The following is a 55,899-nucleotide window of genomic DNA, read 5'->3' as shown; positions in this document are numbered from 1 at the left end:
ACGCCGAACGCCACGCGGCCACCAGGATCACCGTCACGCTCACCCTGGACCACGAACACCGACAAGCCGCACTCGACGTGGCCAACGACGGCCCGCCCATCCCGCCCGAACACCAGGAGACGATCTTCGAACGCTTCAGTCGGCTCGACGACGCCCGCACACGAGACGCCGGGGGCACCGGCCTCGGCCTGGCCATCGCCCGCCGCATCACCACACTCCACCACGGCACCCTCACCCTCACCCCCAGTCAACAAGACCAGCAAGGCACCCGGTTCACCGTACGATTGCCCCTCACCCACCAAGACGCCCCACCGCTGGTCACCGAACTCCTGCACGCCTGGGACCAGCCCGACGACATCCCAGCGCTCCTCACCCACAAAGCCGGACACCAGCCCCTCGAAGACGTCGTGCCCGACCTGGCCCGCGCCCTCATCACAGCCGGACGCGACCACCACCTCGACGCACTGCTCCACCACGTCGCACGGAAGGCACCCGCCTGGGAAGTCACCGGCCTCGCCGACATCCTCCGGGACGAGGGCATGCCCGCAGCCGCCCACACACTGCTCACCGCCCGCACCGCACAGCGCAGGCCCGCATTCACCAAGCCCAGAAAGCCTGTCTCCCGCACGCAGAACCCGTAGACGGCCACGCCGAACCAAGCGGGATGCCCGCTCCCAAGCTCGCCGGCCACGGGCTCGACGAGCTGAACGGCACCGTCTACCAGGCGCACTCTCCAGGCCCAGGATGCTTGCCCGGTCCGCATGCGCGACGCACTCTGGGCGCGTCGGCCGATGCCGTGCGGGACCGTCTCGCGCGGCTGAAGAGCTGGGGCTGTTTTCATCCCCACGGCAAAAGGGCCGGAGCTCTTGTGGGCCGTCAGCAGCGAGCCGACCGCTGAACGGCAACGGACAACGGTCCCGCCCAGGGGCTCATCCTTCTGTCATCCGCGCGAGCTGGCTGTCCCCCTGGCCGTGGTCATCAGGTCGTCCCTGCACGCCGACCAGCGCGACACGCTGGAACGCGTGGCCCTGGCCGCCGCGGTGCGGGTGAGCCCGGACTACACGACCGGCGATCCGGTGGAACTTCCCGCCGCCCCGGCGGGTGGGCACCTGGGGCTGTACGACCGGCACCAGCGTCTACGGTCCGGCAGCGGCCCCGGGACGGGGGACGCGCCGGTCGGCCGCGCGCTCGGTGGTGAGCCGATGCGCGGACGGTCGGGCGGCGATCTGGTGGTCACCGTGCCCGTGTCACACGCCGAACAGGTCATCGGCGTCGTCCGGGCGTCCTCACCGGCCGACACCGTACGGGACCGGGTTCTAGCCGTGTGGGGGGTGCTGCTCGGGGTGACCGCGTTCGCGCTCGGTGTCGCCGTCCTCGTCGCCCGCCGGCAGGCCCGTGTCCTGGCCACACCTCTGGAAGACCTCTGCCGGGCCGTCACCGAGGGCGACCTGAACGCCCGTGCCGCCCCCAGCAGCATCGCCGAGATCGACCAGGTCGCCCGCACCCCCAACGAGATGCTGCGCAGCCTGTCCGAACTCCTGCGCCGCGAACGCGACTTCACCGCCAATGCCTCCCACCAGCTGCGCACCCCGCTGACCGGTCTGCAACTCACGCTGGAGGCGGGCCTGCAGCAGCCCGGCTGCGACCGCTCCTGGCCGAGGCGCTGACCGCCACTCAGCGCCTGCACTGCACCGTGGAGGAAGTACTCCGGCTGTCCCGCCCCCAGGACACGCCCCGCCTCGCCGCCCGGCAGGTTGCGGTGACACGCCTCCTTCCTGCAGGAGACGCAGGAGCGGTGGCACGGCCTGTTCGCCGGCGACGGCCGCCGTTTGGAGTGCGGCACACGGGAGATACCGGCGGATGTCCCGGTGCCCGGCGGCCCTGTGTCGGAGATCCTCGGCGTGCTGTTGGACAACGCACGGACGCACGGGCGCGGGACGACCAGGGTCGCGGTACGGGGCCTCGACGACGCCCTCGCCTTCGACGTCAGCGACGAGGGCATCGTGCAGGGCGAACCGGTGCAGCTGTTCGACCAAGGACTGACCGGCGACGGACAAGGAACGGGCATCGGCCTGGCCCTCGCCCGCGACCTGGCCGTCTCCATGGGCGGACAGCTCTTCCTGACCAGTGACACCCCGGCCACCTTCACCTTGCTTGTCCCGGTCCGCCGGGACAAGCATGACGCCGCCGAGCCGACGGACAGGTAAGGGCGCACAAGCCGGGAACGCCTTCCCCTCGCCGATCGTCTACAGCGCGAAGAACGTCTACACCCTTGTAGTCATTCGTATCCGTCCGTTCACCTACGTCAGGTGGTCCAAGGGAAAGGGGCGCTGGCAGTGGATGGGCGCTCCCCTTGGGGCACGGCACCACGGTGACTCTGGCGCGCTCCACGCGGGGCGCTGCCGCAGCGACTCGTCGCCGGCCGGCTGGCGGGTGTCCGTGGGCCATGGCCCACTGGCCGCCCGAATCACTCATCTCGGACACGACCCGCCCGGCCGGAGCACCTGGGGAGACCATGCGTCACAAGGTATTGGTCGTTGAGGACGATCACGTGCTGCCGGACGTGCTGCGCCGTGGGCTGTACGAGGAGGGCTTCGAGCCCGTCCTCGCCGCCGACGGTGCCACCGCCCTGCGGCTGGCCACCGGCGACATCGCGGCGGTTGTCCTGGACATCGGGCTGCCCGACGCGGACGGCCGGGACGTGTGCCAGGCGCTGCGCGCCAACGGCTTCCTGGCCCCAGTCATCTTCCTGACCGCCCGGCAACGGCTCGCGGACCGGCTGTCGGGGTTCTCGGCAGGCGGTGACGACTACCTGCCCAAGCCCTTCCCTCTGGCCGAACTCATCGCTCGGCTGCGTGCGTCCGTGAAGCGGGCTGCGCCGGCCCCGGCGATCGCGGCCGGGGACCTGTTTGTGGACGCGGTCGGCCACCGCGTCACGGTGCACGGCACGGCCGTCGCCCTGTCCCCCACGGAGTTCCGGCTGCTGGCCACGCTCGCGGCCGCGGGCGGGGACATCGTGCGGCGCCGCGAACTGATCGGGGCGGGCTGGCCGGAGGGTGCCCAGGTCAGTGACAACACGCTGGATCAGTACCTGATCCGGCTGCGGCGGAAGCTGCGTGAGGCCGGCAGCGCGCTGACCATCGGCACGGCGCGCGGGATCGGACCCCGCATTTCATGAACGGCGCTGTCCTCGATGAGCTTGGAGGAACAGCGGGCGGCCGAAGCCATTGGGACGCCGGCTTCGACCGCCCACGTGAGTCCGCGGACATGCCCGGACTGCCACAGGCGGCCGCCTGCACTGTCCACGGCTCGCCGGCGTCTGCCGAGGCGGCACGGTTCTCGGCGTGGCCCGGCACCCCCGCCGGCCGGATGAGCCCGGCCGGGCGCCGGGTGGTCCGTCAGCCCATGTCTGTCAGGAGGGCGTTCAGTTCCTTCTCCTGCTGCGCAGGCGACATCGGCGGGTTCGAGTGGTCGATGCCGAAGGTCTTGAGCATTTTGTCCATCTGGGCGTCGATGGAGGTCCAGCCGGTCTGGTCCAGCGGCTGCAGCGAGGCCTGGTCGGCGTCCCACAGGTCACGCAGCGACTGGGCGGCCGCGTGCGCTCCCTTCGCGTTCCCCGAGCGTGCGTCCTTGAGCGAGGTGGAGGCGAGGGCCTTCAGCGCGGCGACCTTGGCGGGCGGGAACTTCTTCACCGCCTCGCCCGGAGCCATCTGGACGGCGGAGGTGTTGTCCTCCTCCGGCGCCGGGCCGACATGCGGCTGACCGTGGGCCCAGACCAGCAGGCCCGCGGTGGCGACGGCGAGCAGTCCGAAGCCGGCCAGCGCGACACGCTCCCTGCGCGGGTCGCCGGTGGCGTGGGCGGCCTCGTAGGTCTCAGACACGTCCGAGCGCGTCACCGTCAGGTAGACCACCGTCGCCAGGATCAGGCCGAGGAAGATCAGGCTGGTGGTGAACGTGCCCAGCGCGAGACCGGTCGGCTCGCCCGGCTGAGCGACCTTCGGGGAGGCGAGCCAGTCACCGATGTTCGCGCCCAGCGGGCGGGTCAGGATGTAGGCGAGCCAGAAGGACAGCACCGGGTTCGCGCGAAACCGCCACAGGGCCGTGATCGCCGCGATGAGACCGAGCGGCAGCAGCACCGAGGCGCCCGGGCTCCAGCCGGTCAGCTCCAGCGTCCAGTCACCGGTCGCGGTGCCGAGCGCGAAGGTGACGAGAACGGCGAGCCAGTAGAACGACTCCCGCGGCAGCGTGGTGACCGAGTGGATCGACAGCGTGCGCTCGCGCAGCCACCAGGTGCCGAAGACCACCGCGAGCAGCACGGAGAAGACCGCGGAGCTGATCCACAGCGGCACGTTCAGCTGGTCGGTCAGGATGTCGGTGTACAGGGTGCCCGTGACACTGACGACGACCACGGTCAGCCAGTAGGGGAACGGAACGTACCGCTTCAGCCGCAGCTGGACGGCCAGGACCACGACGAACACCGCGGTGAAGATCCAGGCCGTGTTCACCAGGCCGACGCCCAGCTTCATGTTGATCCAGTCGGCGAAGCTCTCACCGACGGTGGTGCACAGAATCTTGATCACCCAGAACCAGATGGTGACCTCGGGGACCTTGTTGAACATGAGGCGCCCGCTGCGTGGGCGTGCTTCCGTTGTCGTTGTCATGCAGGGAGGTTTACGCGGGGAACCTGCAAGCAACCTGACTACGTGGCCGCACGCGCGGCCGGGAGCGTCACCTCGACGTGACCGCGGCCGTCCGCGATCGCACGGACCTCCACACCGGCCGAGGCGGCGATGCGCCGCACCACCGGCAGCCCCAGCCCGTACCCGCCGCCGCCGGTCACACCCGCCTCGAAGACCCGGTCGACATCCGCGGGATCGAACCCGGGGCCGTCGTCCAGGACATCGACCACGATCGCCTCGCCCTGGCTGCGCGCGGTGATCCACACCCGCGACCGCGCGTGCCGCAGCCCGTTCTCCAGCAGAGGTGACAGCAGCGACACCGCGACGTCGGGCGCCACGGCCACCTCGGCCTTCGCGGGAAAGGCGACCTCGACCGCGCGGGAGCCGATCGCCTGCCGCGCGGCGGAGCGCAGATCACACCGGGTCCCCTCGTCCGTACGTGCGCGCGCGGCACGCAGAATCGTCGTGATCGCCGCATCGAGGCGGTCGACCTCGCTCAAGACCGCCTGCGGCGCCACCGGCTCGTCGGACAGCTGCGCCAGCTGCGCCTCGCCCCGCAGCACCGTGAGCGGTGTCCGCAGCTCGTGGGCGATCTCGTCGGTGAGCCGGCGCTCATCCGCCAGGGCGTTGTCCACGCGCTCCAGGAGGCGGTCCAGGGTCTGTCCCAGTTCCCCGAACTCGTCACGGGGAACACCGAGGTTGAAACGGCGCCCGGGCTCGTGATGGCCCCAGTCGTCGGCGAGGGCGGCCATCTCGTGCACGACCCGCAGCGCGCGGTGCACCACCAGGTGCGCGACACCGCCGGCGAGGAGGATCGTGAGGCCGCCCAGAATCAACGACAAGGTCAGACTGCGCTGCTCGGATGTCTCATAGGGCGTGAGGTCCACCCGGACGATCACCATGACGCGGTGGCCGTCGACGGGGACCTGCTGCGCGTACAGGAGGTAATCGCCGACCGACTCGGTCTGCGACCGCCCCGAGTCCGCCAGCGCCTCGACGCGATCGACCACGCCCGGCGGCACGTCCCCGTCGATCAGGTGGCCGTCGGCATACACCCAGGCGACCTCGTCCAGCGCCTCGCTGCTGTTCTCCGTGAGCACGACACGGCCACCCTTGGCCGTGACGTTCCCAGCGACCGCCTCGGCACGGGCATGTGCCAGGTCGCGGGCGTCGGCGTCCGTCACCCGGCTCAGCAGCACGTGCGAGACCACGACCAGGATCGCGACCACGGCGGTGGCGATCAGCACGGTGAGCGCGACGACCCGCTTACGGAATACCGTCACTGCCATCGGTAGCCCACGCCGCGGACGGTCACCAGACGCTCGGCCACACCCAGCGGACCGAGCTTGGTCCGCAGCCGGCGCACATAGGAGTCGAGGGTGTTGTCGCTGACCTGCGCTCCGTGCGGCCAGCCGGCGGCGACGAGGGCGTGACGGCGTACCGCCTCGCCCTGCGAGGCGATCAGGCGGCCCAGCAGCCGGAACTCGGTCGGGGTCAGGCTCATGCTCACCGCATCGCAGGTCACCACGTGCTTCGCCGGATCGAGGACGACCTCGTGCGGTGCGGGCGCCACGGTGGCCCGGCGCAGCAGCGCCCGGACGCGGACCAGCAGTTCCGGGATGTCGAAGGGTTTGGTCATGTAGTCGTCGGCGCCGGCCTCGAAGCCGCCCACCTTGTGATGCAGGCCGTCCAAGGCGGTGAGCATCAACACCGGCACGTCGACACCGCGAGCCCTCAGGGCCAGGCAGACATCGCGACCGTCGGCGTCCGGCAGCCCGAGATCCAGGACGACCAGATGGGGCGCCGGTGCGAGCTGCCGCAGCAGGCTCTCGGCCGTGGCGGCGACGGAAACGGTGTGGCCGTCGTACTCCAGGGCGCGCTTGAGAACGCCGCGGACCGCCGCGTCGTCTTCGCACACCATGATGAAAGCCACGTGCTGACCCTAGATACTCGCATCCCGATTCTCCATCTGCCCTGCTCAGCGCCTGACGATCGAGAGCAGTCCGATGGTGCCGCACGCACCTGCCCTGCCAGGAAGTGCGCGACCGTCCGGCGCGACCGGCCGAGCGTCGCAGCAACGGGGGCGCGGTCCACGCTCGCCGACATCGCGGGCTCACGGCCTGCACGGGGTGGCCGTCGTACATCCGGGCCCACCGGAGCGGCCCGATAGCGGGGCAGTCGAAAAGCCGCACTCCGGAGCCGTGCATGACCGGCGCCAGATACACGCAGAACCCGTCAACCAGGCCACGCTCGACGCACTGCCGGGCCACGTCCTGACCGTGGATCCCCACGTTCCTGCCCTCTGCTGCAGCCTGACCGCAACTACATCCAGGAGAAGACCTTGGAAGGGGCAGGTCGCCGCCGCGACCAAGGGCCACCACGGCGGACGGCCGAAGGTCATCGACGACGACATGCTGCTGTCCGGCCGCGCCCTCAAGGACAAGGGCGTGCCCGTGCCCGAGATCGCCAAGAAGCTGACGATCAAGACCGGGAAGAACGCCGGACAGCAGCGCGAGCCGGCGCCTCGTACGTATTCCGGGACCGGTTGCTGCTCGGGCTCGCGCTGCGTCCGGCGAACGGGAACATCGCCTTCCTCGCCGCAGAGACCGAACTCGCCCTCTTCGCGCACCATCTCCTCTGGCTCCAGGAACTGGTCGCGGAGGACGTGGCGGTCGAGTTGCTGGGGCCGTCCACCGTCGTGCGCCTGGCGGACGGAGGCGTCCGTTGACGGAAGCGGGGAAGGGGCGGCGGGTGCCTGCGACGGCCAGGATCGCGGAGTTCCCGAAGACCGCTGCCGAACAGGCCCGCTGGTGGGAGAGGCACATCCTGGAGGTGCTGGACGGCTTGCCGCCGGATGCTCCCGCGGGGACGGTGCCACGGCCAGAGTTCGACCCGGAACGGAACTCGCTGGCTCAGCGGGAGCGGGCCAAGGCAGCCGAGCTGACGGCGGCCGGGCACGCGATGACGGCCAGCGGCGTCAAGCAGCGGCGCCAGCGCTACCAGCGGGGCGGGCTGGTCGGACTGGCCGACGGCCGGTCGGCCAAGCAGATGCCGTTCTTCGGTCGGGTGGCCCCGGCGGTGGTCGAGGCGATGCGGCAGGCGATCGACGAGACAGCCGAGGCGTCGTCGAAGACGATCGGCTTCGTGGTCTGGCGGGCTACACAGATCCTGGCCTCCCGCGAGGACGCGCCGGACATCGAGGTGCCCTCGCAGCGCACGCTCTACCGGCTGTTCGACAAGCTGGCCGCAGGCACCCATGCGACGGGCTCGGCGACCACGCGCCGTTCGGTGAACGCGCGTCCGGCGGGGCCGTTCGGGGAGGTGCCGGCCTGCGCGCCGGGCGAGTGGATGCAGATCGACTCCACGCCGCTGGATGTTCTGGTCCGGCTGGATGACGGGATTGCCGAGAAGGTAGAGCTGACGGCCATGATCGACCTGGCGACCAGGTCACTCGCGGCTGCGGTGTTGCGGCCGACGACGAAGGCGGCCGACGCCTCCGCTCTCTTGGCCCGGAGCATCATCCCTGAGATGACGCGTCCTGGCTGGTCGGATGCTCTTCGCATGTCGAGATCGGTGCTGCCGCACCGGCGGCTGATGGCCTTGGACGAGCGGCTGGAGCACGCGGCTGCGAGGCCGGTGATCGTGCCGGACACGATCGTCTGCGACCACGGCAAGGTCTTCGTCTCGAACAACTTCCGTGCGTCCTGCCGCTACTTGGGCATCAGCCTTCAGCCGACTCACAAAGCGTCGCCTTTCGAGAAGGGTGCGATCGAGAAAACGCTGGGATCAGTGGCGACGCTGTTCGCGCAGTTCGTCGCAGGTTACACCGGCCGGTCGGTGGACCGCCGGGGCCGGGGCCTGGAGAACGGGCCGCTGTGGTCTCTGCCCGAGTTGCAGGGCCTGCTGGACGAGTGGATCGTCGTCTGGCAGAACCGTCCGCACGATGCGTTGCGGGATCCGGACTCGCCGAAGCGCGCGTTCACGCCGAACGAGAAGTACGCGATGCTGCTGGAGTCGTGCGGCTACGTTCCGGCCCCGTTCAGCGGCGAGGACTACGTCGAGTTGCTGCCGGAGCGCTGGCAGGCGATCAACTCCTACGGCATCCGGATCAACCACCGAACCTACGACGACGGCGAGCTGACCCCGTTGCGCCGCCAGCATTCGGGGGTGATGGAGAAGAAGGGGTTGTGGGAGGTCCACTACGACCCCTATGACGTCTCCCGGATCTGGGTACGCAACCGCCGCGGCGAACCGGCCCGGTGGATCACGGTGTTCTGGAAGCATCTGTACCCTGTCGGCGTCCCGTTCGGTGAGATGGCCTGGGACCACGCCCGCGAACAGGTTCCCGGTGGGACCGAGGCGCAGTTTGCCGATGCCGCCGCTGACCTGCTGCGGCGGGCCCACGACGGCCTGTCGCTGAGGAAGACCGTCCGGCCCGACACTCGAAGCGGGACCGGCGGGTCGCCGCCCGCACCCGGGCCACCGCCACCGACCGGCCGGTCGCTGACCCGCCAGCCGCCGAGCCGACGCCCGACGGCGAGGCGGACACGGAGGTCGCGAAGGTCATCCCGCTGGGCCTGTTCGATCCGCTCGCCAACCCTGGAGGCGCACGTGACCATGGCAGGCCGGCAAATGAGGACGGTCAGTGGAGCCGATGGCCGGACAGACCCGTCCCAGCCAGAACAGACCCCTGGTAGCGGAAGTCCGACGTACCCGTATCAGGCCCCCGCGTACCCGTATCAGACCCCCGATCCAGGCGTCAGTCCCGCTCAGGGAAGCGGCTCGCCAGGAACTGCTCGAACGTGACCTTGCCCACGGCCCGCTTCGGCGTCAGATGCCCGCCCGCGCGGAACCTGTGGTAGGTCTTGCCGGCCAGGCGCACGTTCAGCAGAGGGCGGCGCCGTCCGCTCGCGCGGAGATAGGCCTGAGCCAGCTCCGGAAACGTACGGACCTCGGGGCCGCCCATGTCCGGCACCCGCCCCGTGGGCTCCTCGGTGGCGATCTCGGCCAGCCGAGCAGCGACCTCCGCCGCCTCGATCGGCTGGTCGGCGACTCCCGCCGGGAGCAGCATGACCGGCAGCTTCGCCGAGCGCTGCAGGAGTTGCAGTATCAGGTCGTGGAACTGCGTCGCCCGTAGGATGCTCCAGCCGAGCCCCGACTCCTCGATCAGCGTCTCGACGGCGCGCTTGGCTCGGTAGTAGCCGAACGGCACCCGGTCGACGCCGACGATCGAGATGTACACCAGATGCGGCACCCCGGCCTGGCGGGCCGCCTCGATCAGATTGCGGGCCGCCCGCTCGTCACCGCCGCGCACCGACGTCGCACAGTGCACGATCGTGTCCACGCCTGCGACAGCTGCGGCCAGCCCTGTTCCCTCACGCAGGTCCACGGCGTACGGCTGAGAGTGCCGGCTCAGCACTCGCACCTCGTGCCCGTCCGCGCGCAGCCGCTCGGTGAGGAGCCCGCCGAGTATTCCGGTGCCGCCAGTCACCAGGATCGTGGTCATCGCAGTTGCTGTCCCTTCGGTGGGCGTGCTCTCCCCGGTGGAGCGCACGTCATCCGCTGGGAACCGACGACTGCCCGCAGATGTGACAGTTTCCCGGTGATCCCACTCCCCCTGTGGGTCACGCCCCGGGAGACATCGCGGCGAACTGCCGGCCCGCGAACGCGAGTTTGTCCGGGTTCACAACGACCTGCACCTGGGCGATGCCGCTGTCGCGCAGTTCGAAGGACGCGACGGCGATGAGCTCCCGCGCCGCGTGCGCCACCAACGCCGGCGCGCCGTTGACCTCGGCGACGGTGAGGGCCCAGCCGCTCGCGAACCGTTGCACGCCGCCCAGGAAGCGCATGACCTTTTCCCGGCCGACGATGGGACGCAGGGCCGCGCTGACTTTGCCGCCCCCGTCGCTCCACCAGGTGGCGTCATCGGCGAGCAGTCTCTCCAGTCCGGCCAGGTCTCCCTCACGAGCCGCCGCCACGAAGGACTCGACGAGCGCGCGCTGCCGCCCGAGCGTGGGCTCGAAGCGGGTGCGCGCCGCCGCTACGTGCTGCACCGCCCTGCGGTACAGCTGGCGGCAGTTGGCCTCACTCAGGTCGAGCACTTCGGCGATGTCCCGGTGGCTGTAGGCGAACGCCTCACGCAGGACGTAGACCGCGCGCTCGGTCGGCGTCAGTCGCTCCAGCAGCATGAGCAGGGCTGTCGACACGGCCTCGCGCTGCTCCGCCGACTCCATCGGGCCGAGCGTCCCATCCTCGGTGAACACGGGCTCCGGCAGCCACGCCCCCACATACCGCTCGCGCTGCACACGGGCCGAGGTGAGTCGGTTGAGGCAGAGGTTGGTGACGACCCTGGCGAGCCAGGCCCCAGGGTGTCCGATCGCCGCACGGTCGGCGCTGCGCCACCGCAGGTACGCCTCCTGAACGGTATCCTCCGCGTCCTCGGCGGAACCAAGCAGCCGGTAGGCGAGGCCGAACACGCGAGGGCGGTGGGAGGTGAACTCCTCGGCGGTCCCGGGCACTGGCGTCACGCGCCCAGCATGCCAGAAGCGCGGAATCATCCGGCATGGTCCCCTGGTCGGGACGCTGTCTGTCGATCGGGAGCGACAACGCCTCGTATCGGCGGAGAAACAGCTTGGCCGGTGCTCAGCGGAGAGATCATCATGAGGGAATGTCTGAGAACCGATCCTCTGCGGCACCGGCTGTGCTGCGGCTCCCCCAGTACACGAAGGCGGACCAGGAAGAGATCCTTGGCAACGGTGATGATCCCTTCGGTGTCGCCTCGACCGGTCTGACCTGGCTGCCGAAAGAAGAACACTTCGGAATCAGACACGAAGACCGGCTCGTGGCACACACTGGCCTGCTGCGACTGCCTGTCTCCATCGGCGACACCAAGACAGAGGTGGTGGGCGTCGGCGGAGTGGCCGTCGCCCCCGGCATGCAAGGTCAGGGGCTGGCACGGCTCGTCGTCACAGCCGCCCTGGAGCACGCCCGCACGATGGGTCCTCAGCACGCACTCCTGTTCTGCCGATCTCCCCTCGTGCCGCTCTACCAGCGCCTCGGATGGCACCCGCTCGACAAGGACGTGCTCGTCGAACAACCCGAAGGCCGCCTGGTGACCATGCCACTGCGGACCATGGTGACGCCCCTGCACGACGACGCCCGCTGGCCCTCAGGACCAGTACGACTGCTCTCGCTCCCTATGTGACGGAGAGCCACCCAACACGACAAAAAGGCCAAGGAGGGCACGCTCCAAAGGCTCCGGGCCGTGGCCGCGAGGTACGACAAGCTTGCGGTCCGCAATTAGTACTCCAGCAGCACTTTGACGTTTTCCCTGTTCAGGGGCGGTTTGGGTGAGTTTAGTGGGCTGATTGCCGGCCCGGGTTCTCTTTCCCGGACCGCCCCTCGATCGTGTGCAGCCGCCGCTGATAGTGACAGCGGCGGGCTACGGCTTGGCGTCGTCTGCGCCAGCGGGACCATCTCAGCGCGCGTACGCTGATGAGGGGCTGGTGAACGAGGATCGGTGAGGGGACAGTTGCCAGGAGCCGCCGAACTTCTGCCACGGTGAGGGGTGCGAGGCAGGAACCGTTTCTGCTGCCCCTTTTGCCGCGGCATCGGCGGCCATGACGGCCAGGAAGGCGTGCGCCAGTATGGCCAGGGTGATGTGCCGCATCCAGCCGGTGTAGCGGCGCACTTCGTACTGGTCGAGACCGCATTCGTTCTTCGCGGCCTGGAAGGCTTCCTCGATGGCCCACCGCATCCCGGCAACACGTACCAAGCGCTCGACCGTGGTCCCCAGCGGTGCGTAGGCCAGGTAGTAGGCGATCTCCTCGGGCTTGCTGATGCTGCGGCGTGCCAGTGCCCACCGCTGGTGGGTGGGCATCTCGCCGTCGAAGTCCTCGATGGACGTGATCTGCAGGCCGGCCCAGTGGTAGATGCGCGAACCAGCTTCCTCCCGCAACAGCGTGTTGGCTCCGTAGACCCAGGTTTTCTCCGGGCCGCGGCTGTAGTCGAGCTCGGATTTGATCCGGTGCCCGTCGGGTGACCAGGCGGGTGCGGGCGGGAAGGTCCGGGGGATCACCGGCCCCAGCTCGTTGGCCGTCCCGGACACGTAAGTCGGCGCAGATCACCGTCGCGTCGTCGGGCGGGTGGGTTGTAGAGGCCGATGATCCTTGTCCTTTTGGGACGAAGTCCGGGTCCTTCGACCGCATCCAGGGCCGGGTGCGTCGCCAGCGCACGCCCTCGGCGAGCAGGATGCGGCGCACCTGCGAGCGGCCCACCTCAATCCCTTCGGCCCGCGCCGCCGCGTCCAGAGAATCCAGCGTCCACTCGGACGGCCCTGACTCGTCGAAGGCCCACAGTTCCCCGACAGGTTCCCACCGCAGCCGCCCCGGCGGCACGGTCTTGACCAGGGAAATGATCCGGGATCGCTCCTGCTCGGTGATCCGTCGTTTGCGGCCCTGCCCACCCAGATCATCCAGTCCCTGCAGGCCCGATCGGTTGAAGCGGTGCAGCCAGCAGCGGACCGTTTTCTGGCTGCAGTCCAGCTCCACGGCGATCGCCGGCACCCGCAGCCCCGACCAGCTCAGCTCGATCATCCGGGCTCGCATCACCGCATCCCGCGGTGCCTTCCGCGTCCGCGTCAGCCGACGAACGACAGCCCGCTCGTCCTCATCACGCTCCGGCCGTGCCCATAAAACCAACGCCCAGCACCCGCCCCCGAGCACCCACAACTACCCCGCCACCAGGACATATACCCAACTAAAGAGGAATCCAGCACTAGAGCGTGAGCGCGCCGCTCATGCGGGCCTTGCCCTGGCGTTCGGTCAGCCGAGAGCCGGACTCCCGGCGGGCGGCGCGGCGCAGCAGAGGGACGGCGAGCAGGAAGCCGACGACGGCCCAGCCGACCAGCACCAGCGCGACCATCGGCAGCTGCCAGGACCCGGAGGGTTCCACGGCCCGCGCGGCGTCCGGCAGCAGAGCCGAGCGCACGCCCTGCGCCATCCACCGGAGCGGGAAGACGGACGCCACGTCCTGCACCACCACCGGCAGCCGGCCGATCGGGAACATAGCCCCCGAGGTCACCAGCAGCGCCATCGCGGGCAGCATTATCATCGCCAACGCCTCGCGAGCGTTGGGCAGCACGGCGCCGATGGCCGCGCCCAGCGGTACGACGGCGAGCAGACCGAGGGCGATGACCCATATCAGCGTCAGCCAGCCGCCGGGGCTGTGCGGTAGCGGCCCGTCCACGAACAACGCGGCGGCGCCCAGCAGGACGGTGACGATGCCCATCGCCATGATGACGATCAGCACGGACTTGGCGACTAGATAGGCCGGTATGCCGCCAGGCGTAGCCCGCAGCCGCAGCAAGGTGCCCTCATCGCGCTCGGTCACCAGGATCTGCGGGAGGTTGATCAGCCCCACCTGGAACAGCAGATACGCGGCGAACCCGGCGATCGTAAGGTGAGCGGCGGGGATATGGGTGCCGGGCAGGTCGTCATGGATGAAGGAGGCGACCATCAGGGCGACCACCACATTGCTGAGATAGCTGACGACCTCCTTGCGGTTGCGCAGGAGATGACGCACCTCGATACCGCCGCGCTGCAGCCCGGCTTGCCATGAGCGCAGCCGCCAGGCGCGGGCGCGGTCCAGCTTCGGGGTGCCGGCAGCCCCGTCCGCCGCGCCGGTCCTGCCCAGCGAAGTCCTGTGCCGCACCGCTGTCATGTCCGTTTCCCTCATGCGGATCGCTTCTCCCCCATCCCGGCGGCCACCAGGGCTGTGTTGTCGGCGGTTCCGGCGCTCCGGGCGTCCGTAGTGCCACCAGCGTGCTCGTGCACCATGTGCAGATAGGTGTCCTCTAGCGTCGGGCGGCGGACCTCTAGGTCGGCGATCGGCTCGTCGGCCTCGCGGTGCAGCTCCCAGACCAGCAGGGAGGGATCCGCGGTGCGCTCGCGGCGCGGCGCGCCGTCCGGTGCCGTCCAGCGGACCTCCGCCTCGGCGGCCGCCCGCCGGGCGAGCTCGGCGGGTGTGCCGCAGACCCAGATACGGCCGTTGACCAGGATCGCTATCCGGTCGGCGAGACGCCCGGCCTCGGCCAGGTCATGGGTGGTCAGCAGGATGGTGACGCCCTCGTCGCGGGCCAGCCGCTCGACCAGGTCATGGAACTCGCGCCGCGCCTCGGGGTCGAAGCCAGTGGTGGGCTCGTCCAGGAAGAGAAGCTCGGGACGGCCGACGATGCCGAGCGCGACGTCGACGCGCCTCCGCTGACCACCGGACAGCTGGTCGACCCGGTGCTGGGCTCGGTGGGTCAGACCGACCAGCTCCAGCAACTCTTCCGGGTCGCGCGGATCGGGGTAGTACGTCGCGAAGTGCCGCAGTAGCTCGGCGACCTGCCAGCGACGGTGGTCGCGCCACGACTGGAGCACCAGGCCGATCCGGCCGCGCCAGGCCTCGTCGGCGTGCGCTGGGTCTTTGCCGAGGACCCGGACCTCGCCGGCGGAGCGCTGCCGGAAGCCCTCCAGGATCTCGACGGTAGTGGTCTTCCCAGCGCCGTTCGGGCCGAGTAGTGCGAAGATCTCCCCGCGGTGGATGTCCAGGTCGACGCCTTGGAGCACCTCGGTGCTCCCGTACGACATCCGCACCTCCCGTGCGGAGACGACCGGTTGGCGGGAGCCAGCGGCTGTGATGGGGGTGCTGGTCATCGGCTCGCTTCCGTGTGCTGCTGTTCGGGTGTCGTCTGCTGCGCCACCGCGGGGCTCGCACCCTCGACGATGGCGCGGAGAGCGGCGACATGTCCTTCGAAGGCGGTGCGCCCGCGGGTCGTCAGCCGTACCTTGGTGCGGCGTTTGCGCCCGCCGCCCTCCTTGCGGATCTCCAGATACTCGGCCTCCTCCAGGGTGTGCAGCTGCTTGGAGAGCGCGGAGTCGCTGAGCGAGAGGCTGTCGCGGATGAACGGAAAGTCGGCCCATTCCGTGGCGGACAGCAGGGCCACGATCGACAACCGGGTGGAGGGGTGGATCAGTTCGTCGAAACCCGTGGGAGTGCTCATAGGCCCGCCTCCTCGTGAGGGGCTTGTGTGGCGTGGCCGCGCAGCGCACGTTCGCGGAGCGGGCTGACCGCCCAGCGGTTCGCCGGTCCCGTGAAGAGGACGAACACGGCAGCTGCGGCGGTGGCCGTGATCAGGCTGGGGCAGGGCAGAGCGAGTGAGTTCGCCAGATGGTCGCAGAGCAGGATCGTGCCGCCGGTGAGGCATCCGCCCGCGACGAACGTGGCGAAGCTGCGCCAGCTGTACCGGGAGCGGTGCAGCCGCATCCTGGTACGGCGGCTGTAGACGACGGCCAGGGTGCCCAGGATGCCGACATAGGCTGCAAGTGCCAGCCACAGGCCCCACGCCGGGAGATTGAGCCCCATGCTGGCGAGGAAGACCCACATGATCGCGGCCGTACTGTAGGTCGCCTTGGGAGCACTGTGCGCGCATCGCTCGACCTCGTCGTACACCCGTTCCTGCGGCACCCGGATCCGCTGGAGATCCTGCCAGGCCCGCTCGGCATCCACCGGTGTGGTCACGCCATCGCCTCCCCGAAGACGTTGCTGGACCGCCGGGACGCGCCGGACCGGATCAGGCCGGACCGCCCCCGCGTTTACTTGCCTACTGGGAAAGTTAGCTTCGGCTTTCCCGGTAGGCAAGTCGACATGACCCCACCGCGCCCTGTTGACCACCGCTATTCAGCCAAGGCCCGAAGAAGGGGTCATGTCATCGGGCAGACACTCTCGTTCGTAGGCATCCCAGAGCTCGCGAACTGCTCGGGAAGGCTCGAGAGCGCAGCTGACGTGCCTGGCCTGCTCGCCGACCACCTCGCGGGAACCTGGGATGTCGCCGTTCGCGAGGTGCTGTGGGACGGCCAGGCGGTCCGCCGTGGGCAGGGCTATTCGGTGCACGTCACCGCCGCGCTCGCACTCCCCCGGGACGTCTTGGAGCAGTGCACGCCGCCCTCGCCAGCGACAGTTCCGCCCCCGGCCGATCGCAAGGTCGGCGTCGGGTGAACCGTGGTTCTGCCATCGTGCGGGACGCCCTTGGGCCGCGTTCAGGGAAGCTACGTGCGTCGGCTCGACGACAGTGCCGCAGCCCAGCGTCTCGTCGTGATCGATTCCAATTCCGTTCGACGACCAAGCAACTGTGAGCGAAGCCGTATCCGGAGCAGGACTCGACGAAAGGAGCTCCAAGGCGCCCCACCGGGACGGTGGATTCCCGATGAGGCGCCGTCCATGGCAGCACCAGCGTGTGGTTCACGCTCTGCTCCACCGGGTGCCTGCACGGTCACGGTTCGGCAGGCGCGATATGCCCCCGGCTGAGCAGTGAAGGCGCCGACGTAGCGGCGAGTTGTTGCGTCAGGTGGTTACTCGAAGTCGGTCGGGCGGCCGAGGGGCTCGACTGTGTCGACTTCCCGCAGCCGCTGCTGGAGCCGTTCGCGGATCCGGTCGACGGCGTTGGCGCCCATCTTCGCGGTGGTCTTCTTGGACGGCTGCTTCTTCGCGGCCGCCTTCTTCGGCTTCGGCAGGCGCACGTCGTTGCCGGACATCGACCTCGACGTGGAGTCCGAGCGACGTCTCGACGTGTACGACGCGATCCTCAAGCGGTTCGGCGGGAGCGGACCGCGGTCAACCGGCCTGCCCGAGACCTACCGCGCGCGCCACGCCCTGCGCGATACCGGACTCGCCCTCGGGATTCCGCCGCAGGTTGTCGGTGAGATCGCCAAGAGCTTTCCGCACCTGCGGGCCCGGGACATCCGTGGTGCCCTGACCGAACTCCCGGAGCTGCGCCAACTCGCCTCTCAAGCAGGCAGGTTCGGACCGCTGTGGGAGCTCGCCGAAGGCCTGGACGCGCTGCCCCGCGGCTACGCCATGCACCCGTGCGGGGTGATCCTGTCCAACGCGGCGCTGCCGGACCGGCTTCCGGTGCAGCCGACCCCGGCCGGATACCCGATGGTGCAGGCCGACAAGGAGGACGTCGAAGATCTCGGTCTCCTGAAGCTCGACGTCCTGGGCGTGCGCATGCAGTCCGCGATGGCGTACGCGGTCGCCGAGATCCGCCGCACAACCGGACGTCTGCTCGATCTCGACAACCCCGACCATGTCAGCCTGAACGACCAGCAGGCCTTCGAGATGATCCGGGCCTCGGACACCGTCGGCCTCTTCCAGCTCGAAAGTCCAACAGCCAGGCACGGTTGGGGGCGTGGGGGGAAGGCGCCGGCCAGGTCGGGCCACAGGCTGGCTCGGTACTGGCGGGCCAGCAGGAAGCGCCAGAACCCGAAGCTCAGCTCCGCGATGATCTTTCCGCGCGGGAGGGCCACGCCCCCGCCGCGGCCGGCGCGCTCCTGGGCCTGGGCGATGTCGCTGCGGGCCTTGCCGCTGAGCGGGATCTGCCTGTCGTCGTACCACTCTGCGGTGCGGCCGCGGCGCTGTTGGCGGGCGACGAGCCGCGCGTCGAGCGCATTGCGCAGCATGATCTCCAGGTGCCCCAGTGCTGCATCGGCCTCCGTGCGGCGGGCGGGCCGCGGCCAGGCCGATCCGCCTGGCTCGCCCACGCCCTGGCCGCGCGCCTTGGGCACTACGCGGATCCGGCAGCCCGCGAGACCGCCGCCGCTCTACTGCCGCAGCCGGTCCTCGCCCACGCCGCGCTGCTCGCCGAACTCGCCCGCCTGAACCCGGCCGCCGACCCCGGCCGGATGGCGTTCGCGGCCCGGCTCGCCGCCGCCGACCCCAAGGCCACCGCCGACCTCGCCGCGTTCCTCACCCGCGCCACCGAGCCGGCCGACACCGCAGGGAGCCCGGTATGACCCCCGACCAGGAACCCGAGGTGGTCGCCGTCTGGCACGAGTCCAGCCCCATCGGCCGCCGCTTCGAGGACCTGCTCGCCGACGGCACCGTCTACGCGTTGACCGAGCCGCCGCTCGGCGAGACGTATTACCCCGGCGAGGACGACCCCGACTACAACCCGATCTGCCACTGCCCGCGCACACCACGCGCCTTCTGCATGGAGTGCGCCGACTGCGAGCAGTGCCGCTGCCCCAGCCCGGCCCTCCGGTGATCTCACCCTCTGCAACCTCCCAGACCTCACGGATCCCCGTGCGACCTGTGAGGTCTGGGAGCCTGGGGCCGGAAATGCCTGGCACGCCTGTGATGTCTGGGAGGTTGAGAGGCTGTTTCCCCAGGCAGACATCCTGGGAGAGGACCTGTGAGCCTGTGACAGAACTGGGAGGTGGAGGCCGTGACGATCACGGAAGGTGACTGTCCCGCTGTCACGCCCAGAGGGTGTCACGCGTCCCATCCGGCTGTCACGGCGGGGTGTCACGGGTCCGGTTCGGCCCGGAAACACGGGCCCGGACCCCGATCCGGGCCTCTTTCCTGATCAGCGTGACACGGTTGGAGTCCGGTTACCGTCCGCTCCTGAACTGTCCGGTGCCACTGAACCTTGGCCGATTGCCACTGAAGTTTGACCGGCCGGAGCGCGAGGGCGGAGGGCTTCTCGTGGAGTCGCTCGGGGAAGCATCCGACCGTGGCCTACCCCGCAGACGAACCGCTTGCAGCCGATGGCTGTGGCAACTACTTGATCTCCTTCGCGCGGGGCGGCGAGGCAGCGCCGCCGCAGGACGCCCCGCTGCCGGCGGCCCTGGTGGCCTTGTGGCGAGCCGGTCGGGTCCTCATGGTCCTCGATCGGTACCGCCAGTCCTGGGAGCTTCCAGGGGGGAGCATCGAAGATGGCGAAACCCCCCGCCAGGCAGCAGCACGGGAGCTACTGGAGGAGAGCGGGCAGGAGCCTGACGAACAGTTGCGGTTCATCGGCTACGCGCGGTTCGTCCTGGCGCCTGACCAGCGAGCCGAATATCTGGCCCTCTACGCAGGATCCTGCGTAGAGACCCGCGCCTTCGAGCCCACCGAGGAGATCTCGGCCATCCGCTGGTGGGACCTGCTCGAACGCCTCCCAGGGTATGTGCAGCCCCTGGACGCCTACCTCGCCGCGCTCACCCGGTAGCCCAGCAGCCGACGCCACCGCCCCATCGAGCAGTGGTCAATGTTCAGTGGCAAACGGTCAAGGTTCGCTGTCACCGGACATGAACAGTCCGGACGACCTGTGTCATCAACCCCCTGTTTCCCCAGGTCGACACGCCTGTCTGTGTCACTAATCAGCTGATCTGTGTCATCGCCCGCGGGCGACCCAGGTGGACCCAGCAGCCGCCCCAGAACCTGGGTCCCGAGACCGCGTTTTCCCAGGTGGGCACGGAGCGCGCCGGGAGCTGGGTCCACATGGGTCCCTGGGTCTCGCACCCTCGTACGGCCGGGTTCGTCCGGAGTGGTCCCCAGCACCCGGGGCGGCCGATACCGTTGGGGGAGACGCCAGTTCTGCCTTCTGGAGCCCTCGATGAGCGAACAGCCGGCACCCCCCGACCACGCCCGGCAGCAGCTGGAGCCTGCGGCCGCCGACGGGCTGCGTGCGTACGCCGCCAAGACCCGCGCCAGCGCCGACCAATTCGCCGCCGTCCTGGAGGACATCGCGGCCAACGGGCTGCCCTCGGTGGAGGGCTGCACGCCGTGGGAGGAGCTGCGCGAGGCCCACCTCGCCCGGCTCGCTGGCCAGCGCCCGGCCGTCGCCTGATGGCCCCGCAACAGAACCCGCGCCGCGCCCGGATCGCCTTCTCCGACTCCGCCGCCAAGCAGCTGGAGAACATCACCAGCGAGGCGGAGATCCACGCCCTGGACCGCGCCCTGGTCGTCATCTCCGTCGACCCCGACGTCGGCGAGCCGATCCCCGGCGACACCGTCGGCCCCCAGCTGCGCCAGTACACCGACGAAGTCGAGCAGGTGCGCGTCCTGTACTTCGTCACCGCGCTGCGCACCGTGGTGGTCGTCGCGTACATCGAGGTCTAGCCGCCGAAGGAGCCCAAGGTGCCGTCCGACATCAAGCAGCTCACCGTCGGCCGACAACTGACCGGGCTCCGCCAGGTCCTGGACTGCACCGCAACGACGACCGCGCTCCGGCAGGGCCCTGGGGGCTCCGGGTGAGCCGCCGGCCTGGCTCATGCTCCTGTGCCCCGCCCACTCCCAGGCCCTGCCCGGGTGGCCCGGGATCACGGCCGACGCAGACGGGCTGCGACTGTCCTGTGGGTCCGTCCTGGACTACCGGTCGGCCGAGCAGCTGCTCCAGTCGCACGCTGACCCGTGGCTGACGCCCCTGACCGGGGTGGATCCGAAGACGCACGCCGGTGTCTGGCCCGAGGTCCTGGACCAAGCGGACCGCATACTGCGCGCCCGTCTGGACGAATACGGGTGGAGACGAGACGCTGCAGAGCATCGCGCTGATGCTCGAGATGGCCTCCCGAAACGCGGCCGAGGGCGACCTGTACCAGGCGACGGTTCCCCTGGCGTATTGCGAGACCCTCGCCCAGCGTCTGTAGGCTCCGGTCTCCTATCTCTGACCCACGGTCCAAGGTAGAGCCACGTCTTACGGGGACTTAGGCCGGAGAGGACAGCCGCCGCAGCGGCCACTCGTCGTCGGCGAGCGCCGCGGCTATGGCCTGCTGGCGCAACCGGCGCAATCGCTCACCAGTGGTTCGGTGCTCCTCGAAGCGCTCGCGTCGTTCCTCTGTGGGGAAGAGCATCGGCAGCCCGACGTCCAGGAGGAAGTGAGGAAGTCGGGACAGGGGCCGGCCAGCGGGAGCGGGTCGAAGACGGCCAGCAGGGTCCCGTGGTCGTTGACGAGCGGGACGCCGCTGGCGTACCGGCTGTCTCCCACACTCCAGCCGACAGTCACGCGGGTGCGGAACATGTCGGCGGCCTGGGCGATGGCTCGCTCGATCCCGGGCAGCCGGGCGGAGTGCCTGGCCAGGGCCGCCCGGTCCGGGTCGGAGCGCGCCGTACGTTCGGCGAGCGCGGCCTCCTGCCGGGCGTACCCCCGCTGCTCGGTACGTTCCTGCTCTTCCTGTGCCGCGCGCTGCTGCTTTTCCTCATCTCCCAGCTTCTTGGCCTCCGTCAGTACGCACTTGGGATGGGCCCACAGCCGCGTCACGGGTCAGATAACGTGACGCTGCGGCGTGCGTGGCGCGTGCGAGACGAGCCGCGAGGTGAGGACCCTGCCCACGAACTCGGAGAGTGGTATGGACGGCTCGGGGTCCCAGTAGGCGCCGGTGAACCGGGCCATGGGCTCGACGGCGACCAGGTCCTCGCCCTGCCGGGCCAGCCGCATCGAGGGAACGGCGCCCAGCCAGGGAATCCGGCTGCGGTCACTGAACCAGTAGGCCCGTACGCCGTCAGCCCCCATCCGCTGCGTGCGGGCACGAATCTCGGCGGCGGTGATGCTCGCCAACTGCGCCTCCAGGGCGACACGCCGGCTGTTGGCCGTGGAGGCGAGGACGTCCGCCCGCCAACGACCGTCCGGCCCGCTCACCTCCAGCTCGGCCATCCATCCGGCCGCGCGGGCCGCCTGAGCAAGCTCCAGCTTGAGCAGGTGGTGGGCCATGGGCTCCTCCACCAGCGTGCACGTCGGAGCCCCAGGCGCATGGGCGAAGAACCGCAGGCCCAGGGGCGACACCTTGGCGTGCATCCCGTGGCCACACTCCCGGCACGCCAGGGGGACCGGCGGCCGCACCCGGTGGATCGCACTCCAGTCCCAGCCGCAGCCGAGATCCGGCAGGGAGGCGTCCAGACCGCCCCGCTCCGCGCGTACGGCAGTGAAACTCACAGCGCTCCCTCCACGTCATGGCGTCGTCCGCGCATCGTCTCGGCCGGGTCTGACACGGGGGTAGGGGCGATCAAGGCCATCGGGGTGCGTCCTAGCGGCGGCGGTACCGTCCGGTGCCTGGGCGCAGCAGCCGCAGCGCGTCCCGGACGACGTCCCGGGCCAGCAGGTAGAGCCCGTGGGCGGCCCCGATCCCGGCCCCGGCCGTGGCCAGGTGCTCGGGGGTCAGCAGGTGGTGAATCATCGTCATGCGCCGTCTCCAGTCGCGTCGGAATGGTCTGCCGCGGCGCCACTCCCTACAGCCGGGGCCCCTACGCCCCCGCTGGCGTGCGCCGTCCGGCTCGGAGAACCGGCCCGGGCGGGTGAGCTATACAGTCCGGCATGAGCATCCTCGACACGTCCATAGCCCTGGCCTCGGCAGCGTTCACCGGCGCTGCGGCCTACGGCGCATGGAAGGCCTCCAGCGAGGCGAACAAGGCGGCCTGGAACGCGAACGAGACGGCGGCCGCCGTCGCACAGATCGAACGGGACCGCTGGCAAAAGAGCTGAGGCCACAACTGAGGATCAAGCTCCAGACTGATCCCCATGAGGTGCTGTACGTCCGCTTCGACGGCCCGACCACACTCGGCGAACTCGCCGTCGCCTTGAAAGTCCGGGACGACTTTGACCGCTCTCAGCTTCCCCACCTGGCGGGTACGCCGACACCCGAGGAGACAGAGCAAGTCATCTGGGGCCCGGCCCCGGGTCGATGACGCGGACGAGCTGGGCCGGTCGGTCCCGGCCTTCCCGCTTCTCCCTGGCGACCGTCGGCGACTTGCCCTCGACGCGTCCCTCCGGCCCCCCTGGTATCGGGGTGACGACCGGGAGCAGCGCTGGCGCGACGAGTACCGCTCGGCCCCAATTCGCCTGTGGGCGGAGTGCACCGCCCCGGGCCACAAGCCCTGGAAGCTCGCCTTCGCGGTGCCGCAGGACGGTAGCTGGGCGCTGGGCGGCGACTGATGGCGGGTGGGGTGACGGCCGGTGGCTGCCGGGGGTCTTCGCCGGCTCGGGCTGGGCGGGTGGTGCGGAGGGTCAGGTGAAGGACACTCGGGCGACGACGGCCAGCAGCTCGCCGGCGCCCGCCGCTCGATCAGCGCGCTCTCGTCCCGGGGGTCCTTGAGTGGTCCGGCGACCAGGACGTGCGACGCGCGGTCGAGCAGCTCCCACCAGCGGTCGGGCAGCGAAATCCGCTCGGCAGCCTCCCACAGGTGCGGCATGACGTCGTCTCCCTCGGCGTCGACGTGGACGAGGCAGCGCAGCGACCTGGTGGCGATGTCGGCGCGGACCCGCCAGTTGACGTCCAGCTCGGGCAATTGGTGGCCGTCCCACTCCCGCCAGTCGGTGCGAGCGCGCAGGTCCTCGATCCCCGCCCCGGCGGTCTCGCACTCCAAGCTCAGCATGGGCAGGGGCCGCCCGTCGGGCAACAACGTCCGACCCAGCAGCACCGAGTATCGCGGCACGCCATCGGGATCTTCCGGCAGCCCCAGCGTGACCGGCGGGTGCGCCCCAGCGAGGGCATTTAAGTTGAAATGCAGAACCATGTCCGCAATCTCAGATCTTCCTCAATACTCTTCTCGTTGGATGATCTCTCTCTTAGGGTCAGACGAGACCGGAAGGTGTGACTCCAGACCTGAGTCCGCCTATCCAAGACAAGAGAATCGGGGATCTCCTTAATGAAGCGCGTGGTATCTGGCACGCTGTCGGTAGCTCTTCTGAGTGGCGCTCTCATGATGGGCACTGGGACGGCGTCCGCCGCACCGGCGTCGACGTCCAGCCTCAAGACGCCGACGCCGGTGGCCAAGGTTGACCCCAGAGAAGACCTGCGGTCAATGTGCACCGTCTATCACGACAAGTATTCGTGTGCTGCACTCATGGGCAGGAACAAGATGACCAACATGGTCAAGAACTGCCTGGTCAAGGCTGGCATCGGCGGGGCTGCCGCGTTCGTCGTGGGCAGGTATATCAGCAAGGACGTGGCCAAGGACATCGCCGGCAAGGTCGTCGTCGCAGGCGCGGCAGGGTGCCTGTCATCGTTCACGTAAGCCATCGGGAGCGCACCAATGTTGACCAAGGTCCTTTTTACGCTCGCTTGGGTTGCCGTACTTATCGGTGTGAACAAACTATTCAGCGACACCGAGTGGGCTCAATATGTCGCCACATTTATTCTGGCTGGCGTATATGCGCTATTGATCAACAAGCTGAATAGGTATACCGCCCCGGGCCGCCACGAATAGGGGATGTTTTCTCGATCTTGGTCAGAGCGGGAATAGCGCGTTCATGACCGGTGAGTCGACTGAGGCTTCGAAACGCACTTGCCTGTCAGCATGACTCTGCCGACTTGTTCCGGCGGAGGCTTCGCGCGGGGTCGCTATGGCAACCACGGCGCCCCCGCTGGTGTGAATCGCCAGGGCTCACCGGCCGCCATTCGGTGACAACCAGAGCTGAGAACCACCGTCAATCACCAGGTCAAACCCGACACTTGGTGACAGCTATCGCTGCGAGTCACACCTCATGTCCGTTTTGTCGCCTCGGATATGGCACATTGAGCCCTTTCCAACCTGGCGTTGCGCTGCCCAGGAGCCTTCGATAGCGCTCGGGAAACCGTGATCAGCTATCTACGCTCTGTCGGCGGCGTTGGTGCACGTCGGAACCATGCTGGCATTGCTGCAGCTCCCTTCACGGATGCTCAGTACGGTGACATCACCAAGTCGCCGATCACCCGCAGCCCGACTTGGGCCGCAAGCCACGGTGCGCGTTCGGCCTCAACTTGCTTGACGTGGACGAACACCGTGTAGTCGGCCGCAGGCTCTTCCAGCTCGAGGTCGCGGGCATGCGCGCACAGGGTGACGAACGCGCCGCGGGTGCCTCCCACCCCCAGACCTACCTCTGGAGCCTCGGGCCAGGCGTTGAAGTCCCACCGCACCGTCGCCGGGCTGTCGCCCACCGCCTTGAGAAACGGCTCCACGGTCTCGGGTGCCCCAGCCCAGCGTCGTAGCCAGACGGGCAGGTAGGCCGCCGGATCATCCCCCGTGTCCGAGGCGCCGTCCGTCTCCCCTGCAGCCCACCAATCAGCGTCCGGCAGCAGGGCCAGCACCTCCGATAGAGAGTGAGTCGAGGAGATCCGCGCATCGAAATCGACTTCCAGATCCCTCAGGTCGGCGATCCCCAGCAGCCTCTCAACGATGCGCAATCCCTCCGAGAGGTCCGCCGTTCTCAAGATGGGCTGCGCGTAGGAGTTGGACACGACCACCAGTGTGCCACCGCACGAGCGTTGTCCACCCCGCCAGCGTGGCTGCGTAGTTGAGCTGACGGACAGGAGAAGCCCCTGGTAGATGGGTTTTCGACCAGAATTCCGTCTCCGCAAGAGGCTTCGCATGCTTGTCTACCCGTCCGGGATCGACGTGTCCAGCTCCGCCCTGCGCTTCCTGTCCGCTCGGTTGCGCGACCATCGTCGGCAGCGCGGCACCCGCTGGCGCCGTCTGAGCACGGGCCGTCAGTCTCTGCTGGCCCTCGCCCACCTTCGGTGCGGGCACACCTACGCGCAGCTCGCCGCGGGCTTCGACGTGGGCACTACCACCGCCTACCGGTATATCGCCGAGGCCGTCGATGTGCTGGCCGCGCTCGCCCCGGACCTGGCCGCCGCGGTCAAGGCCGCACAGAACAAAGCGTTTGTGATCCTCGACGGGACCCTGCTGCCGATCGACCGGATAGCCGCCGACCGACCCTTCTACTCCGGTAAGCACAAGAAACATGGCATGAACGTGCAGGTGATCGCCGACCCGCACGGGCGTCTACTGTGGGCCTCGCCCGCCTTGCCCGGCGCCGTCCACGACATCAAGGCGGCCCGCACACACGGCTTGATCGACGCGTTCGACGACGCAGGCATGCCCTGTTGGGCCGACAAGGGCTACCAAGGCGCCGGCGGAACCGTCCGAGTGCCCTTCCGCGGCCGGTGGGACCATCTGTCCGCAGGGCAACAGGCCGTCAACCGAGCTCACGCACGGATCAGAGCGCTGGGCGAGCAGGCCATTGCGACCCTGAAGAATTGGCGCCTCCTGCGGAAGCTCCGCTGCAGCACCAAACGCATCACCAGCCTCGTCCAAGCAGTACTCACCCTGCACCTGACCTGCTCAAACAGAGGTTGGAAAAGGTTCACTGTCAGCCTGGTTGCTCGTTGGTCTGGTCGTGGGGAAGAGACAGTCGCGGCCGTGGATCGTCTCGGACGAACTGTGGGCGCTGATAGAGCCGTTGCTGCCTAAACCGGGTCCGAAACTGGTCGAGGGCAGGCCGCGGATACCGGACCGGCAAGCCCTGTGCGGGATCCTGTTCGTGCTGCACACCGGCATCCAGTGGGAGTACCGCCCCAGGAGCTGGGCTTCGGCTCGGGTATGACCTGCTGGCGGCGCTTGGCCGCCTGGAACGAGGCCGGCGTGTGGGACGAGCTGCACCTGGTGCTGCTGAAGAAGCTGCGGGCCGCGAAGAAGCTGGACTGGTCCCGGGCGGTGATCGACTCCTCCCACGTCAGGGCGGCCCGACGCGGCCCAAAAGTGGACCCAGCCCGGTCGACCGCGCACGGCCCGGCAGCAAGCACCACGTCCTCACCGACGGGCAGGGCGTCCCGCTCGCGGTGTCGCTGACCGGCGGAAACCGCAACGACATCACCCAGTTGCTGCCCTTGCTGTACAGGGTCCCGGCCGTGGCCGGCGTTGTCGGCCGATCCAGACGCCGACCCGATGCGCTCCTCGCAGACCGCGGCTACGACCACGACAAGTACCGACGCCTGCTGTGGCAGCGTGGCATCCGCCCGGTCATCGCTGAACGAGGCCAACCCCACGGCTCCGGCCTGGGCGTTTTCCGGTACGTGGTCGAACGCACCATCGCCTGGCTGCACGGCTTCCGCCGCCTGCGGATCCGCTGGGAACGGCGCGACGACATCCACGAAGCCTTCCTCGGCCTCGCCACTTGCCTGATCACCCACCGCCACGTGCAGCGCCTTTGTTAGGACCTCTAATCCGTAGAGCATGCCGGCGCCGACAACGCCCGTATCTTCCTTGCCTCGGGCGGCTGGCCCCGCACCGCGCTCCCGCTACATCTGATATTCGCTGGTGTAGTCCTCCACGGGCTGTGCCTGGTCTGCGGCGTACTCAGCGCGCGCCTTCTTGTCTTCCTCGCTGAGAGCGGGGTGGACGGGGTCCGTGGCGGGTGCGCGCCAGAGCTGGACGAGGTGGCGCTCTCCGTGATCGCCGATGCCGGGTTCGGGGTCGTCGGCGTGGCAGTACAGGCGCATGCGGACCCAGTCGCCACTGCCGGCGGAGGGCGGCGGCATGTCGGCGTACGGATTCTCTGGCCCCGGCAAGATTTCCGTGAAGCAGGCGCATGCCACCGTGCGCCGGTGACGCTCCGTCATGGGTAGCGGCGTCGGAGCAGGGCCATGAGGATGACGCGGTGGCGGAGCAGCGGGACCCCCGCGCGTCCGGCCGTGATCCGCTTCTGGAGCTTCAGATCGGTGATGCGGCCTTCGTTGACTCCCGAGTTGAACCCGGTGGTGATGCCCTGCACGACTGCGGGCTGGTCCTCGCGGATGGCTTTGGCCAGGCTGGCCAGGGCCGGGAGGCCGGCGGTCGTGAGTTGCTCCAGCCAGTCCGTCAGCGGGGCGGCGTCACGGGTGTCGAGCATGGCGGCGAACTGACGCACCAGATCGTGGGCGCGGTTCAGTTCTGGGCAGTGCTCGAACAGCCGCGTGAGTGCCTCGGCTGCGGCGGGATGGCGCGGTCGTGATCCAGCGCGCGACTTCGCGGGGTGAGGGCGGCCGCTCGCGCGGCGTGTTGATCGGCAGGCCGCGGCGTAGCGGTGCGATGGCCATCCTGACCCGTTGGTAGTGGCCGCTGTAGCCCTTGGCGGCGATCTCCTGGTGCAGCACCGTCGCGGTGTGCTCGCCTTCCTCCCACCGCTGCCGAAGGTAGTCCAGGTATGGATCGAGGCTGGCGGGTCGGCGGGGCCGGGTGCGCCGTACGCAATCCTGCCAGGTGGCGGCCTGGGCGTACTTGGCCACGGTGCGCCGGTTCAAGCCCAGCTCACGGGCTGCCGCGCTGAGCGAGCAACCGGTGTCGGTCACCGCGTGCACCGCCTCGAACAACCGCTGCGCATGGCGCCGGGCTGGGGTGTCAGCCTGGTGAAACGGTCCCGCTGCGTTCGCTGGTGGCGGTGCCGTGTCAGGCTCGGGTACTGCCACAACCAGGCAGCCGCGGTGCGTGGCGGCGATATCCCCGATCCGCTTCGACAACCCCTGCCACAGGTGGAAGCGGTCGCTGACCTGCACCGCGGCCGGGGCGCCGTCGGTGATGCCCTGGCGGTAGACCAGCGAGCCGTCCCGGCAGACCACCTCAACACCGGGATGCGTCCGCAGCCAGGCAGCCAGTTGCTCGGCGTCGCGCCCGGCCCACAGCTCAATCGGCAGCCGGGTGTCGGCGTCCACCAGCAGGGTTCCGTAGACGTCCGCATACAGCGCAAAGTCGTCGACGCCCAGCACCCGCGGGGTCGCTGCCGGGGGAAGCGGCAAGCGCATCAAGTGGAACAGCACGCTGGTCCGCGACAGCGGCACCTTCAGGATCTGCAGCAGACGGGCGCCGCCCCGGCCGGCGAGTAGCACCCCTGCCATCTCCACCAGGTGCTGCAGCAAAGGGCTGCGACGCTGATAGCGCACCGTCAACCCCTCGACCTGCTCGGCAAACGTCCGCCGGCCGCAGCCCGGGCTGTCACAGAACAACCGCCGCACCGACAGCCCGATCAGCACCGGACGCCCACCAGCAGCGACATCGGCCAGCAGGCGGTCATAGCGACTGTGCACCCGCGCAGAACCGCGACCGCAGTCCGGACACGCCACCGTCAACTCGCGGGTGCGGGCCGCGATGCGGACCACGCCGCCCGTCGCCCACACTCGTTCCACCCGCACCGCGTCCAGGTGCGGAGACAAGATCCGTACGAGGTCATCACACTCGCTGACAGTGCCGCTACCCGTGACGGAGCGTCACCGGCGCACGGTGGCATGCGCCTGCTTCACGGAAATCTTGCCGGGGCCACGTTCAGGTGTACGCCGACAACCATCAGCGACCTGGTCCCCGAGATCGACCACGTCCTTCGCGCCGGCTTCGGCTGACCCTCACCCTCACCAGGGCCCGGCGACCTGACGGTCGCCGGGCCGCAATGCGGTGTCGTCAGGCGGGTGATGCATCCGCGACGGGGAGCCGTTCCGTTCCGCCGCCGAAGGGGAGGAAGACAGTGCGGCTGGCGAGGAACCAGGCGCCGTCGATCTTCCGGAAGATGTCCTCGTAGTGGCCGACGTTCGCCGGGAGCCTGGGCTCGATCATTCCACCTGAGTAGCCATCGACCCGGTATGTCGTCAGATACGAGACCGCCCGCGCTGTCGCCTCGGACTCCACCGTGACCAGGATGTTCGTCATCAGACGGCGCGACAGCCTGTCCGCCGGGCGAGAGGCGAAGTAGGCGCGCAGGGCCTCGCGCCCCTCGATGCGCCGGTCCCCGAAAGGCCAGTGCCAGACACCATCGGGCGTGAACAGCTCGGCCACCGAACTCGGGTCGCCGAGGTCAAGGCGGTGGATGAAGTCCACAATGATGCGCTCGCAGGCGCGTTCCGCGAGCATCCGCTCGACCGGGGGCATGACCTTGTCGTCCATACCCCTGTCTATCAGCCCCAACAGGTCCCAGGGCAACGGCTTTTCCGCACCAGCATCGGCAGGGCGCGCTCTTCGCTCCCCACCCTCCCCACTCGAATTACTAGCGGACGAACTGAGGCGAAGATCGGCTGTGGGGATTTCCGCGAAGCCTCATCAGCGGCAAGCAGGGCATCGAGCGGTCCCGACCGACCGATGCCTACGGCATACCCGTGGTCACCGTGCCCGCCGGTGCGAACATCCGCGACCACACCCTTCTGCCCGAGACCCTAGACGCCTTCGATGCCCTGACCGTCCAGCTCGAACGCCGCCCGCAGCAGCCCGCGTTGAGCTTGGACGCCGGATACGACCATCAGCCTGTCCGGGCCGGCCTCGCCGAGCGCGGCATCACCGGCCGCGTCACCGAGCGCGGCACGAAGACACCGATCCAGACCGACGGCCGCTGGGTGGTAGAACGCACGAACTCGTGGATGAACAACTTCGGCAAGCTCCGCCGCTGCACCGAACGACGCCGGATCTGCGTGGGGTTCTTCCTCCATCTCGCCACCGCCGTCATCACTGTCCGTAGCCTCATCCGCCGGGCTTGGTACACCCATCGCTGGGACGCACGCCCCCGCTCACCCCGCATCCGATGACCTGCTGACGGATGCCCTAAGCGAGAGGGCCCGGCTTCGTTCTCCTGCGCTGGGCGCCGTGAGGGCCAACTTGCGGTGCGTACGCCGGAACATGGTGCGGGCCATGAAGGGGTGTACGCGCTTGACCACACCCAAGTAGAGCTGTGCGTGCAAGCTGTCGGCCTTCACGGCCGTGCTGAGGGTGACGTACCGCTCATCGATCAGGATCGAGGCGTGGGCCGTCAGACCCGCCGTGTTCACGTTCAGGAGCAGCTCGCCGTCCGCTTCGGCGAGCACCGGGAAGCCACCGCGCAGGATGCCCGTCCAGGCCGCCGGGTCACGCGGCAGGCCCGGCAGAAGCTCCATGCGGTACGCGTCCTCGTAGTCGGTACGGTCGAGGGAGGTGCGGATCAGCCGTGCCGCCGCCGGCGTGGCGATGGCTTCAGGCCGGGCCCAGCCGAGCCGGTTGAGCAGCCGCACCCACGGTGACCAGCGCACAGGGTGGGCGACGCCGTCCGCCGCCGCCCGCTCGATGTTGTCGAAGATCTCCTCGACCATCGTGTCGTGGAGGTGCTGTATGACGCAGGCCCACTGGAGCCGGTCGAGGCCGCGGACTTCGATGTCGAGGACATGGCATACACGGCAGCGCCCGGCCCCGAGTGGTTCGACCGTCAGCTCGTGGAAGCCGTCGAGGCCGTCGCCCGGCAGGGTGCCGAAGCGGACGCGGCGCCCGGGTTCGTACGCCGTGACGCGGTAGCGGATCCGGCCGTGCCCGCCGGCGGCACCTACGGTGAGGGGGCCGTCGAGGCGCATCCGCGGCCAGGCCGGGGTCGGGAAGATCGGGTCGTCCACGGCGGAGAGGCGGTCGAGCAAGGCGCCGACGGCCGCGGCGGGGGCCTCGATCACACGCTCGTGGACATTGAGTATCGCGGTCATCGCGCACCTCCGTACGCCGACGTATGGTTGCCCATACGGTAGCGTATGGTCATGGTGCAACGGCAGCAACGACAGGACAAGAAGGCCCGGTTGACCGTCCAGGACTGGGCGGACGCCGCGCTCACCGCGATCGGCGAGGGCGGCATAGCGGCCGTCGCGGTGGAGCCCCTGGCGGCCCGGCTCGGCACCACCAAAGGCAGCTTCTACTGGCACTTTGCCAACCGTGACGCGCTCATCGCGGCCGCCCTTGACCGCTGGGCGGAGATCAACACCGAGGGCACCATCAGCGAGGTCGAGACGGAACCAGACCCCAAGAAGCGGATCCACCTGCTCTTCGCCGAAGCCATCAAGTCGGCCACGGCCGACCCGCTCGAGGTCGCGCTGCTCGTCACCGCGACGCATCCCCAAGTAGCGTCGGCCCTGCGCCGGGTGACCGAGCGCAGGGTGGAGTACATCGCGCAGCTCTTCGCCGACCTCGGCTTCCCTGAACCGGAGGCCCGCCGCCGCGGACTGCTCGCGTACACCGTCTATCTGGGGCACGCCCAGCTCGGCCACGCCCTGCCCGCGATGCTGCCCCCGGAGGAGAGCGAGGAGTTCGGCGCGTATCTCAGCGAGGCACTCGAGGTGTTGATGATGCGCTACGCGGGCACGACGGACACGGCACCTCTCGATGGTCACAGAACGTCAGAAACTCCTTGATCATCAATCCGTGTCCGTCGCGCCCTCAACTTCCCCATGCTCACCCCCTATCACGCACCAACTCGTACGAGTTGGTGCGTGATAGGGGGTGAGGCGTGTTCGGCCTGCTCTCGGCCCTTTTCAGGTCATGACAGTGCGGTCGGAGACGAGGCCGGCGATGGCTCGGTAGGTGTCGGGCAGGCGATCGCGACGGTGGGTCCAGCGCATGAGTTGTTTCCAGCGTTTGTGATCGGCCAGGGCGTGCTCGACGGTGATGCGGTCGGATGAGTGGCTGTGCCGATCGCGTTCCCACTGTTCGACCCTGCCGGGCAGTGCTCCGGGGCGTGGCTTTCTGGGCGGGGTGAGTGCCTGGCCGGGATGGTCACGGCTCAGGCCCAGGTAGCCGTCGTCGAGCAGCACTTCCACCAGGTCGAAGTGCTGGAAGCAGCCGGTGATGCCCGCGGCGCGAACCGCGGTCGCATCGTGCATCCGCCCCGGCCGCAGGCCATCGGCCCACAGGGTGCGGCCCTGGTGGTCAGCGATAACGGTCGCCTTCATCGTGTTTTGCTTCTTCTTGCCCGACACGAATGCCCGCCTGCCGCCCCGGCCGGCGACCGGCCGTCGGACCCGCACCTCGGTGGCGTCCAGCCTCAGCTCGACACCCTCGGCCTGGGCGTAGGCGAACACGTCCTCCAGCGTTCGAAGCCGCAGACCTGGCCTGTCGGGAACAGCAAAACCCCGCTCCGCCAGTAACCGACGCATCTCACCGACGTCCCGGGTGACGGTCGAGCGATCGACACCGAACAGCACTGCCAGCACACTGTGCGGCAGATCGTGTCGCAGGTGAATCAGCGTGACTACCAGCCGGTCCACGAACACCAGCCGATAGCGGGCACCGGCACCCTGCGCACGTCTCCTCACACCGCCTCGCTGCTGGAAACGCCGCCCCTCCACCGCGGCTACCCACGGACGGGCCAACTCCTCGACCAACGACGCGAGATGAGCCATCGAGACGCCCGTGAACAACGGATGCGCCAACACCGCCCGATCGACCATGCCCCTCACCACACGAGCATGCCCACCCGCTATCACGCACCAACTCGTTAGACGTCGTTTGCTGAGAATCAGGAGCGCTTGGAGGAACTCGTCGAGCAGCAGCGGCTGCCGGCATGCGGCTGGTCCTGCGGCCCGCCGACGGGCGGTCGACGGCAGCGGCGGGGACGGCGGCCGACCGGGCCGGCGGCTACTGGTGGGACGGCGAATCCTGGCATACGTCCGCTCGCCAACGGACTGCGGACGGACCACCCGGTTTCCGACCTGCCTTTCGTCGACGACTCACACGGCGGTAAAGCAGATCGGTACAGCGATTTCGAGACAGGTTTTACAGCGGCGGTGAAGGCGGCCGCGTCCAGCCGGAGCGCGAAGCGCCCGTCAGCAGGGCCTGATGCGGGCGAGCCCGCACATTCGGACCGGCAGAGTGCTGACCTGCTGAATCGCGGCCTGAGTTCGGTGTGAGTCCCGCGACAAAGTGCCCGCTTTCCCTCACGTTCGCGGGATGTCCGCTCTGGAGAGCGACTCGGTGGCTGTCGCCTGACCGGGCATGGTCGGCTGTGGGCACGCTGTTCGCTACCATCCCTGCACATGACAATGCGGGGGTGGCGACTGGGGGTCGTGGCGGTGCTGGTGGCGCTTTGTGTCTCCGCTCCGGGACGGCCGGAGGCCATCCGTACGGCGTCGGACCTGGGCCCCCTGCCGGCCGACCGCTACGACTACTCGCCGCAGGACTATCAGCGATCGCAGCGGGCATCGGCGTTGCTGGTCCGGCAGTGCATGGCACAGCACGGCCACCCGGACTTCCCGCTCGACCCCCGCTACCCCAGCGATCCCATCGTCGCCACCGCCGTCGCCACCGACTACGGGGTCCTGGACCTCGCCGCCGCCCGCCGCTGGGGCTACGGCTGGAACCCGGCAACATCCCGGGCTCTGCGGCCGAAGGGCCGCCGGATGACCAACGCCGAGTATGCGGACTTCCCCTCCTGCAACGCGCAGGCGAGCCGGAGACTGATGCGCGGCATCGACGTCAAGCGGGACTGGCTCTACGCACGCACCCGGGCTATCGAGGTCGACAAGGCCGTCAAGCGCGACCCGCGCCTGCGGGCGGCGTGGGATGTGTGGTCCCGCTGTGTGGCAGCACAAGGATTCACCCGCTATCCCGACCCAGTAGCCGCGTACACCGACACCGCCTGGCAGCGGGGCAGTGACGGCAACACCCGGCACACGCCGCGGGAGCGGGCCACCGCCACCGCGGACGTCACCTGCAAACGCCGCCACCACACGGCCGAACTCTGGCACGCCGTCCGGGCACGGAAACAGACCGAGGACATCACCAGACACCGTGACCGCTACGCCGCAGGCCTGCAGGCGCTGCGGACGTACCGGGCCACCGTCACCGAGGTCCTGCGGAAGCTGGGCTAGCTACTTGCTCCTGAAAAAGCGTTTGGCCTGGTGGCCGCCCTGTTGCTCCGGGGTCGTTGCTGTGCCGAGTTGGGGCGCTTCCGTCCTCACCGGCCGATGACGGTCATCCGGTGGAGGTTGTAGGCGAAGATCCCAAGTCCGGCCCAGGTCTGTGCGCCCGCCAGGCGGCGCAATCGGGTGCGGCGGAAGCCGAAGCTGCGTTTGAGGTGGCTGATCCGGGCTTCGATGCCGAATCTCCAGTTCCGCATCCGCCGGAAAGGGCGGGTGTGCTCGTACTCGCGTCGTGCCTTTCCCGGTGTTCCGTTGCGTTGGAGGCCGATCCGCTGAACGCCGAGTTCGGCCGGCGCCCGATCGTTGGCAGCCGTGCCAAAGCCGCGGTCGGCGACGACGGTGCCGGGCGGTCGGCCAGTCAGCGCGGCCACTCGCTCGACCGACGGCACAAGCTGCGGTGCGTCGGGCGGGTTCCCGCGGTGGACTTGGTGGTCGACGACGAAGCTGCCTTCGTCCTCGGCGACCAGGGCGGTGTAGCCGAACTGGGTGGGGTGCTGGGGCTTGCCCTTGCGGATCGGCCGGGCGTCGGGGTCGGCTGACGACACCAGCCGGTCGGGGATCGTGCGGATCCCCGTCAGTCGCAAAGCGGTCTGCTCCAGCAGCCGGCGGGTGCCCGCCACGGTCTCGGCCAGTTCACCGACCAGGTGCGTCAGCCGTCCTGAGGGCTGTTTGTCCAACGCGCGACGGGCGTTGCGCTCCACCGCCTCCACGTCCCGCAATGCCGCGCGGGCAATGGTGGCGATCTCGCCGGTGAGCCGGTCGATCCCGCCCAGTGCCTGGCCGGTGCGCCTGCGCAGGGTGCGGGAGATTTCCTTCAGGCGGCGCCCTGTTGATCGGCTGCGATCACGGAAAACGCGTGCGCTTGGCAGCGCCGGCGGCCTTGATACGCCGCACCAGCCCGCCCAGCTTGCGCACGCCGTGCTCCAGCAGGTCGGCATCCGTGGGGTGGTCGATATCGGCTTCGATCACGGTGGTGTCGATGCGCAGCTTGCGGCACCGGACCAACTTGTCCTCGACCAGCTTGCCCAAGAGTGCGGTGTTGAGCTGTTCCACGGTCTGCGCGCCACCGCGGCGCATCAGCTTGATCAACGTGGTCGGGTGCGGCACTGGGGAGGTCAGGGGGATACGGCAGAACCGGCGCCAGCTCAGTGAGTCCGTTACCTCCCGGCACAGCGTCTCGTACCCGAGCTGGTAGCGGTGCTTGAGATACAGCAGTCGCAGCAGTGTCTCAACTGGCACCGAGGGTCGGCCCAGCCGCTCGGCGAACACCTCCCGCCACGGGGCGATGAACCGCTCGTCGTCCAAGTACGCATCGATCCAGGCCAGCTCGGCTGGCAACTGCCGCGCCTGCTCCGGCAGCACCTCCCACCAGGTGTCCTGCACCCCCGCGACACGCAACACCGCCATCACCCCCGGCTGCCACGACCCTCCTCCACTGTCGCGGCCACCCACCGCCCGCACGAGCTCTCCCTACAGCTCAACGCAGCGACAACCCCGACTTCTTCAGGAGCAAGTAGGCCGCGCTGCCGGAGATGTGCAACCGGCTCCGTCGACTTTCTGGCGTCGGCCCGGGTGATTCCTGACATCGAGTTCAGCGGGCCGGAGATTGAATGGGCATCCGGTTTTGACACCCTGATCAATGACCACTGGGCAGGTCAGGGGCGTAAGTATGGGTATCTGACCAAAGAACATTGGCGTGGTTTGCTCGTCCGCTAGGCGTTGCGTAGCTTGTGGGCCTTGTGCCGCGTTCACGGGGGAGGCGGGCTGGGGAGGCGAGTTGCCCATGGCGGGACGTCCGGAAAGCCCGTTGGACCCAAGCGCCGGGCCGGTTGCACGGTTCGCCGCCGAGTTACGCAAGCTGCGGGCGGAAGCGGGCAGTCCGACGTACCGGGTGATGGCCAAGCGTACGAATCAGGGGGCAAGCACGCTGTCCCAGGCAGCTGGCGGCGAGCGGTTGCCGACCCTCCCGGTTGTCCTCGCCTACGTCCAAGCCTGCGACGGCGATCTGGAGGAGTGGGAAGCACGGTGGCACGAGGCGGCTGCCGAGGAGGCGACCGAGCCGCGCACCTCGGACGAAGATGCCGAGCCTCCTTACCGGGGTCTGGCCCGTTTCGAACTCGACGACGCGGCCTTGTTTTTCGGCCGCGACCAGCTCATCGACGACCTGCTGTGCCTGACCCGCCGCCACCGAGTCGCCGTGGTCGTCGGCGCGTCCGGCAGCGGCAAATCCTCCCTGCTGCGCGCCGGCCTCATCCCCCGCCTGCGCACCACCGACGACCCGCACATGCGCCCGGCAGCGCTGATCGTCCTCACCCCCGGCGCTCACCCCCTGCGCGAGTACGGCCAACGCATCACTCCGAAAGATGACAGGGAGGGGGACACGTGGGTCGTGGTGGACCAGATGGAGGAGCTCTACACCCTCTGCGCTGCCCCGGCAGAACGCGCCGAATTCATCGACCGTCTCCTTACAGCCAGGTCCCCCGGCAGCCGGCTACGGGTGCTGATCGCAGTACGGGCGGACTTCTTCGGGCATCTGGCCAGGCACCGGCCCCTCGCCGACGCACTGCGCGACGCCACCCTCCTGGTGGCGCCCATGGACCGCAGCGAACTCCGCGAGGCCATCGTGAAGCCCGCCCAAGCAGTAGGGCACATCGTCGAGCGCACGCTGACTGCCCGCATCATCGACGAGGTCGACGGCGAACCCGGCGCTCTGCCGCTGATGTCGCACGCCTTGCGGGAGACCTGGCACCGCCGTAAAGGCCGCGCCCTCACCATGACCGCCTACGAAGCCGCTGGCGGGGTGCACGGCGCCATCGTCCAAACTGCCGAAGACCTCTACAGGGACCTCACCCCCGACCAGGCCGCCAGCGCCCGCCGGATCCTGCTGCGCCTGATCACTCCAGGGCAGGGCGCGCAGGACACCCGGCGGCCGGTACCCCGAGAAGAGTTGGAAACAGAGAGCTTCCCGGCCACCGCCGAGGCGCTGGAACGGCTGGTAAAGACACGGCTGGTCATTCTCGACGGCAGCACGGTGCACCTCGCACACGAAGCCCTCATCGCCGTCTGGCCCCGGCTGAAGGAATGGATCGACGAGGACCGCGAACGCCTGCGCCTTCACCGCCAACTCACCGAAGCCGCCCAGACCTGGGCAAACCTCGACCGCGATCCCGGCGCGCTGTACCGCGGCACCCGACTGGCCACCGCCGAGGAAATTTTCACCGCAACCGTCGCCCACAACGGTCTCACGGCGGTGGAGGAGGACTTCCTTGCCGCCAGTTCCACGGCCCGTCGCCGCGAGGAGCAAGCGGCCGCCCGCACTACTCGGCGGCTGCGTCGGTTCACGGCCGCGCTGTCGATTTTGCTTGTCCTGGCCGTGTCCGCCGGGCTGATCGCATGGCAGCAATACCGGGCCAGCGAGCAGCGGAGTCACCAGGCGATCATCGCCCAGCACATTGCGCTGTCCCGGCAACTAGCCGCGCAGTCGACCAGCCTCCGCTCATCCAATCCTGATCTTGCCGCTCTGCTGGCGGTCCAGGCATACCGGACCAGTCCCACCAGGGAAGCTACATCCAGCCTGTTCGCCGCCGAAGCTCTCCCCCTTCAACGCCGGCTCACGGGACCTACCGGCTCTGTGACGTCAGCGGCGTTCAGCCCGGACGGCCGCACTGTGGCCGCCGGTAGCGATGACGCGACCGTGCGATTGTGGGACGTGGCGACCGGCCAACTCCGCACCACAGTCACGGGGCACACCACCACCGTGACGTCGGTGGCGTTCAGCCCCGACGGCCGCACCCTGGCCACCGGCAGTGACGACAAGACGGTGAGGCTGTGGGACGTGGCCAAAGGCAGGCCCCGCGCCTCCCTCGCCGCTACCGACTGCGTGACGTCAGTAGCGTTCAGCCCCAACGGCCGCACCCTCGCCAGCAGCGAGGCAACTGCAGGGGACGACGATGGAAGGATCCAGCTATGGGATGTGGAGACAGGAAAGCTCCGTAACACCCTCAGGCTCGGCATCGGCGTGTCGTCGGTGGCGTTCAGTCCCGACGGCCGCACCCTGGCCAGCGCCGCCTATGACTCAACGGTGCTGCTGTGGGACGTAGCGGCCGGAAGACGCCGCAACCTCCTCACGGACAGATCGGCTGGACCTATCGCCTTCAGTCCGGACGGCCGCACCCTCGCCGTCGAGTCGGACGAGGGGGGTATCCGGTTGTGGGACGTAACAACTGGCAAACTCCGCATCACCTTCAGGGATGGGGCGGATGCCGACGCGGCCGAGTCAATGGCAGCGGCCGAGTCAATGGCATTCAGTCCGGATGGCCGCGCCCTGGCCACCGGAGGCGGTGACTCGAAAGTTCGGGTGTGGGATGCGGCAACCGGCGAACTCCGCACCACTCTCACGGGGCACACCGACACCGTGACGTCGGTCGCGTTCAGCCCCGACGGCCGCACCCTCGCCAGCGCCAGCGCCGACAAGACAGTACGGCTATGGAATCTGACGACTGACAGACGGCTGCGCACCACCCTGCCCGGAACTGCCGAGGTGGAGTCCGTGGCATTCAGCCCGCGGGGCCGCACCTTGGCGAGCGGCAGCGACGACGGGAAAGTACGGCTGTGGGATGTGGCCACCGGGAGGCTTCGCACCACCCTCACCACGCACACCGATGCCGTGTCGTCGGTGGCATTCAGCCCCAACGGCCGCACGCTGGCCAGCGGTGGAACGGACGGCAAGATCCGGTTGTGGGATATGGCGACCGGCAAACCCCGCACCACCTTGCCCGGAGAGGCCGACGTGAGGTCGGTGGCGTTCAGTCCGGATGGCCACACTGTTGCCAGCGGCGGTGATGACCAGGCAGTGCGGCTGTGGGATGCGACGACAGGCGGACTCCGGGCCACGCTGGTAGGGCATGCCGCGACCGTGACGTCGGTGGCCTTCAGTCCGGACGGCCATACTGTGGCGAGCAGCGGCGACTCAGTGATCTTGTGGGACGTAGCAACCGGCAGACAACGCGCCACCCTCACGGACACGGATTGGGACGGGACGGTGGCGTTCAGTCCGGACGGCCGCACGCTGGCCAGCGGTGGAACGAACGGCAAAATCTGGTTGTGGGACGTGGCAACCGCCAAGCCCCGCACCACCCTGATCGGGTATACCAACTATGTGACGTGGGTGGCGTTCAGCCCCAACGGCCGCACGCTGGCCAGCGATGGAACGAACGGCAAGATCTGGTTGTGGGACGTGGCAACCGCCAAGCCCCGCACCACCCTCCCTGGGCATACCGACACCGTAACGTCGGTTGTGTTCAGCCCCGATGGCCGCACCCTGGCCAGTAGCGGCGGCGACAAAACAGTCCGGCTGTGGAACGTCGCACTTCCAAACCCGGCCTCGACGATCAGGAAGATTTGCCGAGCCGTCCATAGATCCTTCACCCGAAGTGAACGGTCGCTCTACCTTGCAGGCCAACCCTCCGTACCACCGTGCCGATCATGAGCGCCAAGAGACCTCATGCTGACCCCAGAGCCGGGGGACCTCACCCTCCTGATCGCCGACACGGGCAGCGATAGGCGGTGCTCAGCGCGATGCCCCAGGCGGATGGCCTGGGGCATCGGCGTTCAGGGCGCAGGCGGGCCGCCCCTGCGGCGGTGGACGAGCCGATGCAGCATGCGCCGCAGTTCTGCCCAGACGGTCGCCGTTCGTATCCGAACATGGCCTGCTCCCATCGCTGCGGGCGGGTTCATCGCCCTCACGCGCGCCGACCCGTCAGCGGGGGCAGGAGACTGTCCCCCGGCCAGAAGGGCTGCTCGGTCGCAATGCGGGTGAGGAACATGCCGACTTCGTCCAGGACCGCGGCGCGCTCCGAAGAGCCGTAGACAACGAAGTCGTCGGCCGCGGCGTCATAGGCGCGGACGTGGCTGTGCGGGCCTTTGCAGACGAGGGCGCGCGCGATCTCGGGCAGGCCGAGGCTGAGGGCATCGCAGTCCCCGTCGCGGACCAGCTGCAGTAGGTCGGTGGTGACGCTCTCCCAGTCGCCGACGGTCGGCCAGTCAGCGCCGCCGTTCAGTTCGTGGGTGAGGGTGGCCAGCGGGATGATCTCGCCCGGCTGCCTTCCCTGGGTGAGGAGGTTATGGATGTGGGCGCCATCGGGCTGGCGTACCTGCGGGTGGAGCAGCGAGTTGGCGGCTACCACCGTGGTGTTGATCTCCTGGGTTCCGGGGCCGGGGTAGATTATGGTGTCGGTGAGGTCGAAGAACGCGTCGATCACTGTGGTTCGCCGTTCGTAGCAGCGGGCCAGGCGATGGAAGGCGTTTTGCCAGGCGTGGGTTCGCTCGACCTGCCAGCGTCCGGTGGCCTGGACGGGAGCTTTCTCGCCCTTGTGGGCGATCTGTCCTTGCAGGCCACGTGCGTCGAGCAGAGCGCGGGTGATGTCCGAGTCGTATCCGGCATCCAGGTGCACGGTGATGCCAGTCGGGAGCGGGCCGAGTTCGTAGAGTCGGTCGAGGGTCGGTGCCAGTAGTGGGGAGTCGTGATGGTTCGCTCCGGCCAGGACTCGACCGCGGGGGATTCCGTAACCGTCGGTCATGCCGGAGCGTTTCAGGCCCTGTTTGCCACGGTCCACTGGGGAACGGCCGGCGGCTTCGCCGCCTCCGGGGGCTTTGGTGATCGCGCCGTCGATGGCGATCCTGTCCAGTTCCAGGCCGACGATGCGGTCGTAGGCGTCCAGTGCGATCCGCTTGAGCTTGCTGAAGATTCCGAGGTGGATCCATTCGTCGCGGCGGTTGCGGATCGTGCTGGCTGAGCAGGTGCTGTCGGCTATCGCCTCGTAGGAGCAGCCGAACCGCAGGACTTGCAGCAACTTGTCGAAGACGATCCGGTCGCTGATCCGCCTGCGATGGCAGCCCAGCGGATGGTTCGGGTGGTAGCACGGCCGCTCGGGCAGCAGCACGGTGAACTGGTTCCACAGCGGTTCGGTCAGCCATCGTGGCAAAGCGGGCACAGTTGTCCCTCGGCGATCTGATGGTTGGTGTGGGGTGAACTGGGGTGTTCACGAGTGGGGCTGACGTGTGGCGACAAGAGACTCTGAAGAGAGTTCCCCATGTGGGTAGGGATCCTTCCCCGAGGACATGGATCGGTTCCCGTTCTCAGTCGTGGCGGTGATACGCCTTGTTGGCGATGCGCCAGCTGCCGTCGGCGAGGACCAGCAGGAAGATGTCGGTGAACGTGTCTGCCCCGTGCGAGAGCGTCATGGTGGCGGTCGCGACGGTCGCGTGGACATCGATGGCGTCGATGCGGCGGGTGCGGGTCGGTTCGTCCGGGGCCGGCTGGCCCTGGAAGAGGGTGCAGTACTCATCCAGGCGCCAGGAGACGAATGCGCCGTCTCGGATCCCTTCGATGTGGCCGGTGGGAAGGAACGCGTCGCGGAAGTGGGAGGGGTCGCCGGTGGCGTGTCCGCGGATGTAGGCGCGAAGCGGTTCGAGTACGGCGTCCTCCACGGCGGGGACCGTGGCGGCAACAGCGATATCGGCCTCAAGGGCAGTAGGGGTGTCGGCCAGGCCAGCCGCGCTGCGCAAGGGGGTATCCGACGCGGTGGCCAGCAGAGCCATGTCCTTGGCCAGCGCACCGATCGTGAATTCGGCCGTGGCAGCGGTTGGCTCACCGAGGAGGAAGGGTCGCTTGCGGGCCACGAGCCCGCCGAGCTGGCCGAGTTCGAGGACGTCCAGCGTTTGGGTACGGGGCAGGCCGAGGGCGTCGGCTTGCCGCAGTGAGTCGCGCAGCGCGAGGACGGCCCCGGCGAGGCTGTTGTTGGCGATCAGTTTGAGCGCGGCGGCGGTGGAGGCGTCGTCCACGTGCCGGACGGTGCCCAGCGTTTCCAGAACCGGTCGAACTCGGTCAAGTGCCTCCTGGTCGGCGGCGGCGATGATCTGCAGGGCGCCGGCGGCAGCAGCCGGCACCGAGCCGAGAAGAGGCGCGTGGACGTAGGACGGGCCAAGTTGCCGGGCCAGCCTCGTTGCTTCGGCGGGGGCGATGGTGCTGGTGTTGAGCACGATCGTGTCCGTTCGCAGCGAGTCACGGACATCGTCGAGGACCTTCTGGCAGGCCGGGCCGTCGAACAGTGCCAGGAGGACAAGGTCCGCCTGGGCCACAGCCTCGTTCGGGTCGCCGGTCATCTTCACAGTGCCTGACGCGCGCCCTGAGCGTGTCCAGCCGACGACGTCCCAGCCCTGGGCAGCCAGTCGTGTCGCGATCGCGCCACCCATGCGCCCCAGACCGAGGACGGCAGTCGTGTGTGGTGTGGTCATGCGCGCCACATTGGTGCACCTCGATAGATGCGACAAGCGCAGATTTCGCAAGCCCGCCCTGCGGAGTCCGCATACCGACTGCCATACTGCCGTCGTGGACTTGACTGTGTGGCGGGCTTTCGTGACCGTGTGCCGGGTCGGATCGCTGTCAGCGGCGGCAGCCGAGCTGAATCACACGCAATCGGCCGTCTCCCGGCAGATCGCCGGGCTGGAGCGGCAGCTCGGCGTGCCTCTGGTGGAGCGCCATGCGCGTGGTGTGCGTCCGACGCCGGCCGGTGAGGTATTCCGGCGCCATGCCCTCGCCACGCTCAACGAGGCCGACCGCACCGTTCGCGCGGTACGAGATGTTTGCAACGGGGTGTGTGATCGGCCCCTGGCCATCGGAGCGACGCCGTCTCTCGCCGCGGGGATCGTTCCTGAGGCTCTCCGGGGCCTGCTGAGGCAGGCCGGACCGGTTCGGTGGAGCCTGCTCCCCGGCCTGAGCGCACAGTTGCACGGCCGCGTGATCGCGGGCGATCTCGACATCGCCGTCGTCACAGACGCTCCGCCGGGGCTGGCCGCCGACCCGCGGGTCGACCGGCGGTTCCTCGGGCTGGACGAGATGGTCGTCGTACTGCCCGCCGGCCATTCGCTGGCCGGGTGCGGACCGGTGCGCATCCAGGCGCTGGCCGACGAGACCTGGGTCGAGGACAACGACGGCTCTGCGGCGCTCCTGCGCCAGCACGCCGCCCGTGCGGGAGTCAGCGCCCGCATCGACCTCACCGCGGCCGATCTGCCCGGCAAGCTGGCCCTGGTCGCTACCGGTCATGCCATCGCGCTGATACCCGGGGTGATGACGTGCGCGCTGCGGGCCGACGTCACCACCACGCCCCTCGTCGGGCCCCCCACACGTGGGATTTACGCGATCACGCCACGCCGCGACCCCCACCCCTGCGCAGTACCTCTGCTGGACCAGCTCACCACAGCTTTCGCTTCGGTCCATCCGGCCCAAGTTGATTACCAGCCGACCGAATCGAACGCCCATGACGCTGCGCCCGGCACTTCACGACGGCACCAGTGAAACGCCCCACGACAGACCCGAACCCGGTAGCAGGGGCCGGAGCCACGAGCCTATTTGCGCGGTCTCTAAGGGCTTCCGCGTCGAGGCCCGCCTCCCCTCAGGGAAGCGGGCCCTCGTCGCCCTTCAGGCAGCAGGCGTCAGGTGCAGGTCCGGTAGTTGTAGCCGGCCTTCCGCCAGACTACGAAATCCCAGAACTGGTAGTTGCCGTCCGCATCGCGCTTCACCGACAGCCAGTTGACCTTGCCCTTGTAAATGAAGTCCACGGTCTGGCCAGCGGAGTAACTGCCACTGCTGTAAACCAGGCGGACCTCTGCCCGGCCGAACGTCGCTTTGCCGACCACCCCGTCGACCGTCAGTCTCTCGCCTGACTGCCAGGCCCTGGTCGCGTTGTAGGTCTTGTCCCCAAAGATCCCGTCGATGTCCGAGGTGGAGGCGAGCTTGCCGTCTGCCCACAGGATGGCCTGCCACATGCAGGTGGCATTGGAAGAGGCATGCGTGTTGACGGACAAGACGCCTTCGTTACTCCAGTCGCCCACCCAGCCGCCGGATCCGTAGACGTAGTCGAGGCCGCTGTAGGTTCCGCTCGCCGCGGCTGGGCTGGTGCTCACGGCGAGGACGGCGGCGGTCAGCGCCCCCACCGTGCACGCGCCCCACTTGATGCGCTTAGTGTGCCAACTCATAAAGACTCCCGGACTCGGGCCCCCCTTGGAGCCAGATCGCGCCATTAGACAGCCTCCGACAGCTGATCCATACGGAAGCTTAGGCCATCGACACGGCATGTTCGCGCCAAATTCGGCAGCTGTGACGTGCTCGGGTCGACCGGCGCGGGCGCCGTTCCCGCCGCCCTCGTGTTCACCGGCACGTACGCAGCCGTCGCCGGCTACGTCATGCGTGTCCTGGTGTCGACGACGGCGAGCTGCTTCTCTCCGAGGTCGACGGAAACCACCATCGCCCCCGCACTGAACAGTGGCCAGCTGCTGATATCGGACCGGTACGTGGCATCGACCCTCGCCCTCCAGCGGCTCGACGGCGTACCGATGGACTTCCTGCTCCTGCTCAACGACTACGCGCCGCAGCCCGACTTGGCGGTGATCCTGACCGCCTCCCCCGGCACGATCGCAGACCGCATCGCTCAGGCCGGCATCACCCACCGCTTCCGGTCCGACCCCACAGCGCCCACCCGGGAAGTCGAGCTGTATCGCGACGCCGCGAACACCGTCGAAGACCTCGGATCCAAGGTACTCATGATCGACAGCACAGAGATACCCCATCGGAGGTCGCGAGCCGAATCGCCGACGCGCTCCCCGCCCTCCCACTACCGTCAGATGCTTCAGCCACCACCCCGACCCCCCAGGAATCATGAACGGACAGCCGGCACAGCCCATCATCGACACCCACGTCCTTCTCCGCGACGGCGACAAGATCCTCCTCTCACAGAGAGGGGCCCCTACGGCTACCGCCGCTGGCACCTGCCCTCCGGCAAGCTCGACCAGGGCGAACCCCCCACCGTCGGGGCAGCCCGCGAACTGTTCGAGGAGACCGACGTCAAGGTCGACCCCGATCACCTGGAGCTCCGGCACGTCGTACACCACCGGCAGGAACACAGCTGCGAGCGCATCGGGTTCTTCTTCGTGGCCTCCCAGTGGGAGGGAACACCCGTCAACAAAGAGCCCGAGAAGTGCCTCGCACTCCAGTGGTTCCCCGACCACGACCTTCCCGAAGACATCATCGAATACCCCAGCGCCGGCCTGTACGGCTGTCTCAGCCAGTCCAGCGCCCTGACGCTGCACGGCTGGCAGTAGTTGCACGACGACGGCCGGTCTGGCCAGGAAAAAGCCCTGACCAGACCGGCTTTGCATGCCCTCACCCACCTCTTCGTCCTGGACATCGCCACGCTGGCCGGCCTCGGTCTGGAGTGGGCGGCAGCGAGAGAAGAGGCGTGATGGCTGAGTCGGGCCGGGGTTGACCACGGCTCGTTGTCAGCCCCGGCTTCTAAGCTGCTCTCGGCGTTGAACCGATGTGGTGGAGGACCTCGTGGCTTCGCCGAAGCACAGGGCGCCGACCCTCAGCACCGCTCCGCCTGACCCAGCCTTCCTCGCCTGGCACCACGACCCCGCCGTGTTCCGGAAGCCGTGCAGCAGCTGTTCGAGGCGTGGGACGAAGAGATCACGACCGCCTGCGGCTGGTCCCGTGTCCGCCCGCCCGCAGCCCTCAACACCCCCTGCTCCCGCCTGCCCGGCACCGGAACGGTAAGACGCCCTCAGCGCGACGCGAAGATCACACGCAGCGTAGGGAGGGGCTCCTCACCGACCACGGTCGGCGAAGAGCCCGAGAGGCTGTCTCCCCAACCCCTCTCCTGCCGAGCCGCCCTCACATCCTGGCTCACACTCGCTCTGTACAACCACGTCCACGTGGATCGGGGCCACCTCCGGGCGGCCCCGTGTGGTCATCGCCTCCAGGAGCCCTGGGGGTCGCGTTCGGGCATGCGGCTGGGGTGGGCGAGTCGGCCGGGGGGCCGGACCACTGACGGGGCCCGCGACGGTCGGGTGCGGGGCCGGCGGCCCCGGGGGACGGGTGGGGCGAGGGTGCGGCGCGCCACGGCCCCGTGCCGCGTCTGCCGGGCGCAAAAAAAGGGGGGAGCCGCCCCGGGGACGTGCACCACGGCGTCGACCGACGACGGGGCGGGAGGCGGAGCCACCACGGGACGCATGCCAAGGCCGACGTCCACACTCCAAGGCTCGAGCCGAACCGCCGAGCGGCAGCCGGTCGACGGCGGCGAAGGCCAGCCGCAGAGATCCGACTACCGTGCGCCCCTCGCTGTCATGATGGCCCGATGGACAACCGGGACAGGACCGAACCTCCGCGGGTGGCCGATGAGCACGCCACACTGACCGGCTTCCTGCAGCGCCAGCGTGACACGCTGGCCATGGCATGTGCGGGGCTCACAGCCGAGCAGCTCAGGGAAAAGGCCGTGCGGCCTTCGGGCTTGTCGCTGCTCGGCCTCGTCCGGCACATGGCTGACGTCGAGCGGACCTGGTTCCGGAACGTGTTGAACGGCGAGCACAGCGATGTGCACTGGCCCCGAAGCGACGGCGGCGCTTTCGCCGTCGACACCGCAGACCCGTTAGAGGCGTTCGCGATCTGGCACGAGGAGTGCGCCCGATCCCGCGACATCGTGGATGCCGCCCAGTCCCCCGACGTCACCGGGCGGTACGGAGACGACGTCTTCTCTCTCCGCTACATCCTCACCCACATGATCGAGGAGTACGCGCGGCACAACGGCCACGCCGACCTCCTCCGCGAGCGCATCGACAAAATCGCCGAACAGTAGTGGACGACCGGGGCCGGTGCAGGGCTTCGGTCTCGTCCTGGCCCGGCTTCGTGTACGCCTCGATGTGGGGCGCGGCATGGGGGCCACGGCGCGGCGGCCGCCGCCTTGCACGGGCGCCGTGCGACAGCCGACTCCCACACGGGGCCGGCCGTTGGCCGGCTGGGCACGCCGCCTGTCGGGGGCTCCGGAGCGAGCGAGGGCCGGACCCCTGAGGGCGTCAGTCCTCGCCCGGCTGCATGATCGTCATGACCGGCTCGGCGTTGTCGCCGGACCCGATCTGGGCGGCAAGCCGGACTCGGCGGGGCTGACGGGCGCGGCCGCCTCGCGGAATCCGGTACAACTCGACCGTAACGCTGCTGCCCCCGCCCTGGCTGCGCCGGATGGCCGAGCGGGTCATGGTCAGGACGTCCCACAGACGGCCCGTCTCGTCCTGCGGGGTCAGGCGGCGGCTGTCCTCGTCGCCCCACAACACACAGTCCGCCCAGGCGGCGGACAGCCAAGGCGACTGGGACCCGGAAGCCCGCCTGCCCGGGCCAGCTCGGCCGGGGCGGCCACCAGGACCCCGTCGGCGAGGGCCTGGGCGCGCGCGTAGGCGTGGATGACGTCGGCTTCGCCGCCGAACAGCTCCGTGACGGTTCCTCACAGGAGCGGTCCTGGTGGCGGCGCCGGTCCCGGCGTCGGTGGGGCGTCGGCGCTGACGGGCTGAGGGCGCTCAGGTTACAGGGCCCCGGCTCGCCTCAGTTCGCCGAGGCGGTCGTCGACCTCTATGACCTCGTCGCGGGAGAGGGTCGGGGCGATCCACTGGCGGGCGGTGCCGTGGGCGATGAACTCCTCCGGGAGCCCGATCCCGTAATACTCCACGTAGTCGGCCGCGTCGAGCCGCCAGAAAAAGCGGCCGTCACTCATGATGGCGGTGCCGCCAGAGCGGGAGAACTTGTTGCCCAGGATGTCCTCCGAGAATCCCATCAGGACGATGATGGGAGTGCCGGAGCGAAGATATTCGGCGATCTTTCCCCGCTCCCCCTCGAGAATCGCACCCACCCGCCGCCGAAGTTCCTCGGCGTTTTCCGCGAAGGCGGACTGGCTTGCGATCCTGCCGAATATTCCGAGGGGAACGACGTTCGTCATGCGAGTTTTTCCAGACAGTAGGCGTGACCACCGTGGCGGGGGGACCAAAGATCCGTCTCCCCGCCCAAGGGGTGGGGCCACCGGGGACCGGTCCCCCGATCATTCGTTACGCGGTCGCCTTCGAGCGGGCGTAGGTCTCGTCGGGCTTCGGGGACTCCACAGCCGGTTACAGCCGAAGATCCCCAAATCGTCCTCCTCGGAGTAGTAGTACAGGCCGAACTCACCCGGCTCCGATCCGGACTGTCTCGCCGCGAAGGTGACGGAGACCCACTTGCTGCTTTCGGCAGGCACGGTGTCCACGCCCCAGGGGAAACGGGCGCTCCGGCTTGGTGTCGGACTGCTCCATCAGGGTGCCCCAGCTGGAGCTGGGCGCCCGCGGTGATGGTGCCCTTTCCGCCCTTGTCGAAGGTGATCGGGTCTCCTGCAGGATTGCTTCAGGAGCCGATGATCTGGCCTTCGGTCGGGATGGGGAGGTCTTCTTCCTTGTCGCAGGCGGACACGCCGGTCACGAGGCGGAGAGGGCGGCGGCGACGAAGGTGCGCCCGCACGGGCCCTCCCGGGGGGCCTCGGCCGAGGAAGGGTTCCGCAGGACGCTGGTCTTCCACCACGTCGTCAAGGAAGCCGAGGCGTTCGCGGCTGGCCTCCCCCACGTCGCCGGCCGGTTGTACGGGACCGATCCTGGGCTGTACCCGCGCGCGGTGTGGGCGGACTGGCTGTGCGGCGAGCACAAGCCGCTCCATCGGCGCCGGGTCCTGGACGAGTTCTCCCGGGGGGTCGCTGCTGACGGCACGGTCGTGGAGAAGACGTTCCTCGGGTCCGTCCGGGTGCTCGGCGAAGGCATCGATACATCCCACTGTGATTCCGTGTACTTCGCGGACGTTCGCGGCTCCATGCCCGACCTCGTCCAAGCCGTCGGGCGGGCGGTGCGGGTGCAGCCCGGCGACGGCAAGGTCGCCTCGCTCGTGGTGCCGGTCCTGCTCGGGCCCGGCGAGACGGTCGACAACATGCTCACCTCGCGGGCCTACGGCGGCCTGGCCAAGCTGCTGGAAGCGCTCAGGGCACACGACGCCCGCGTCGTGGAAGCTCTGGCCCAGCCCCAGGCCCCAAGCCGTGTCAGGGGCGTACAGACCCGCAACGGGGACCAGGAGGGCCAAGACGAGAGGCCGGCCAGCGACCGAAGCGACCGACTCTCGGGACCGGCCCGGGAACTGCTGAAATTCAGCACGCCCCGGGACCCGGCACATCTGGCGGCATTCATCAACCTCCGCGTCCTCAACCCCGAACACGCCCACTGGCGACGCGGCATCGAAGCCGCCACCATCTACAACCGGCTCCACACATGGTCACCACAGCCACACGCCAAGGGCGACGACAGCAATGCCGATCGTGATGATCACCGGCCCGATCGTGTAACCGGCCCACTTCCTTCGGCCTACGAGGTCCCGCATACCGATGGACATGGCCCCACCGACAAGGACGATCACGAACCCCGCGAGCAGGACGAGCGCCGCAAAGAAGGAGACCCAGCCGGGGCCGTAGTTCGGGTTGTTGTGCGCGACCCCCGCCAGGATCATGTCGCCGGGCCCGTCGTGCACTGTCACAACAGCCCGAAGCTCCAGCCGGCGATTGCAAGACCGATCACGAGGATCACCGGCCCGAGAACGTAGTTGCCCAACTTCTTCTGATCGCTGACGCTCCAGAGAGCGACGGTCAGGGCGGCGCCGATGACGACGATCAGGCACCCGCCAACCCCGAGGAGCGCCCAGAAGAAGCCGGCCCAGGTGGCGGGGTGGTCCGGGTTAGGGTTCGAAACGGCCGCAAGCCTCACGTCGCCGATCATGCTCACTCGTCCTTCGCCAGATCCTGGACATCCGCCTCGATGCCGGAGCCGGCAGCGTAGACGCCCGTGTTCAAGGTGGTTCCCACAGTGTTCTTGAACGCGCTGTCGGCCAGCTCGCCCCGGTCACTGAGGTTCTTGCCGCCGAGACTCCCGTGCTGCTCCAAGGCGTGGTTGACGCCGTGGTTCTGGGCGTTCCCGAAGGCACCGGTTGCGGCGTTCGTGAGGGCGTTCTGGCCCATCGTCGAGGCATCCCGGTCGTTGGCGATGTCAGTCGTGAGTCCACCGGCCACGTTGCCCGCGGCGCCGTTGACGGTGGTGCCCAGCAGGCCGTCTCCCCTCAGGATGTTGCCGGCCACCCCGGTCAGTCCGGCTGCGTCCGCAAGCGCCGCGCCGCCCCCAGTGAACACGGCTGTTCCGCCGGCGGCCCAAGCGCCGCTGGCGAGGTCGTCTCCGACGGTCACGGGCTGGCCGTTAACGGCCTGGTTGAGCATCGTGCTGCCCGAGTCCGCCACGAAATTCGTGACGAAGCTCTCGGCACCCTTCTTGAGGAACTTCGCGGCGAACTCGGCCACCTTCGCCAGCTTCACCGCCCCTTCCTCGCTGAGCTTGCCGAACCGCTCCAGCAGCGCCGCCACCTTCTCAGCCGCCGACGTGAACAGCTTCACCAGGTCGACGATCTTGGCCACCCGCGTGGCCACGGCCGTGTTCGCGACGAGGTCGGAGAGGAAGCCGGTGAAGAAGGAGAGCGCCACGCCGGCGATCTCCATCTCGGCGATCTCGACACAGATGTCGATGATCTCCTCGTTGATCTTGTCGATCTCGTCGGCGTACGCCCGCAGCCCGTCGGCCACCTGGTGGAAGTTGTGCGCGACGTCGTCGATGACGCGCTTCTGCTCCGCCCAGTGCTTCTCGAAGGCATCGCGGGCCCCACCGTGCCAGCCCTGCTTGTCGACGCCCTGGACAGCGACGTCGAGGGCGTGCACGACCTCGGTCAGCTCGTCGCCCATGGTGTCCCAGGCACGGGCGATCGAGCAGAGCGTGGCGCCGTCACCACCAGGAAGCTCCACCCCGCACGCCTGGAGGATCTCCAGCACCTTGCCGTCGATCCAGCCGTTGATGCTCACGCCGGGCCTCCCGACGGCTGGGTCGCGGCACGGAGGTGGTCCATGGCGGTCCGGTCCGAGTCCTTGTAATTGGCGGCGTTGAGACGCAGCCGGTCGCCGTCACTGGTGAGCACGCCGGGCAGGTGCCCGAGTGCCTTGACGGTGCTGTCCAGCAGCGTCTGGTACTTCTGCGCCGCACCGTCGCAGGCGCCGAGCAGGCCGAAGGCTTCTCCGACCTCGGACGCGGTCGCCGCGAAGTCGTCGACCGGGTTCGCCAGGCCCTTCGCTTCCCTGTCGAACTTCCCAGCAAGGTCAATCAGAGTGTCGGGGTCGACACCGAACTGGCTCATCCTGCTTCCCCCGTCGTCGAGTACGTGGACAGACCAGCAGTACTGGAGGGAGCGATCCGCCGGGAAGGGTGGTTTGCGGGATCAAGACCCGATGATGTCGCACCCTTTGACCAGAGGAACCACTGTCTTGAAGTCGCTGCTGTCATGCACCGGAAATCATGGGAATTGGTTGGCGACTTCTTTGCGTGGTGCACTGAGGCCCTGCCGCTGTGGAGATCGTTCTCTCCGGGGAGACGCGTCCAACTCGTGGGCAGGGCGGGGCTCTCGGTCGGCCGAAGTCCGAGCCGGTTCTGACCGAAGGCGAGCGGACCGCGTTGGTTCCGCTGGGCGAGGCGGGGGAAGACCGCCCGCTACCTCGCGCTGCGGGCGAAGTCCCGCCCACCGGACTGACGGTGTTCGCCTTCACTGCCGACCCGCAGTTGGGCACCATCGACACTCCCAACGGCAAGGTCACCTTCCTGCAGGCCGTCGGCGTCACCGCGGAGGAGAAGGGTGCCATGACGGACAGCAGCACCGCGCAGGTCCTGCAGGCGCTCGCGGCCGGCAATCCACTGCTGGTGACCGATCCGGCGCGAACGTCTGAGCCGATCGTCACCGTTGGGAGCTGTCGACGTGCCGCAGGCGGGGCAGGAGGCCTCCGCAGCGATAACTGTCGACGTCCGCCCCGGAATCGCCGCGAATCTCTGACGACGGTACGGACAGCGTCCTGTACGGCGATGACCTGCAGCCAGTAGGCCGTGCCGAGGAGGCCGTGCCCGACCCGCTCCAGGTGGTGCGAAAGCGTCCCGAGCCGAGCTTCCCGACACATCGGCGCAGACGGAACCGTAAGGTTCCGCGCATGGTGACTGCGACCGTCCGTGAGTGGCGCGACGAGGAAGGGTGGGGGATTCTCGACTCCCCCGAGACACCCGGTGGTTGTTGGGGCCACTACTCCCACATCGAGATGGAAGGGTTCCGCAGGCTGTCGCCGGGACAACAGGTGGACCTCCAGTGGGAAGCCCCCGGCTTCAAGCAGGATGGGTACGACTACCGGGCGGTGAGCATCGTGCCTCGGTCGGCCTGACATCCACACCTGACAGTCGGGGCGCCGCAGGATCCTTCTCCGAGATCACCGTTCAAGTCTGCTCCCCCTGCGAGCCCTTCGCCGCAAGACCCGCAGGCTGGCGCCGCGCCCGGAGGCTCGCGGACCGGATCACTGGCGCCAAAGCAGCTCCGTAACGACTTCCCCCACGATTGAGATCGGGGTGCGCTGCTGGTGTTCCGGCTGGTGGGTGATTCAACAGACCGCTGTGCGGACAAGTACGAGTTCGGTGCTCGGTTTGTGGCAGGTGGCCCGCCGGGCGGCGCGGTCGGAGACCAGGCCGGCGATGGCCTGGTGGATCTCCCCGTAGTCCTCGCGTCGTCCTGCGTACCGTTGCAGAGGGCGCCATTGGCGCATCTCGGCGTTGGCATGCTCCACGCAGATTCGGCGCGAGGACTGGCGGCGGCGCATTTCGCGCCATCCGTATCGGTCGGTCAGCGGCGCATCGTCGATGTCCTTCGGCTTCCAGGGCGGGGCGCCGACCTGGTAGGGGAACTCGTTGACCAGGCCCCGGTAGCCCTCGTCCACCTCGGCTTTCACCGTCGGGTGCTGGCGCAACTGCTCGGCGACTCCCTCGGTGCGCATCGCTGTCTGGTCGTGCATGCGGCCCGGCCGCAGTGCACCGGACCACAGGAGGCGGCCCCGGTGGTCGCTGATCGTGGTCGTCTTCATCGTGTTCTGCTTACGCTTGCCGGAGACGAAGACCCGACGTCCGGGACGATGAGCTTGGGGGCGACGGACCTGGGTCTCGGTGCCGTCGATGCGCAGGCAGACGCCCTCGGCGGCCGCATAGGCGAACACGTCCTCCAGGGTGCGCAGCCGCAGACCGGGCCGGTCAGGCACGGCGAACCCGCGGTCGGCGAGTAGGGGCCGGACCTCGGCGATCGCGCGGCCGATGGTGGAAGATCCCACCTCGTAGATCACGGCCAGCGCGTCATGCGTAGGCCCGGTGCGAAGGTGGACCAGAGTCACCAGCAGCCGATCGACCAAGACCAGTTCGTACTTCGGGCCGGCCCCGGCCTGCCGTTGGCGAGCACCCCGTCGCCGCACATGGCGTCCGGACTCGCAACGCGCCTGCCAGCGTGGCGCGACTTCTTCGATCAACTCACCGAGATGTCGGTGCGAGAGACCGCAGAAGGCGGGATGAGCCATGGCCGCGCGGGCCTGCTTGGTGTTCACACCACAAAAACCCGCGCGGCCACCGTCATGTCACGGTCGACGTCAACCAATCATGCGGGCTGGGCCGTTACCAGCGCACCGCGGTGAAATCAACGGGGCGGGGCCGCAGTTCTCGGGTACGCGCCGTCAGATGTTGCAGCCGCCGGGCCATGTCGTCGCCGGGGAGGCGCTGGCGGTCGCCGTGGCCCGGCAGCAGCCACTCAAAGCGCAGCCGGTCGGCGGTCCGGGCCAGGGAGGCGGCCAGCTCCCCGATGGAGTACCAGGTGACAGTGTCGGTCACCTCGATGTCCGATGTCGTACGCGACCAGTAGAAGCTGTCGCCGCTGAAGCAGTACCGCTCGTCCGCGAGGTAGAGCACGCTGCCCCGCGTGTGTCCGGGAAGCGGGAAGGCGATCACCCCGTCGGCGATCTCCGCCGGGTCGGTGCCACGGAGCACACGGTCGGCGTCCGGGGCGGCATCGAGGTCGCCCTCGTGGATCCACAGCCGGGCGTCGAAGCGGTCGGCGTAGCGGCGGCCGTGCGCGGCGTGGTCGCGGTGGGTGAGCAGGACATCAGTGACGGGGCCCAGCGCCTCGTAGCGCGCGGCCAACGAAGTGCTCCAGCGCGGCGTGTCCACCATCATCGCGGTGCCGTCGGGGCGGCGTAACAGGTAGGAGTTGGCTCCCGCAGTGTGCACGGAGTTGTGCCCGCACAAGTACACGGTGTTGTCCAGGGCCAGGGGAAAGGGGTCCAACGCTGCATCCAACCGTCCGGCCGGGGGACGGACCGACCGGGTGGGGCAGGCATGCGCAGCGGCATGGAACTGCCGGAGCTCCGCTTGGCCGTGCGGCTGGCGCAGGACGACCGAGCGGCCGCCGACCTCCCCGACCAAGCCTGGGGCAAGCTGCCGGGCAACATCGCAGTTCATGCAGCGCCCGTCCACATGCCAGCCGCCCTCAATTCGTCCATCGTCCATGGCCCGCTCCCCTCCGCACTGCGCCCGCCGACCGGCCGCTCACCATCAGAGATATCCCGCGCTGTGCGGATAAAGGAAGAGAGACTGGATCTTGTACTTGCGGCATCGCGCTGCTCTGAGAGTCCGCCTCGGCTCGGACGGACCGGCGGCAGCAGGGAACACCGGAAGCCTTACAACCCACTCGCGATCAATCGTGGGTCAGGCCGTAAACCTCCGCCCCGTGGCACCCACCCGCGCATGGATCACGAACCCCTCTACGGAGGCCCCTGCCCGTATGCCGCCAGCCTCTCCGGATCGAGTACGGCCGCCCCGGCCCTCCGCCTACTGGACCACCTGGCACGCCGGTGGATCGCGGGGTGCCGCTGCGCCGACTACGAGACCGTCCGCCCCCGGGAATGGACCGAGGTGATACAGGACCGTTGCGGCGACAACGAACGACACCGTGCGAATGCTGCGCGCAAGCCAAACGGCTAGCGCGTCACCCGGAAGCGTCCAGACCTGGCGCTTCAAGGGCTGCGGCTGGCAGGGATCGCCACCAGTTCGCAAGACACCCTCTGACGATGTACCCAAAGGTATGAAGCGCTCCGGGTCTGGTGGAGGCTCCGGCCTGCCCCGAGTTACACAGAGTCGGGATACCTGATTTCACGCTACAGGTTCTGCACGCAGTTCGTACTCCACTGGGCTGA

The 55,899-nt window shown here is 68.8% G+C and carries 52 protein-coding genes and 9 pseudogenes (1 of these 61 only partly in view); 27 read left to right on the top strand and 34 right to left on the bottom strand.

The features are described 5' to 3' along the window. From ABZ876_RS35495 to ABZ876_RS35480, 4 genes are all read left to right on the top strand, one after another. Nucleotides 1-641, top strand: partial view of a HAMP domain-containing sensor histidine kinase gene (locus ABZ876_RS35495; protein ID WP_361789555.1) — the end only. It extends 1,042 nt beyond the left edge of the window; only the last 641 of its 1,683 coding nucleotides appear in the window; its start codon lies off the left edge, out of view; its stop codon occupies nt 639-641. 330 nt (nt 642-971) lie between these two features. Further along, a complete protein-coding gene (locus tag ABZ876_RS35490) occupies nt 972-1,667 on the top strand; it encodes a histidine kinase dimerization/phospho-acceptor domain-containing protein (RefSeq protein ID WP_361789553.1) in 696 nt (231 codons plus the stop codon). Between the two features lie 201 nt (nt 1,668-1,868). Next, on the top strand, nt 1,869-2,207 hold the full coding sequence (locus ABZ876_RS35485; RefSeq protein WP_361789551.1) for an ATP-binding protein: 339 nt from the start codon (nt 1,869-1,871) through the stop codon (nt 2,205-2,207). A gap of 308 nt (nt 2,208-2,515) precedes the next feature. After that, nucleotides 2,516-3,178: a response regulator transcription factor gene (locus tag ABZ876_RS35480; protein WP_361789549.1), complete on the top strand. Its 663-nt coding sequence runs from the start codon at nt 2,516-2,518 to the stop codon at nt 3,176-3,178. A 220-nt stretch (nt 3,179-3,398) separates the two neighbouring features. Here ABZ876_RS35480 and ABZ876_RS35475 read toward each other — a convergent pair whose 3' ends face one another. The 3 genes from ABZ876_RS35475 to ABZ876_RS35465 are packed head-to-tail and all read right to left on the bottom strand — an operon-like array spanning nt 3,399 to nt 6,612. Beyond that, nucleotides 3,399-4,661, bottom strand: a complete 1,263-nt coding sequence (locus ABZ876_RS35475; protein WP_361789547.1) for a hypothetical protein — start codon at nt 4,659-4,661, stop codon at nt 3,399-3,401. A 38-nt stretch (nt 4,662-4,699) separates the two neighbouring features. Beyond that, nucleotides 4,700-5,968, bottom strand: a complete 1,269-nt coding sequence (locus tag ABZ876_RS35470) for a HAMP domain-containing sensor histidine kinase (RefSeq protein WP_361789545.1) — start codon at nt 5,966-5,968, stop codon at nt 4,700-4,702. Continuing rightward, the gene (locus tag ABZ876_RS35465; RefSeq protein ID WP_361789543.1) at nt 5,959-6,612 is read right to left on the bottom strand and encodes a response regulator transcription factor; all 654 of its coding nucleotides are present in this window, start codon (nt 6,610-6,612) and stop codon (nt 5,959-5,961) included. Before ABZ876_RS35465 ends, ABZ876_RS35470 begins: the two co-directional genes overlap by 10 nt. Nucleotides 6,613-7,224: 612 nt before the next feature. Between ABZ876_RS35465 and ABZ876_RS35460 the strand changes: the two genes are divergently transcribed. Both ABZ876_RS35460 and ABZ876_RS35455 read left to right on the top strand, forming a co-directional pair. Further along, complete coding sequence (locus ABZ876_RS35460; RefSeq protein ID WP_361789601.1) at nt 7,225-7,407, top strand: hypothetical protein; 183 nt, start codon at nt 7,225-7,227, stop codon at nt 7,405-7,407. Nucleotides 7,408-7,757: 350 nt separating this feature from the next. Then, nucleotides 7,758-9,485 carry a transposase family protein gene (locus ABZ876_RS35455; RefSeq protein ID WP_361789541.1) on the top strand — a complete coding sequence of 576 codons (1,728 nt, stop codon included), beginning with the start codon at nt 7,758-7,760 and terminating at the stop codon, nt 9,483-9,485. On the opposite strand, the gene ABZ876_RS35450 is transcribed toward ABZ876_RS35455, so the two are convergent. Both ABZ876_RS35450 and ABZ876_RS35445 read right to left on the bottom strand, forming a co-directional pair. Then, nucleotides 9,439-10,185 carry an NAD(P)H-binding protein gene (locus ABZ876_RS35450; protein WP_361789539.1) on the bottom strand — a complete coding sequence of 249 codons (747 nt, stop codon included), beginning with the start codon at nt 10,183-10,185 and terminating at the stop codon, nt 9,439-9,441. The genes ABZ876_RS35455 and ABZ876_RS35450 overlap by 47 nt on opposite strands. Nucleotides 10,186-10,303: 118 nt before the next feature. After that, nucleotides 10,304-11,206 carry an RNA polymerase sigma-70 factor gene (locus tag ABZ876_RS35445; RefSeq protein WP_361789537.1) on the bottom strand — a complete coding sequence of 301 codons (903 nt, stop codon included), beginning with the start codon at nt 11,204-11,206 and terminating at the stop codon, nt 10,304-10,306. 140 nt (nt 11,207-11,346) lie between these two features. Here ABZ876_RS35445 and ABZ876_RS35440 point away from each other — a divergent pair, with 140 nt between their 5' ends. Further along, complete coding sequence (locus ABZ876_RS35440; RefSeq protein ID WP_361789535.1) at nt 11,347-11,883, top strand: GNAT family N-acetyltransferase; 537 nt, start codon at nt 11,347-11,349, stop codon at nt 11,881-11,883. 273 nt (nt 11,884-12,156) lie between these two features. On the opposite strand, the pseudogene ABZ876_RS35435 reads toward ABZ876_RS35440, so the two are convergent. The 6 genes and pseudogenes from ABZ876_RS35435 to ABZ876_RS35410 form a co-directional block, all read right to left on the bottom strand. Next, nucleotides 12,157-12,540: pseudogene (locus ABZ876_RS35435) on the bottom strand (hypothetical protein); the annotation flags it as partial. Nucleotides 12,541-12,985: 445 nt separating this feature from the next. Then, nucleotides 12,986-13,273, bottom strand: a pseudogene (locus tag ABZ876_RS35430) (helix-turn-helix domain-containing protein); the annotation flags it as partial. Between the two features lie 181 nt (nt 13,274-13,454). Beyond that, the gene (locus tag ABZ876_RS35425) at nt 13,455-14,399 is read right to left on the bottom strand and encodes an ABC transporter permease (protein WP_361789533.1); all 945 of its coding nucleotides are present in this window, start codon (nt 14,397-14,399) and stop codon (nt 13,455-13,457) included. A gap of 11 nt (nt 14,400-14,410) precedes the next feature. Next, nucleotides 14,411-15,376, bottom strand: coding sequence for an ABC transporter ATP-binding protein (locus ABZ876_RS35420; RefSeq protein ID WP_361789531.1), 966 nt, complete (start codon nt 15,374-15,376; stop codon nt 14,411-14,413). Continuing rightward, nucleotides 15,373-15,723 (bottom strand): transcriptional regulator, encoded by a 351-nt coding sequence (locus ABZ876_RS35415; RefSeq protein ID WP_361789529.1) that lies wholly within the window; start codon nt 15,721-15,723, stop codon nt 15,373-15,375. Before ABZ876_RS35415 ends, ABZ876_RS35420 begins: the two co-directional genes overlap by 4 nt. Continuing rightward, nucleotides 15,720-16,241, bottom strand: coding sequence for a hypothetical protein (locus ABZ876_RS35410; protein ID WP_361789527.1), 522 nt, complete (start codon nt 16,239-16,241; stop codon nt 15,720-15,722). The genes ABZ876_RS35415 and ABZ876_RS35410 overlap by 4 nt, the downstream gene beginning before the upstream one ends. A gap of 264 nt (nt 16,242-16,505) precedes the next feature. Here ABZ876_RS35410 and ABZ876_RS35405 point away from each other — a divergent pair, with 264 nt between their 5' ends. Then, complete coding sequence (locus ABZ876_RS35405) at nt 16,506-16,718, top strand: hypothetical protein (RefSeq protein WP_361789525.1); 213 nt, start codon at nt 16,506-16,508, stop codon at nt 16,716-16,718. Between the two features lie 353 nt (nt 16,719-17,071). Here the strand turns inward: ABZ876_RS35405 and ABZ876_RS35400 are convergent, their stop codons facing one another. Next, complete coding sequence (locus tag ABZ876_RS35400; RefSeq protein WP_361789599.1) at nt 17,072-17,254, bottom strand: hypothetical protein; 183 nt, start codon at nt 17,252-17,254, stop codon at nt 17,072-17,074. On the opposite strand from ABZ876_RS35400, the pseudogene ABZ876_RS35395 reads away from it, so the two are divergent. From ABZ876_RS35395 to ABZ876_RS35375, 5 genes and pseudogenes are all read left to right on the top strand, one after another. Beyond that, nucleotides 17,232-17,885: pseudogene (locus tag ABZ876_RS35395) on the top strand (DNA polymerase III subunit alpha); the annotation flags it as partial. The gene ABZ876_RS35400 and the pseudogene ABZ876_RS35395 sit on opposite strands and share 23 nt — an antisense overlap. A 622-nt stretch (nt 17,886-18,507) precedes the next feature. Next, nucleotides 18,508-18,762 (top strand): hypothetical protein, encoded by a 255-nt coding sequence (locus tag ABZ876_RS35390; RefSeq protein ID WP_361789523.1) that lies wholly within the window; start codon nt 18,508-18,510, stop codon nt 18,760-18,762. 468 nt (nt 18,763-19,230) lie between these two features. After that, nucleotides 19,231-19,707 (top strand): NUDIX hydrolase, encoded by a 477-nt coding sequence (locus ABZ876_RS35385; protein ID WP_361789521.1) that lies wholly within the window; start codon nt 19,231-19,233, stop codon nt 19,705-19,707. A 387-nt stretch (nt 19,708-20,094) separates the two neighbouring features. After that, nucleotides 20,095-20,328, top strand: coding sequence for a hypothetical protein (locus tag ABZ876_RS35380; RefSeq protein ID WP_361789519.1), 234 nt, complete (start codon nt 20,095-20,097; stop codon nt 20,326-20,328). Further along, entirely contained in the window at nt 20,328-20,600 is a 273-nt protein-coding gene (locus tag ABZ876_RS35375; RefSeq protein ID WP_361789517.1) for a hypothetical protein, read from the top strand. The genes ABZ876_RS35380 and ABZ876_RS35375 overlap by 1 nt, the downstream gene beginning before the upstream one ends. Nucleotides 20,601-21,240: 640 nt before the next feature. Here the strand turns inward: ABZ876_RS35375 and ABZ876_RS35370 are convergent. The 3 genes from ABZ876_RS35370 to ABZ876_RS35360 form a co-directional block, all read right to left on the bottom strand. Further along, entirely contained in the window at nt 21,241-21,738 is a 498-nt protein-coding gene (locus ABZ876_RS35370; RefSeq protein ID WP_361789515.1) for a hypothetical protein, read from the bottom strand. Nucleotides 21,739-21,741: 3 nt separating this feature from the next. Next, on the bottom strand, nt 21,742-22,410 hold the full coding sequence (locus tag ABZ876_RS35365) for a hypothetical protein (protein WP_361789513.1): 669 nt from the start codon (nt 22,408-22,410) through the stop codon (nt 21,742-21,744). 91 nt (nt 22,411-22,501) lie between these two features. Continuing rightward, nucleotides 22,502-22,657, bottom strand: coding sequence for a hypothetical protein (locus tag ABZ876_RS35360; protein WP_361789511.1), 156 nt, complete (start codon nt 22,655-22,657; stop codon nt 22,502-22,504). Between the two features lie 131 nt (nt 22,658-22,788). Here ABZ876_RS35360 and ABZ876_RS35355 point away from each other — a divergent pair, with 131 nt between their 5' ends. Next, complete coding sequence (locus tag ABZ876_RS35355; protein WP_361789509.1) at nt 22,789-22,956, top strand: hypothetical protein; 168 nt, start codon at nt 22,789-22,791, stop codon at nt 22,954-22,956. 1,163 nt (nt 22,957-24,119) lie between these two features. Further along, the gene (locus tag ABZ876_RS35350) at nt 24,120-24,488 is read left to right on the top strand and encodes a hypothetical protein (protein WP_361789508.1); all 369 of its coding nucleotides are present in this window, start codon (nt 24,120-24,122) and stop codon (nt 24,486-24,488) included. Nucleotides 24,489-25,132: 644 nt separating this feature from the next. Here ABZ876_RS35350 and ABZ876_RS35345 read toward each other — a convergent pair. Continuing rightward, nucleotides 25,133-25,690 carry a hypothetical protein gene (locus ABZ876_RS35345; RefSeq protein ID WP_361789506.1) on the bottom strand — a complete coding sequence of 186 codons (558 nt, stop codon included), beginning with the start codon at nt 25,688-25,690 and terminating at the stop codon, nt 25,133-25,135. Between the two features lie 130 nt (nt 25,691-25,820). Here ABZ876_RS35345 and ABZ876_RS35340 point away from each other — a divergent pair. Together ABZ876_RS35340 and ABZ876_RS35335 are read left to right on the top strand one after the other, a co-directional pair. Continuing rightward, nucleotides 25,821-26,582 (top strand): annotated as a pseudogene (locus ABZ876_RS35340) (IS5 family transposase); the annotation flags it as partial. Between the two features lie 43 nt (nt 26,583-26,625). Further along, a pseudogene (locus tag ABZ876_RS35335) lies at nt 26,626-27,448 on the top strand (IS5 family transposase). A gap of 84 nt (nt 27,449-27,532) precedes the next feature. Here the strand turns inward: ABZ876_RS35335 and ABZ876_RS35330 are convergent. The 4 genes from ABZ876_RS35330 to ABZ876_RS35315 all read right to left on the bottom strand — a co-directional run bounded on the left by ABZ876_RS35330 (nt 27,533) and on the right by ABZ876_RS35315 (nt 30,140). Continuing rightward, the gene (locus ABZ876_RS35330; RefSeq protein WP_361789504.1) at nt 27,533-27,772 is read right to left on the bottom strand and encodes a hypothetical protein; all 240 of its coding nucleotides are present in this window, start codon (nt 27,770-27,772) and stop codon (nt 27,533-27,535) included. Nucleotides 27,773-27,849: 77 nt separating this feature from the next. Continuing rightward, nucleotides 27,850-28,140, bottom strand: coding sequence for a hypothetical protein (locus tag ABZ876_RS35325; protein ID WP_361789503.1), 291 nt, complete (start codon nt 28,138-28,140; stop codon nt 27,850-27,852). Further along, a complete protein-coding gene (locus tag ABZ876_RS35320; protein ID WP_361789501.1) occupies nt 28,106-29,419 on the bottom strand; it encodes an ISL3 family transposase in 1,314 nt (437 codons plus the stop codon). Before ABZ876_RS35320 ends, ABZ876_RS35325 begins: the two co-directional genes overlap by 35 nt. Before the next feature lie 241 nt (nt 29,420-29,660). Next, entirely contained in the window at nt 29,661-30,140 is a 480-nt protein-coding gene (locus ABZ876_RS35315; protein WP_361789499.1) for a nuclear transport factor 2 family protein, read from the bottom strand. 161 nt (nt 30,141-30,301) lie between these two features. Between ABZ876_RS35315 and ABZ876_RS35310 the strand changes: the two are divergent. After that, nucleotides 30,302-30,772: pseudogene (locus ABZ876_RS35310) on the top strand (transposase); the annotation flags it as partial. Here the strand turns inward: ABZ876_RS35310 and ABZ876_RS35305 are convergent. Further along, on the bottom strand, nt 30,755-31,687 hold the full coding sequence (locus ABZ876_RS35305; protein ID WP_361789497.1) for an SRPBCC family protein: 933 nt from the start codon (nt 31,685-31,687) through the stop codon (nt 30,755-30,757). The pseudogene ABZ876_RS35310 and the gene ABZ876_RS35305 overlap by 18 nt on opposite strands. A gap of 45 nt (nt 31,688-31,732) precedes the next feature. On the opposite strand from ABZ876_RS35305, the gene ABZ876_RS35300 reads away from it, so the two are divergent. Further along, nucleotides 31,733-32,386: a TetR/AcrR family transcriptional regulator gene (locus tag ABZ876_RS35300; protein WP_361789495.1), complete on the top strand. Its 654-nt coding sequence runs from the start codon at nt 31,733-31,735 to the stop codon at nt 32,384-32,386. Between the two features lie 120 nt (nt 32,387-32,506). Here the strand turns inward: ABZ876_RS35300 and ABZ876_RS35295 are convergent, their stop codons facing one another. Further along, nucleotides 32,507-33,421, bottom strand: a complete 915-nt coding sequence (locus ABZ876_RS35295; protein WP_361789493.1) for a transposase family protein — start codon at nt 33,419-33,421, stop codon at nt 32,507-32,509. A 585-nt stretch (nt 33,422-34,006) separates the two neighbouring features. Between ABZ876_RS35295 and ABZ876_RS35290 the strand changes: the two genes are divergently transcribed. Next, nucleotides 34,007-34,840 carry a hypothetical protein gene (locus tag ABZ876_RS35290; protein ID WP_361789491.1) on the top strand — a complete coding sequence of 278 codons (834 nt, stop codon included), beginning with the start codon at nt 34,007-34,009 and terminating at the stop codon, nt 34,838-34,840. Between the two features lie 86 nt (nt 34,841-34,926). Here the strand turns inward: ABZ876_RS35290 and ABZ876_RS35285 are convergent. Beyond that, a pseudogene (locus ABZ876_RS35285) lies at nt 34,927-36,292 on the bottom strand (ISNCY family transposase). Nucleotides 36,293-36,674: 382 nt separating this feature from the next. On the opposite strand from ABZ876_RS35285, the gene ABZ876_RS35280 reads away from it, so the two are divergent. Then, a complete protein-coding gene (locus ABZ876_RS35280) occupies nt 36,675-40,379 on the top strand; it encodes a hypothetical protein (protein ID WP_361789489.1) in 3,705 nt (1,234 codons plus the stop codon). Between the two features lie 253 nt (nt 40,380-40,632). Here the strand turns inward: ABZ876_RS35280 and ABZ876_RS35275 are convergent, their stop codons facing one another. From ABZ876_RS35275 to ABZ876_RS35265, 3 genes and pseudogenes are all read right to left on the bottom strand, one after another. Further along, nucleotides 40,633-41,076, bottom strand: coding sequence for a hypothetical protein (locus ABZ876_RS35275; RefSeq protein ID WP_361789487.1), 444 nt, complete (start codon nt 41,074-41,076; stop codon nt 40,633-40,635). Beyond that, nucleotides 41,070-41,883 (bottom strand): annotated as a pseudogene (locus ABZ876_RS35270) (IS5 family transposase). Before ABZ876_RS35270 ends, ABZ876_RS35275 begins: the two are co-directional and overlap by 7 nt. 145 nt (nt 41,884-42,028) lie before the next feature. After that, nucleotides 42,029-43,186, bottom strand: a complete 1,158-nt coding sequence (locus tag ABZ876_RS35265; RefSeq protein ID WP_361789485.1) for a nuclear transport factor 2 family protein — start codon at nt 43,184-43,186, stop codon at nt 42,029-42,031. A 94-nt stretch (nt 43,187-43,280) separates the two neighbouring features. On the opposite strand from ABZ876_RS35265, the gene ABZ876_RS35260 reads away from it, so the two are divergent. Continuing rightward, nucleotides 43,281-44,246 (top strand): LysR family transcriptional regulator, encoded by a 966-nt coding sequence (locus ABZ876_RS35260; RefSeq protein WP_361789595.1) that lies wholly within the window; start codon nt 43,281-43,283, stop codon nt 44,244-44,246. 137 nt (nt 44,247-44,383) lie between these two features. Here the strand turns inward: ABZ876_RS35260 and ABZ876_RS35255 are convergent, their stop codons facing one another. After that, the gene (locus ABZ876_RS35255) at nt 44,384-44,926 is read right to left on the bottom strand and encodes a peptidoglycan-binding domain-containing protein (protein WP_361789483.1); all 543 of its coding nucleotides are present in this window, start codon (nt 44,924-44,926) and stop codon (nt 44,384-44,386) included. Nucleotides 44,927-45,052: 126 nt separating this feature from the next. On the opposite strand from ABZ876_RS35255, the gene ABZ876_RS35250 reads away from it, so the two are divergent. Beyond that, a complete protein-coding gene (locus tag ABZ876_RS35250; RefSeq protein WP_361789481.1) occupies nt 45,053-46,048 on the top strand; it encodes an NUDIX domain-containing protein in 996 nt (331 codons plus the stop codon). 1,031 nt (nt 46,049-47,079) lie between these two features. Then, the gene (locus ABZ876_RS35245; RefSeq protein ID WP_234520360.1) at nt 47,080-47,577 is read left to right on the top strand and encodes a DinB family protein; all 498 of its coding nucleotides are present in this window, start codon (nt 47,080-47,082) and stop codon (nt 47,575-47,577) included. Nucleotides 47,578-47,794: 217 nt separating this feature from the next. Here the strand turns inward: ABZ876_RS35245 and ABZ876_RS35240 are convergent, their stop codons facing one another. Both ABZ876_RS35240 and ABZ876_RS35235 read right to left on the bottom strand, forming a co-directional pair. Beyond that, nucleotides 47,795-48,049, bottom strand: coding sequence for a DUF6573 family protein (locus tag ABZ876_RS35240; protein WP_361789479.1), 255 nt, complete (start codon nt 48,047-48,049; stop codon nt 47,795-47,797). A gap of 245 nt (nt 48,050-48,294) precedes the next feature. Next, a complete protein-coding gene (locus ABZ876_RS35235; RefSeq protein WP_361789477.1) occupies nt 48,295-48,705 on the bottom strand; it encodes a hypothetical protein in 411 nt (136 codons plus the stop codon). A 563-nt stretch (nt 48,706-49,268) separates the two neighbouring features. On the opposite strand from ABZ876_RS35235, the pseudogene ABZ876_RS35230 reads away from it, so the two are divergent. Further along, nucleotides 49,269-50,042 (top strand): annotated as a pseudogene (locus tag ABZ876_RS35230) (helicase-related protein); the annotation flags it as partial. 260 nt (nt 50,043-50,302) lie between these two features. On the opposite strand, the gene ABZ876_RS35225 reads toward ABZ876_RS35230, so the two are convergent. The 3 genes from ABZ876_RS35225 to ABZ876_RS35215 are packed head-to-tail and all read right to left on the bottom strand — an operon-like array spanning nt 50,303 to nt 51,998. Next, nucleotides 50,303-50,545: a hypothetical protein gene (locus ABZ876_RS35225; RefSeq protein ID WP_234519923.1), complete on the bottom strand. Its 243-nt coding sequence runs from the start codon at nt 50,543-50,545 to the stop codon at nt 50,303-50,305. A gap of 2 nt (nt 50,546-50,547) precedes the next feature. Next, complete coding sequence (locus ABZ876_RS35220; RefSeq protein WP_361789474.1) at nt 50,548-51,669, bottom strand: WXG100 family type VII secretion target; 1,122 nt, start codon at nt 51,667-51,669, stop codon at nt 50,548-50,550. Beyond that, on the bottom strand, nt 51,666-51,998 hold the full coding sequence (locus ABZ876_RS35215; protein ID WP_361789472.1) for a type VII secretion target: 333 nt from the start codon (nt 51,996-51,998) through the stop codon (nt 51,666-51,668). Before ABZ876_RS35215 ends, ABZ876_RS35220 begins: the two co-directional genes overlap by 4 nt. 209 nt (nt 51,999-52,207) lie before the next feature. On the opposite strand from ABZ876_RS35215, the gene ABZ876_RS35210 reads away from it, so the two are divergent. Both ABZ876_RS35210 and ABZ876_RS35205 read left to right on the top strand, forming a co-directional pair. Further along, complete coding sequence (locus tag ABZ876_RS35210) at nt 52,208-52,732, top strand: suppressor of fused domain protein (RefSeq protein ID WP_361789470.1); 525 nt, start codon at nt 52,208-52,210, stop codon at nt 52,730-52,732. A gap of 104 nt (nt 52,733-52,836) precedes the next feature. After that, nucleotides 52,837-53,061 (top strand): cold shock domain-containing protein, encoded by a 225-nt coding sequence (locus ABZ876_RS35205; RefSeq protein ID WP_361789468.1) that lies wholly within the window; start codon nt 52,837-52,839, stop codon nt 53,059-53,061. A 213-nt stretch (nt 53,062-53,274) separates the two neighbouring features. On the opposite strand, the gene ABZ876_RS35200 is transcribed toward ABZ876_RS35205, so the two are convergent. Further along, a complete protein-coding gene (locus ABZ876_RS35200; RefSeq protein ID WP_361789593.1) occupies nt 53,275-54,231 on the bottom strand; it encodes a transposase family protein in 957 nt (318 codons plus the stop codon). Between the two features lie 94 nt (nt 54,232-54,325). Next, nucleotides 54,326-55,213, bottom strand: coding sequence for an MBL fold metallo-hydrolase (locus ABZ876_RS35195; protein WP_361789466.1), 888 nt, complete (start codon nt 55,211-55,213; stop codon nt 54,326-54,328). Nucleotides 55,214-55,899: the final 686 nt, after the last annotated feature.

The organism is Streptomyces sp. NPDC046931 (assembly GCF_040644655.1).
In the GTDB taxonomy this organism is placed as follows: Bacteria; Actinomycetota; Actinomycetes; order Streptomycetales; family Streptomycetaceae; genus Streptomyces.
The sequence above is the reverse complement of the archived record's forward strand: the minus strand, read 5'-3'. Positions and strand labels throughout refer to the sequence as shown.

Excerpts from the sequence above, each read along its gene's own strand:
- ABZ876_RS35480 (WP_361789549.1), top strand. The coding sequence starts at position 2,516 with ATGCGTCACAAGGTATTGGTCGTTGAGGACGATCACGTGCTGCCGGAC.
- ABZ876_RS35475 (WP_361789547.1), bottom strand. The coding sequence starts at position 4,661 with ATGACAACGACAACGGAAGCACGCCCACGCAGCGGGCGCCTCATGTTC.
- ABZ876_RS35470 (WP_361789545.1), bottom strand. The coding sequence starts at position 5,968 with ATGGCAGTGACGGTATTCCGTAAGCGGGTCGTCGCGCTCACCGTGCTG.
- ABZ876_RS35450 (WP_361789539.1), bottom strand. The coding sequence starts at position 10,185 with ATGACCACGATCCTGGTGACTGGCGGCACCGGAATACTCGGCGGGCTC.
- ABZ876_RS35440 (WP_361789535.1), top strand. The coding sequence starts at position 11,347 with ATGTCTGAGAACCGATCCTCTGCGGCACCGGCTGTGCTGCGGCTCCCC.
- ABZ876_RS35425 (WP_361789533.1), bottom strand. The coding sequence starts at position 14,399 with ATGACAGCGGTGCGGCACAGGACTTCGCTGGGCAGGACCGGCGCGGCG.
- ABZ876_RS35420 (WP_361789531.1), bottom strand. The coding sequence starts at position 15,376 with ATGACCAGCACCCCCATCACAGCCGCTGGCTCCCGCCAACCGGTCGTC.
- ABZ876_RS35415 (WP_361789529.1), bottom strand. The coding sequence starts at position 15,723 with ATGAGCACTCCCACGGGTTTCGACGAACTGATCCACCCCTCCACCCGG.
- ABZ876_RS35400 (WP_361789599.1), bottom strand. The coding sequence starts at position 17,254 with ATGTCCGGCAACGACGTGCGCCTGCCGAAGCCGAAGAAGGCGGCCGCG.
- ABZ876_RS35390 (WP_361789523.1), top strand. The coding sequence starts at position 18,508 with ATGACCCCCGACCAGGAACCCGAGGTGGTCGCCGTCTGGCACGAGTCC.
- ABZ876_RS35380 (WP_361789519.1), top strand. The coding sequence starts at position 20,095 with ATGAGCGAACAGCCGGCACCCCCCGACCACGCCCGGCAGCAGCTGGAG.
- ABZ876_RS35375 (WP_361789517.1), top strand. The coding sequence starts at position 20,328 with ATGGCCCCGCAACAGAACCCGCGCCGCGCCCGGATCGCCTTCTCCGAC.
- ABZ876_RS35360 (WP_361789511.1), bottom strand. The coding sequence starts at position 22,657 with ATGACGATGATTCACCACCTGCTGACCCCCGAGCACCTGGCCACGGCC.
- ABZ876_RS35355 (WP_361789509.1), top strand. The coding sequence starts at position 22,789 with ATGAGCATCCTCGACACGTCCATAGCCCTGGCCTCGGCAGCGTTCACC.
- ABZ876_RS35350 (WP_361789508.1), top strand. The coding sequence starts at position 24,120 with ATGAAGCGCGTGGTATCTGGCACGCTGTCGGTAGCTCTTCTGAGTGGC.
- ABZ876_RS35330 (WP_361789504.1), bottom strand. The coding sequence starts at position 27,772 with ATGCCGCCGCCCTCCGCCGGCAGTGGCGACTGGGTCCGCATGCGCCTG.
- ABZ876_RS35315 (WP_361789499.1), bottom strand. The coding sequence starts at position 30,140 with ATGGACGACAAGGTCATGCCCCCGGTCGAGCGGATGCTCGCGGAACGC.
- ABZ876_RS35305 (WP_361789497.1), bottom strand. The coding sequence starts at position 31,687 with ATGACCGCGATACTCAATGTCCACGAGCGTGTGATCGAGGCCCCCGCC.
- ABZ876_RS35300 (WP_361789495.1), top strand. The coding sequence starts at position 31,733 with ATGGTCATGGTGCAACGGCAGCAACGACAGGACAAGAAGGCCCGGTTG.
- ABZ876_RS35295 (WP_361789493.1), bottom strand. The coding sequence starts at position 33,421 with ATGGTCGATCGGGCGGTGTTGGCGCATCCGTTGTTCACGGGCGTCTCG.
- ABZ876_RS35290 (WP_361789491.1), top strand. The coding sequence starts at position 34,007 with ATGACAATGCGGGGGTGGCGACTGGGGGTCGTGGCGGTGCTGGTGGCG.
- ABZ876_RS35280 (WP_361789489.1), top strand. The coding sequence starts at position 36,675 with ATGGCGGGACGTCCGGAAAGCCCGTTGGACCCAAGCGCCGGGCCGGTT.
- ABZ876_RS35265 (WP_361789485.1), bottom strand. The coding sequence starts at position 43,186 with ATGACCACACCACACACGACTGCCGTCCTCGGTCTGGGGCGCATGGGT.
- ABZ876_RS35255 (WP_361789483.1), bottom strand. The coding sequence starts at position 44,926 with ATGAGTTGGCACACTAAGCGCATCAAGTGGGGCGCGTGCACGGTGGGG.
- ABZ876_RS35245 (WP_234520360.1), top strand. The coding sequence starts at position 47,080 with ATGGACAACCGGGACAGGACCGAACCTCCGCGGGTGGCCGATGAGCAC.
- ABZ876_RS35235 (WP_361789477.1), bottom strand. The coding sequence starts at position 48,705 with ATGACGAACGTCGTTCCCCTCGGAATATTCGGCAGGATCGCAAGCCAG.
- ABZ876_RS35225 (WP_234519923.1), bottom strand. The coding sequence starts at position 50,545 with ATGATCGGCGACGTGAGGCTTGCGGCCGTTTCGAACCCTAACCCGGAC.
- ABZ876_RS35215 (WP_361789472.1), bottom strand. The coding sequence starts at position 51,998 with ATGAGCCAGTTCGGTGTCGACCCCGACACTCTGATTGACCTTGCTGGG.
- ABZ876_RS35205 (WP_361789468.1), top strand. The coding sequence starts at position 52,837 with ATGGTGACTGCGACCGTCCGTGAGTGGCGCGACGAGGAAGGGTGGGGG.
- ABZ876_RS35200 (WP_361789593.1), bottom strand. The coding sequence starts at position 54,231 with ATGGCTCATCCCGCCTTCTGCGGTCTCTCGCACCGACATCTCGGTGAG.
- ABZ876_RS35195 (WP_361789466.1), bottom strand. The coding sequence starts at position 55,213 with ATGGACGATGGACGAATTGAGGGCGGCTGGCATGTGGACGGGCGCTGC.